Origin of the sequence: Rhodococcus tibetensis (assembly GCF_024438035.1) — a bacterium.
GTDB lineage: Bacteria > Actinomycetota > Actinomycetes > Mycobacteriales > Mycobacteriaceae > Rhodococcus_F > Rhodococcus_F tibetensis.
Genome location: NZ_JANFQF010000014.1, coordinates 1 through 57,671 on the forward strand (window position 1 = coordinate 1; position 57,671 = coordinate 57,671).

Genomic DNA, 57,671 nt, shown 5'->3' on the forward strand with positions numbered 1-57,671 from the left:
GTGGGTGCCCCCGCAATCCATCCGTTCAGCGCACAGCCGCCAGCCCCAGATCGAGCCGGTATCTACATGCTCCCACTTCGCTACAACGCGAACAACGATCCAGGAAGCCGGGCGCGGATCTCGTTTCGGTTCGCCCTTCCGCCGACCCGCCCGAAGACCGGCCACCAATCCTGCAGGCTTCTTGACTGCTCACGCCCTTGTTCACGAGATCCAAAGTGGCGCGCCGTTCCCGATGTAGTGCCTCATCACGTGAAGAACCAACCACGTTGCTTCCGTCTCACGAATTCCATCGCAACCCGGAACTGTCGGGTGTTGCAACGACCAGAGAACCCAAAGCGCCGACCGCGGGGCTCTTCCGTCAGGCCGCGATGATCGGCGTAGCGCTCCGCGCGGGCCGCGGCAATGCGGCATTGCGGTGGGCCGCTGGGCGCGCGTACATTGGTATTTCGCGGATCGAGATCGTCGGCAACGATGAAAGACTCGAGAAGCAGAGATCCGGCCGAGAATGTGAACGCATTCCCGGCCGAACCCCTGTCTGAGGGAAGTCTCAACGGCGCCAGCGCACCCGCAGACGTTCGTGCTGTTCGTCGCGCGCTCGCGCCCGCCGACGGGGCTTCGGATTGGTGTCTCTGTTGGTGTTCTCCTGGTCCGGTTCGAGTCCTTTCGACACTGCCCGGGGAGCTCGCGTGTGGATTACGTGGCTGCAGCGAGGAGTTCGGCCACCCGGGTACCGATCTCGGTGGTTACTGCCGCCCGCCACGACACCACCTCGACCTGCAGTCGCGGCATGCGATGACGATGTCCGGCTGCTCGACTCTTGTCGAGCGTCCCGGCCGGGCCCGAATCGACCATCATCGCGCCCACCGCGTTCACCGCACGCAGACGGGAGGTGTCGACAATCTTGTATTCGGGGTAGCCGCCCGTACAGACCCGGCCAGCACGGATGCGTTCGATCTGCTCCGGGGTTGTCGCCCGCTGCCGGACGACGACATGGACTTCTCTGCTGTCGTGCTCATCGGCCCACAGGCGCTCGAGGGGGCTGGATCGTCCTCGGGAAGATTCGTACCGGGCGCCGGTGACAGTCCTTCCAGGAATTCCGGTATTGCCGCCGCGATCGCCGAGCGATCAAGGACAACTGAGATCGAACCGACAGCGCGGAGTTCGATGCCCGCTCCGCGATACCCGACATCGGGACGAGTACCCCGACGGCCCGCCGTAACTCCCTCGGTGTCACCCGGCTGGATCGAACCCACTGCCGCCAACCGCTCACCGCAAGGGGAACCCCCACGCCCAGGTCGCCGTTCGAGGGGTCATGCCGGCTCGGCGATGCTGTTCTCGGCGGAGTCCGGAGCCTTGGGAGGTTGGCGGCTGAGGAACAGGGCCAGCACCGCTCCCGCCGCGCACACCACCGAGGTGATCAAAAATATCTCGGTGTACTGAGTAAGCAGAGCCCGGTCGACTGCTCCGGTGTACTCGGCCAGCTCCCGTGCCGCCTGCTCGGGAGGTTTGGCGACGGGGAAGGGCACTTGCAGGTTCGCGGTCAGGCTGTGGAAGCGGTGCAGCCCCCACGCGGATAACGCGGCAACCCCGACGAGCATCCCGGTCATCCGCGCGACCACCACACCGGCCGAGGCGATCCCGTGCTGGATGGGCGGCACGGCGCGGAGCACCGCAACGGAGAGCGGCGCGATCACCAGGCCGAGACCTAGCCCAGCGATGGCCAGGTCGGTGTCCAACCGGGGCACCGCAATCGGCCCGACCTGATACGGCGCGGACAGCACGTCCATCGGCCACCGGGCCATCCGGAAGTAGCCCGCCGCGGCCAGCAGCATGCCGGCCGCCGCGACCACCCGGTCGCCCAGCCGTGCCGCCAGCAGCCCGCCGAGCAGCGCGCCAACCGGGAGCGCGGCCAGGAACCGCAGCAGCAGTATGACCGCTCCCCGGTCGTCCCGGTCGAGCAGCGACTGAGCGAACAGGTCGACGTCCACCAGGGTCACCATCAGCGCGACGCCTGCCGCTCCGGATACCCCGAGCGCGGCAAGGAATGCGCCCATCTGCACCTCGACCGGGTCGATCAGCCGGGTCTTGGCGCGCAGCTCCCAGCCGACGAAGGCGATGGCAGCGACACCGACCCCGACCAGCATCGGCCCGCCCCACGGCGGCAGCACCGCGGTGCGCGGGTCCGGGTTGTACAGGCCGACGACGGCCAGCCCGAGGGCGACCGCGAGCAGCAGCCCCCCGGCCACGTCCACCCGGACGGGCTCGTGCGCCCGGTCGCGGCGCGGCACCGAAACCTGCACCGCGATCATGGCGAGCAAGCCGAGCGGTAAGTTCATCCAGAACACGCCGCGCCAGCCGGCGACGCCGAACGCGCTCGACCACACGGCAAGGCCGGCGATCGCCACCCCATACAGCGGGCCCAGCACGCTGCCCAGCTCCTGCGCGGCACCCACCGCGCCGAGCACGTTCGACCGCCTGTGGGTTGCCCACAGGTCAGCGGCAAGCGCCATGGTCACCGGCAGCAACGCCCCACTTGCGACACCCTGGACGACCCGCCCGGCAACGAGCATGGGCAGGTCGTCGGCGAGCGCGGTGACCACCGAGCCGACCAGGAACCCGGCGAGGCAGCTCTGCAGCACCAGCTTGCGGCCGAACCGGTCCGATGCCTGGCCGAGCAGCGGCATCGCGGCGATGTAGCCGAGTAGGTACCCGGTGACGATCGGGGTCACCCGCTCCAGTCGGTTCACCGGGATCAGCAGGTCGTCCATGATCTGCCGGATCATGCTCACCACGACGTAGGTGTCCAGCGCGCCGAGCAACACGGCGAGCGCCGCGGCGCCGATGGCGACGGTCCTGCTCCGCGGGATCAACTCCACACTCACGCCGGGGGTGTCACCGTCACGGGCTTGTCCAGCTCGGACACCACCACGTCGACGGTCGGGGCGTCTGCGCCGTCCGGCTTCGGGAACGTCACCAGCGCTCTGGTCGGCAGGTGCCTGCCGTCCTCGTCAAGCCAGACCGTGATGTCCACCTCGGACTCGACCCCGGGAACGATGTTGCCCACCGCGTCCTTGTCCGCCCGTCCGGTGATCTTGTACGCCGGTGTCCCGTCAACCCTTTCCCTCGCCTCGGTCTTCGCATCCGTGATGCTGGTCAGCACCTTCGCGAAGCCCCGGTCCGGGTCGAGGATGGCAGACGGGTCGTAGTACTCGGCGGTGAGCGAGGACGGATACCGCTGAAAGGTGCCGGTCGGGCCCTTCAAGTACAGCGAGTCGTCGACCAGCACGAATTCACCCTCGATCAGCTGGCCGGCCAGGGTCAGCTTCACCGTGCCCTTCGCGCCACCGGCCGGACCGCCCTCCCTGGTCAAATCGCCCTCGGCGGTCTCCACGCTGATGCCTGGAATCGAGCCGTTGACGGACATCGTGAAGTGTGCGCTCCGGATATCGCGGACGGCGGACGCCGACTCGGCGAGCAGCCCGGCCGCGTCCGGCAGGTTCGCGCTCCCTGCCGGATCGGTGTCGGTGGTGCAGCCTGTGACTACCGCCGCGCTGAAAGCGAGGGTCCCGAGGAAGATGCGGCGCGTGAGCATGTCCGCATCGTAGGACGCCGGCTCCGAAAACGCCTGGGATTGCGGCCAGAACCGGGTCGTTGTGGCCCGACCCGGTCCCTCGGCCGACCGACATCGCTCTGACGACGGTTGTTCATCCCTACCGCTCTCCCGCGGTCAGGCTGCGGGTTCGCTTGTCCCATGATTGCGGGGGCGGCAAGCGCTCCGGCGCCAGTTTCAGGGGTTGAGGCACCCCGGCTCGGATGCTGCCTGATTCGGGTTCGCCCAGTGGCCACGATTCGAAACGCCCAACCGCTGCTGAGCAGTTGAAATGTCACAATAAGGTAATCGCCACTAGAAACGTATTACGTGCAACGTAATTGCGCTCTTCTGCAACGGCTCCTTCCAACTGCATGGCTACGCTTCTCAGGCGGCCATCCAGGCGGAAGCGACGCGACCTGCGCCCCCGAGTGTCCGGGAGTACGCACCACAATCGCCATCCAGTGGTGGGTCCGATCATTCGCTGAGGATGTCCCAGTTCTGCAGTTCCGCCTGCGGGGTGGGTTTGCCGCTCCACGGGAACATGTGGAAGTTCGGGACCTTCAACTCGGCCCCGCTGGTGACATCGCCGTCGGTGAGCCAATAGTTCTCCACCCACATGGACGACACCTGGTCCCCGAGCGAGGAGTTCCTCACTGCTGTCGCGTACTGGGTGGCGATGGGGCGTAGTTCGTCGGCGGTGTCGACGTTCGGGGCGCACACCTCGACCGCACCCCGGCCATGCCGGGCTTGTCCGAGTCCGGGGTGACTCGGCCGGCGATGACGGGCAGCCCGTCCGTTGGCGGGACACTGGCGACCGCCGTGGCGAGGGCCTGGTCGCGGATCGGTTGTACGGGTGGGGCAGGTGGTGGCAGTGGTGTCGGTTGATGATCCGCCGCATAAGGTCAGGGCGCCTACGGCGACAGCGAAGATGACCGTGTGGTTGGTTTTCTCGTGTATCAAACTAAACCCGATAGCGATAGCCGGCGTCTTGTTGCCGCCGCTGCTGTAGACGGTCTCGACCGAGCGCCTCCGCGTGCCGGGCTCATCGCGTATTGAGGTGCCCATCCGCCCTCGTTCGATGAACAGGTCGGTCGCGACCTCGAGTTCGGTGATGCGCGCGGTCAGCGCTTGGTTCGCCGTCACGAGCCGCATGATCTTCGTGACCCCGACCAGGATCACCCTTCATCGAGCAGCCTACGGATCCGGTCGATCGCCCCAGGTTCTCGGCGCCGGTTTCGGGTTCGACGAGTGCGCCGGGGCGGGCACCCGCTCGTCCGGAATCAAGGACCTGGATCCCGACCTCTGGCGCGACGGAGTGTCGGGCCCGCCGGAGACCGGCCGGAGCGCCTTCCGCTGCGCGGTGCCGTTCGGAACACGGTAGGTTGCGGGGTCGTCGTGCGTTCGATGAACGACAGATGCGCGGCGTTGCGGTGGGTCGCCGTGGCCGCGTAGATTGGGATACGCGGATCGAGCGAGTAGCCGGTCACGGTGAATAACTCGAGATGCAGAGATCCGGCCGAGAATGTGAGAGCATTCCCGGCCGAACCCCTGTCTGGGGCCGCTCGTGGACCGCACAGGTCGAGAATTGTCCCCGGTCAGGATTGTTCACACGTGTTCGGCGCCGGCTGCCCGGCAAACCGCGCCTCGATCCAGGGCATGACGGGACCCATATCCATCCCGCCGTGGCCCTTTGCCGGATCGAAGATCACATCGACAACGGCGCCCTTGGCGCACGCTTCGGCGATCGCGCGGGCGGTCGATTCGGGCCGCATGAATGAATCCATGCCACCGTAACCGATCAGCATCGGTGCCGCCGCAATGCCCTTCGGCAACGACATCGCATCCAAGAGTTCGCGCAACCGTCCGAGTGCTTCTGGTGTGGCAGGTCTGAGGTCGTCGGCGGAGACGGTGGTCGCAATCCGTGCTCGTGTCTCGGCGGTGGGGCCGGAACAGGACAGGAGAACATCCCAATTCTGCGCCACCACACCGCGGCGATACTCGTCGAGGTCGAGCCCGGGATGTGATCTCTCGAGCGTTGCCAGCACCCACTGCAAGACCAACACCTGCTCGGTGGTCAGGGTACCGGTGGCCGCGGCGTCGGCCAGTCCGCGTAGGTTCGCCAAGGGCGACATTGCCACGGTCCCCACCAGGTTCAATCCCTGTCCGTACTCGCGCGCGAGCTCGTTTGCTGCCCAGGAGGCCTGGCCGCCCTGGGAGTACCCGAACCCCAACCAACGGTCGGATGTGTCTGGAATCATCTGCCGGGAGGCGCGAACGGCGTCGATGACGTTGTAGCCCTCGGTGGTCGGGTCGAGATAGGGGTGGAATCCGGGTCCGCCCAATCCCTGGTAGTCGGGAACGGCGACGACGTAACCGCGGCGGAGAAACTCACTCACCAGCAAGGACGAGCCCAGCAGCTGACTGTCCTTCGAGGGTGCGCACTCCTGCTGGATCCCGGTGGTTCCGTGCGCCAACGCGATGATCGGCCACCCGTCTTCCGGCGCGTTTCCCTGGGGAGCGAACACCGATCCCGAGACCTCGGTAATGGATCCGTCGACGCCGCTGGTGGAAAGGTAGGTTACCCGCGCGGTCAGTGCCGCCAGTTTGACGATTCGACGGTCGATGGTGGGGATCTCGACCGCGCGTAGCACCGCCCCCGGGCCTGTCGCGTCCGATGGGATCGGCACAGTTGTTTCCGAGGTGCGATTACCGTCGTCGGAGTATCCGGACCCGGCGCCGCACGCAGCCACTGACGTCAATGCGAAGGCGGCCGCGGTCGCGATTCCGAGGATGCAGGGGAGCCGGTGTCTGCTGTGCCTTATCACCGTTGCGCTCCTCGAGGTGTGAACGCGGAGAACATTATTGGTTTGACCGTCCGCCGTGGTGCGCCGGGCTGCGGGCTATGCACGGCCGACATTACGCCCTCGGCGCGTCCGCACCGTCAGGACACTGCCCAGCAGCCGTCCGTGTATCCCCTTGATAGTCGCAACTGCGGCTTCGACACGGCCTCGATGACCACGCCGACTACGACCGACCAGCAACACACCATCGCTCAGTGCCGCGAAGCGCAGCGCGGCGCTTCCATGTAGTACTGGCGGAGTGTCGATGACAATGTAGTCATGGGCGTCACGGAGTTGCTTCACGACCTCGCCGATGCCGTCGGCCGCCGCCATCGTGCGCAGTTCCGTCGCTGCTGGATCGGTGACGAGCACCTCGACCCCGAGTACCCATATCTGCAGGGAGCTCCATAGCGTCGCCGGGTCGTGGAGCACTGTGGTCAGATCCGGGGTGGGCGCGAGGTGCAGTTTCGCCGCCAACTCTGGGGCCTGGAAGTCACCATCAACGAGCACCACCGTGTGCTCACCCTCGGCGAGCGCCAACGCTAAGTTGGCCGCCACCGTGGTCCGTCCGTCCTGCGGATCCGCGCTGACGACGGCCACCACCTTCGCCCCGGTTTCGCGGACCTGCACGCACAGCTCGCGGTAGTCCTCCGCCAGTGTCTGCGAGCTGCCCGCGATGGCCCCCGCCGGCACGGTGCTCATCACTCGGGTGTCCGACGCAATCGCCAACGTGCGGGGATCTCTGATCCGTCGGTCGAGGACCCCGTACCCCACCGCCACCAGCAGCCCAAGGACAAGTCCGGCGCCTAGGCTCACGAGCAGGCGGGCAATGGGTGTCGGTTGCGATGCCGCGGGTAGGTGCCCGTAGTCCACGACCGTGGCGCCCGCGGCAGGCGGGTCGCCCTGTGTGGAGGTTTCCAACTCGTAGACCAACTTGACCAGTTGCTGAGCAGCGGCGTTCGAGATCGCCCGCGCACGCTCGGGATCCTGGTCGGTGGCGGTGATGTTGAGCAGCACGGTGTCCTCGACCGGGTCGGCGGTGACCTTCGAGGCGACATCCGCGGCGGTGGTTGGGTCACCCAGTTGATCGGCGACGCGCTCGGCCAGCTGAGGGGAAGCCGCCAGAGCCGCGTAGGACCTCACCCGTTCCCGGGCGAACAGGTCGCCCTGATACGCCTCGATGACCGCGGGGCCGCCGCCGGCGGTCACGAAGAGTTGCGCGGTGGCCTGATATTTGGGGGGCAGGATGCGGGTCATCAGGAGGGCCACCGCTGCCGCCAAGATTCCGAAGAGGACGATAATCCACCAGTTCGCGCGCAGGATACGAAGATAGTCCGAAATCTCCAACGCTCATCCCTCTCCGTGCAGTCGGGCTGTGACCTGCTCTCTTGGAACCGCAGGCCGGTAACCCGCAAGGGGGTCAGTCCGAGTCGAGCGGGTGGCCGCAGGCACTCTCACCGAACCACGTCGCCTCGCCTACCCGATCACATCTGACGGTCGACGACCAGGAATTGAGCGCAGCACTAGTATCCTCCTTATCACGTGATCCGAGGTGAGATTCCGTGCCCAACCTCTCCGTCCGGCGTCCCCCGTGGAATCGGATCGTCGGCTGGCTGATTACCACCGTTGCGGTGATGGCGTCCGTAGCGGTTCTCAATGGCGGCAGCGCCCGGGCGGTCGTGCTCGTCTCGGGGTTGCTGTGCCTGCTGGTGGGGGTCTACGTCGTTGCCGCGCATCCCGCCCTGATGCGGAATTCGATGGCTGTGCTGCTGGGCGCGGCGCCGTTCGCCCGCTTCCCCGTGTTCCCGGCGCCGGTGTTGTTGGCCCTCGGTGGTGGGGTGATCCTGGCGGCGCTGGTGCATCGTGCGGCGGTCACGCGGGTATCGACGCTCGAGGCGGCGGTGGCGGTACTGGTGGTGGTGTCGGCGCTGTCGGTGTATCCGAACGCGGTCGGCGGCATCGACCTGCTGCAGTTCTCCGAGTGGCTGATCGCCACCGCGGTGATGTTCGCCTTGCTGCGCCTGCCGGTCGAGCAGCTGGCCACGGTCGGTCGCATGTTCGCCTACGGCGCCGCCGCCGGAGCGGTCTACGGACTCGTCAACCTGTACGCGGGCGGAGCGGGTCCGGTCGCGCAGGTGTTGGTGGTACTCGGTTACACGCTCCAGGCCGATACGAGTCGCTATGTGTTCACCGAAGACGATGTCGTCAGCCGACTCGCGGGATCCTTCATCGACCCGAATGCGGCCGGCATCTTCCTCTTCGTCGCACTGTTGGTGTGCATCGTCACCGTGTCCGGCCCGCGGAGATGGGTACTCGCCGCGGTGATCGGCGTGGGTTTGACGCTGACGCTGAGCAGAGCGGCCTTCTTTTCATTGGTGGTCGGTGTCGTCCTGGTCCTGCTGTTTCAGCGCATGAACGCGGGCCGGCGGGTGGCGACGATATGCGCAGCGGTGATCGCGGCCGCACTGACCCTGACAGTCCCACGAATCCGAGACCGCCTCTTCGCCTCCTTTGGTGCTCAGGACATTGGATCGTCCGCCCGTTCGGAGGCGTTCGAGCAATACACGACAGTCATGGACAATCGTTGGCTGTTCGGCCTGGGCTGGGGCCGGCCGGAGTTCTTCGATGCGGACGCGGCATTCGAGACCAATGTGGTGGCTAATTCCCCTCTTCTGGCGGTCTACCGAGGCGGCATCTTCACCGGGCTCGCGTTCTGCCTGGTCATCGGCATCGGCATCGCCGTCGCGTATCGGTGCCTGCGCAGCACACGCTGGGAATCCGGGATCGTGGGCGGCGGATTCGTCGGGTTCACCCTGGTCGCGCTCCAGTTGGATTATCCCGTGGTCACGATTCCCCAGGTGACCCTGTCCTTCTCCGTACTCCTGACGTTCCTGGTGTATGCGCAGAGGGCAGCCGAGACCGCGGGCGTCTGCGGAATCACCTCCATGCCCGAAAGTCTGCGAGCACCGCGAGATGCAGCGGGTAGCAGTACGGCCGGCTCCGATGCACGGGGGTAGATACTGGGGCACCGCAGGGCGCCGAAAGGCACGGCGACTCGGCGGCGGGCGGGGTGATACCGGTGAGCGCCGGCGCCTGATCCTGGTGGCGGCGATCGTCCTGGTGGTGAGTATCGGTGCCGGCACCATGGTGCTCCTGAGGGCGGGAAGCGGACCCGAAACGCAGACTCCTGCTCTGCCTCCGCCCGCCACGCAATCGCCTCCCGTGGTCGGGGTCGGCGATAGCGGTCAGCTGCTCGACGCTCCCGACGCGGACGTAGCCCAGGCCCTCGACGCGGTGACCGCGCTGGGCGCCACCAGCATCCGGCTCCCCATCACGTGGGCGTTCGTCGAACCCGAGCAGGGTGTGTTGGACTGGTCCCCGGTGGATCGGATCGTCGTCGCGGCCGAGCAGCGGGATCTGTCGATTCTCGGGATGATTGCGTACAGCCCGGGGTGGGCGGCGGTACCCGGGGCAGCCGGCCTGTCCGCGCTCGCCGCGGAGCCGTCGTCACCCGCGTTATTCGGGCAGTTCGCCGGACGGGTGGCCGAGCGGTACCGAGACCGGATCGCCGCGTACGAGGTATGGAACGAGCCCAACAGTAGTCTGTTCTTCGCACCCGCATCGGACCCTGTCGCGTACACCGACCTCCTCAAAGCCGCGTATCGGGAGATCAAGGACCACGATCCAGCGGCCCTGGTGGTGGGCGGCGCCATCACCTCGGTAGTCGACTCGCCAATCTTCATGAACGCCGTCGACTTCGCCCGCGGCATGTACGACGCGGGGGCCCAGGGTCACTTCGATGCCCTGTCCTTCCACCCCTACCACCGCACCACCGGCTTCGCAGCCGGAACCATCTGGCCCGAGTCACCCATTCGGCAGCTGATCGACATCCGGCAATTGATGGTGCAGCACGGTGATCAGGACAAGAAGATCTGGGCCACCGAGTACGGGCTTCCCTCCGCGGAGGTTCCCGGCACGACGGCCAGCGCCCTGATCGCGAACTTCCTCACGACCTGGCAGGAGCTGCCCTACGGTGGCCCCCTCTACCTCTTCGAGATCATCGACCGGGGCACCGGCAGTGCCGACCCGGAACACACCTTCGGCTTATTGACCGGCGATTTCACCCCCAAGTTGACCTTCCTGGCGGCACAGCATGTGTTGGGACAGGAAATTCCCCTCAGCAGCGAGGCCAGCCGATTCGCCGGTAAGGCACCCCCGTCCCTCGGGGAGATCCGCAGCCCGGTGTATGCGGTGGGGACGAGTCTGCGGCAGGAATTCGAGGACGGCACCCTGTACGAGACCGATTCGGGGTACGTCGTCGTCCCGCCCCCCATCGCGGCCAAGATGCGCCAATCACCCGCGCGACCGACCACCCAATTCGCGGACGGGACACAGCAGTTCGAAGGTGACACCGGACTGCGGGCATTCACCTCGCCGGCGGGTACGTTCTTGGTGCACGGCGCCATTCTGGATGCCTACGACCCGGCGCTGGGTTTCCCGGTCACCGACGAGTACGACACGGCGGACGGGAGGCGGGAGAGTCGCTTCCAGCACGGCGCCATCACCTGGTCGTCGGGCACCGGGGCGGTCGTCACCTTCGCCTGACCAGTTCGGGTGTCACCGAGCCGCGCCGGGATCTGGCTCGCCCTACCGATGCGAATTCTTCTGTACCGAAGTTGATTTCGACACTGATGGCCCCGCCGGCGGGGCGATCACGAACATGACGAGGTCCCCGGGACCCATCGGTGATCTCGTCGGCGCGGACCATGACCCGGGGGACTGTCCTCGCTCGCCCTGCGCGGGTGTTCGGGGTCCGATCATTCGCGGTGCCGGATCAGGGCCGCAGGAGGTTCGTCACGGCCGCGTGGGGCATTCGGTTCTTCCAGCGGCGGGCGTTCACCTCGTAGAGTCGCTGCCCGGCGGTGGTCGCGGCATCCCGGTCCCACAGGTACCGGCGGCACTGATCGACGAAGGCGGTCCGGTCATCGAAGACGGGAAGCTCGAGGATCGTGCGCAGGGACCCGACCGCCGCGGTGGTGCCGACGACGGGCACCCCCCTGCTGGCGGCGTCGAGAATCTTCACCCGCACCCCACCCCCCGTCGCCACCGGTGCGATCAGGGCGCGGCAGGTGCCGAGGAAGGTGTCGAGATCGGCGACGAATCCCAGATCGGTGACACCGGCCGGATACGCTCGGGTGCGGGGGCTGGAGGCCGGCGCGCCGATGACGCACAGTTCCGCGCCCGGGATCCGCGCGGAGATCGCGGGCCACCACCGCAGCGCTAGTTCGAACGCCTCCTGGTTGGGGGGCCACGCCCGGGTCCCGAGGAAGACCAGGCGCCGCCCGGTCTGCGAAATGGGCAGCGGGGGAGCGGGTTCGAGGGTGAGGGCGATCCATTGTGCGTTCGTCACACCGTGTCGGGTGTAGAAGTCGGCCTCGTCCCGGTCGTAGGTGCCCACGGCATCCGCGGCGCGGGCGACCCGGATCTCGTCCCGAAGGATGCGGGGCGCTTCGATCCGGCCGAGCAGCCCGCGGGTGACCTTCCATACCTGCGATTCGGGGTTGACCGTGTTGATCACCAACCGCGCACCCGAAGCGCATGTCGCCGACCGCAGATACGATTCGGCCATGTAGCTGTGCTCGGCCACGTAGATGTCGCTGTTCACGGATTCGATCGCGCGCACCAACCCGGGCATGTCGAACCGGGCATGTACCAGGCTCCGCCGCGAGCTCACGCTGTCGAGGAGTAGCGGCAGTCGGCGCACCGGCGGCTTGGGCACCCGTATGAGGCTGCCGTCGGGTGCGTCGCCGTCGATGCCCGACAGGCACACCGCCCGGACGTCGAAGTGTTCGCGCGCGAGTCGCATCACCAGCCGCGACAGCGCGATGTCCCCCCCGTGCTCGGTAGTGGGGTCCTTGGAGAGCAGGAACGTCACGGTCGGGCTCATCAGGACCTCTCCGCGGAACTACGCGCGGACCCGTGCAGGACGCGGTGGAGCCAGGCGAACAACACCATCTCCGCCATCACCGAGGCCGAGGCCGTGCCGATCGCGCCCGCAGCCCCCGAGGTGAGGAGACCGACGAGACCCAGTATCAGCACCATCTTGAGTGCGGCGACCGTGGCATTGGCGGTCACCCGCTCCCGGTCGCGTTCCTGCAGATACAGAACGGTGGTAAACACCCAGTTCATTACCCGCAGGAACACGAACGCGGCCATGGCGATCACCGCCCCCGCCATGGGCTCCGGGGCGGGGGTCGCCAGCAGCACCAAGCCCACCACCAGGACCAAGGCTCCCGCAGTCGCCGCGAGGACCGTGGTGCTCCTCAGACTCGGCCCCGCCGACACCGCTCCGCCGGCCTCGCGGAGCCGCTCGTGGTAAGTCTGCGCGTAGGACTGGCCCACTCCGGCCACCGCCCAGCCGACCAGGGAGGCGATGGAGTAGTAGCCGGCGACCGTGCTGTCGGTCAGCACGCCGAGAAGCAGCACGTCGCCCTGCACGTAGACGGCGTTGGAGAAATTCTCGAACACCAGCAGCGACATCTCCCGCCGGCCACCGGGAAGCGCCGGCCGGGCCGCGAAGATCTTCGGCACGGTCAGCGCGATAATCACCGCGTACGGCGCCACGTAACACAGGCTCGCCAGCTGCAGCGACGGCTCCTCGACACTCACCAGGTAGGTCGCACCGAGGCCGATGCTGGCCCCCTGCCGCAGCGTGTCCATCCGCATGACCACGTCCGGATGCCCGTCGCGCACCGCCTGACTCTTGAAGGCATTGAAGACGATCTCCCCGCCCGCGATCACCAACGAAAACCACGCGATGTACCCGGCCGGGGTGAGCACCCCGGCCAGCACCAGCACCGCGCCCCCGACCAGGATGCGGGCCGTCCGCTCGCGTTGGAACCGCTGGTCGTCCACGCGGACGGACCGCACGTTGAATGGATGATCGACGGGCCCGGCCACCATGGCCGCGAGGGCGAACCCCATCGCGTACAGGCCGTAGTCGGAGATGCCCAGCGATGCGATCACGATGACGGTCCACAGCAGCCCGATCGCCCGCCCGCCATAGGCCCACATCGCCGCGCCGAGTGCCGTGACAACATGGGTGCTCCATCGGCCCGCCATGGCTAGTTCATCCTCGCCCAGACGTCGGTGAAATCGGCAATCAGCTTGTCCGCGGACCGTTCGTGGCGCAGCCGCTCGGATTGCGATCCCAGTCGGGTGAGGGTGTCGGTGTCGCGGAGTACTGCATTCGCGGCCCGCGCTAGATCCGCGCTGTCGCCCGCCACCACCACCGCCCCGCTGTCCTGGTCGGCCTCGGTCAACGCACCGTATCGGCGACACAGCAGCGGTGTTTGGTAGGCCAGTGCCCGGCAGGCCGCCGCCGAGGCCGGATACGCGTCACCGTAGATCGTGCGCCGCCCGTACGGCAGCACCAGCATCCGGATCGAGGCGAAGAATGCGTCCTCCGCGGCGCCGTCGACCCCGCCGACGATCTCGATGCCCGGCCCCCCGTGGAGGCGCTCGGTGCCGCGGCCGGCCACCCGGATGAGGATGTCGTCGTCCAGCAGCGCCCGGAGCTGACCGATTTGTTCGAATCCCTTGCCTCGGTAGACGAGCCCGAACAGACCCACGGCCAGCGGCCGGTGCTGGGCGGCGGGGAGCTGGGGACGGTGGGGCACCAAAAGTGCGGTCGGCACGACCTCGGATCCGGACATCACCTCCTGCAGGTGCCGCGCCCCGGTCGCCGTCAGGGCGAACAGGGTTCTCCCCTGGAGGATCCTGCGTTCGAGAATGGTGAACGGTGTGCGGAGCGGGTAATGCACCGCATGCGTGAGCAGTTTGTGCTCGGCCAGAAATTTCGTGCGCAGCGGCCACCAGACCGCGCGGGGAGGATCGTGCACGGTTGCGGTCACTGGCACCGGTCCGAGTCGACAGGTGCCCCAGAACGGCACCAGAGCGCCGCCGCTGAGCTCACAGTGCACGATGGTGCGCTTGGGCCCGGTCTCCTCGACGAGGGCGCGGATCTTCTGCCCATGCGCCCGTAGCCGGCTGAGGCTGTCGGCGCCGGGACCGTCGTGGCGGTACTCGACGACGTCGCGAAAGTATGGGCGGGCGGCGGCGGCGAAGTCATCGGCGTAGTCGCCGACCCCGCCGATGCCCGGCTTCGGTGCGACGTACACCAGTCGCTTCTCGCTCAGGTTCACCACCTGCCCGCTCCGCTCAGGTTAACCACGTGCCCGCTCCTTGTGCTCAGAAGAGTGGGGGACGATACTTCGGCCGATAGGCGAGCGCGGCCGCGTCGCGGGTGCCCACCACCTTGGCCGGCACGCCCGCGACAATGTCGAGTGGTGCGACATCCTTGCGGACCAGTGAACAGGCCCCGATGACCGCGCCGCGTCCGATCCTGGCGCCGGTGATGGTGGCGCGGCTCGCGATCCACACATAGTCCTCGACCGTGATCGGGACAAGGATTGCTGCGAAGTCGGGGGCGCTGATGTCGTGATACCCGCCGATGAAATGGGTATCGCTGGCGATCACCACGTTATCGCCGATGGTCAGGCCGCCGCGGGCGTCGAGCAGACACCGGAACCCGATCGAGCACGCCTCACCGATCTTCAGCTTTTCGATGCCGAAGACCGTGGAGCCCATGAAGATCGAGGTATCCCGGCCGATCTTCGCACCCCACAACCGCAGGATTCCCTGCCTGACAGCGTGAACCGGAATGTGGGTGCCGATGATGTTGAAGAACACCACCCCGAGACGGTCCCAAATCTTGGTGATCAACGGAAGAACACTCCTTCATGTTCGGCGGCGGGTGTGCACGCCCGCCGTCAGGTAACCCTGCCGGCGGGCCGCAGGCCGAGGTCGTGCTGGACCATCGCCGTCACGATGTCGTCGAAACTCGCGGCCGCCCGCCATCCCAGCACCGCCTGCGCCTTGCCGGCATCACCGACCATCACGGTCGGGTCGGTGGGACGGACCATCGCGTCGTCCAGGCGCACGTAGGACTGCCAGTCCTCAATACCGGCCGCCGAGAACGCTGCGATGACGAAATCACGGATACTGTGCGCCACCCCCGTGGCCACCACGTAGTCGTCGGGCTCCTCGCGGGCCGCCATCCGCCACATACAGTCGACGTAGTCCGGCGCCCACCCCCAATCCCGGCGACCGTCGATCCGACCCAGCGTGAGCGTGTCGGTACGGCCGGTCGCGATCGAGGCCACCGCCTTGGTGATCTTGCGGCTGACAAAGGTATCCGGGCGGCGCGGGGACTCGTGGTTGTAGAGGATCGCGCTGCTGACCGGTAGCCCACGGACCCGGAACACCTGCCCCATCTGGAAGCCGAAGGCCTTGCTCACCCCGTACGGCGAGGTGGGCGCCACCCGGGTCTGTTCGTTCTGCGGCGACTGACCGGATCCGGCGAAGATCTCCCCGCTGCAGGCGTTGAGGACGACGACCCGCCGACCGAGTGCCTCTTGTAGATCCAGGCATGTACTGTACAGCGCCACCGTCGCGAGGCTGTTGACCTGAGCGGTGAGCACCGGGTCCCGCCAGGAGCGGCCCACCGAGGACACCGCGGCCAGGTGGAACACGTGGGTGGGGGCGACCTGTCGGACGATCCTCGACAGTGCGGTCGTGTCGGCGATGTCCACCCGATGGACGGTCGGTGCCGGGCCGAGGGCATCACCTATTACGCAACCGTCGGGGCACCCGCAGTCGTGACTGATCCCGTGCACCTCCCAGCCCGCCGCGAGTAGCCGATCGGTCAGGTAGCTGCCGTCCTGACCGCAGATGCCGGTGATCAGCGCCCGGCTCACCGGCGGCGGTGTCATGCCACGGCCGTCCGGGCGGAGGTGATCGTGTCCACGTCGGCGCGCACCATCATCTGGACCAACTCGGTGAAGTCGATCCGGGGCCACCATCCCAACTGCCGGTGCGCCTTGGTGGAATCGCCGACGAGGGCGTCGACCTCGGCCCGGCGCAGGAATCGGGGATCGACCTTGACGAACGGCGCCCAATCGGTGATGCCCACCTCGGTGAAGGCCACGTCCAGCAGGTCCCGGATGGAGTGCATCCTCCCGGTGGAGATCACGTAGTCATCGGCCTGGTCCTGTTGCAGCATCCGCCACATCGCCTCGACGTAGTCACCGGCAAAACCCCAATCCCGGCGGGCGTCGAGATTGCCCAACATCAACTGCTCCTGTAGGCCCGCCTTGATGCGGGCGGCGGCCAGGGACACCTTCCGGGTGACGAATTCCGGTCCCCGGCGGGGAGATTCGTGATTGAACAAGATTCCGGAGCTGGCGTGCATATCGTAGGACTCGCGGTAGGTGACGGTCATGTGATGCCCAAACGCCTTCGCGACCGCGTACGGTGAGCGCGGCCAGAAGCGGGTCGACTCGGACTGCGGCACCTGCTGAACCTTGCCGAACATCTCCGAGCTCGAGGCCTGGTAGAAGCGGACCCGGGTGCCGGCCTGATGTTCGTATAGTCGGGTGGCCTCGAGGATGTTGAGCACGCCGCCGGCCGTCACATCGGTGGTCAACCGGGCGTTCTCCCACGAGTACGCGACCAGGGAGATCGCCCCGAGGTTGTAGACCTCGTCGGGCTGCGCGGCGGTGAGGGCACTCATCAGGCTGGACAGGTCGAGCAGGTCGCCGGTGAGAATGGTGACCCCGGGGACCACCTCGGCGAGCAACGGGAGCTTCGGATTGTTCTGGCCGCGGACCAGCCCGTAGACCTGATAGCCCTTGCCCAGCAGCAGCTCGGCGAGATACATCCCGTCCTGACCGGTGATTCCGGTGATCAGTGCGCGCCTCATGGTCGACCTGCCTCTCGGGGGAGCGGTGCCGGGTCCGGGCCGGCGGCCAGCAGCTGGTCCACCGCCCCGTGCAGCGCGCGAGCGAAATGCGCCTCATCCAGTTTTTCCACGTGCCCGGCGATGGCGTCCGGATCCCACGTCGCCGCCTCGCACTGGTCGACGGCCGCGGCGATCTGTGTCGGGTCCGGCTCTTCGAAGTACACGCAGGTCACACCCTCGACCATGGTGTCGAGGAAGCCGCCCCACCGCAGCAGGACACTCGGCTTCCCGAAGCCCGCGCCCTCGAGCGGGGTCAGCCCGTAGTCCTCGTAGGCGGCCGAGATAACCGCCCGGCAGTGTTGATACAGCCACCGCATCTGCGCGTCGGTGAGGTTCTTGACCATCAGGATGTGGTCGGTGGCCAACCGGCGCAGCACCGGCTCCTGCGGCCCGGCTCCGACGATAACAAGGTTGCGGGGGCCGCCGGCGAACGCCGAGATCACCGTGTCAACGTTCTTGTAGGCCAACAATCGTGCGATGCATAGGTAGAAGTCCCCGCCGCCCGCCCAGGTCCGCAGCTCGTCGACCGGCTGGACCGGGAGGGAGGTGACGGCGCTCGGCGGAGCTGGCAGTACCGACGCATCGATCCCGTAGACGGCGTGGATCCGCTCCCGCACCGCCGAGGAGATGGCCAGGTAGCGGTCCGCCGAACGGGCCGCCCGGCGATCCCAGGCCCGCAGCGGGCGGGTCAACACCGCCGCGACCAGTCGGGTACCCACCGGCGCGGTGTCACCGAGGTAGACCCGGGTCTGGTAGAGCCAGCGCGCCGGCGTGTAGCAGTAGACAAGTTTTCTTCCGGTGGTGCGGAAACCGTGCGCCCATCCGCTGCTGCTCACCAGCACGAGATCGGCATCGATCTTCATCGCCGAGGCCGCGAAGGGCAGCACCGGCAGCCCGGCACGGTGATGTTGGCGCACCACGGCGATCTTGTTGAGCGGTGAGGTGCGGATATCCATGCCCGCGAACTCGGGAAAGGTCGTTGCCGACTCGTAGAGGGTGGTGTAGATCGGCGCCTCGGGAAACGCCCGGGCCATCGCGAGAACGACCTTCTCGGCGCCGCCACGTTGGGTGAGGTAATCGTGTGCGATAGCAATCCGCGGTCGAAGCGTCATGTCAGTACGCTCCCTCGTGGCGCAACACCGCGCGAAGTGTTTTGAGGATGATCACCAGGTCCTGAACCATGGACCAGTTCTCCACATACGCCAGATCCAACTGGACCGACTCCTCCCAAGACAATTCCGAACGTCCGCTGATCTGCCACATCCCGGTGATCCCGGGCCTGACCAGCAGCCGCCGCCGCACGGTGCCGTCATACCGTTCGACCTCGCAGCGCAACGGGGGCCGGGGCCCGACCACACTCATCTCGCCCCGCAGGACATTCAGGAACTGCGGAAGCTCGTCGATGCTGTACCGCCGCAGGAAACGACCCACCCCCGTCACCCGCGGATCGGCGCGCACCTTGAACAACATTCCCCGATCGCTCTCGTTGACCAGCAACGCCAACTGCTTGTCGGCATCGACGACCATGCTGCGGAACTTGAACATCGGAAAGGCCTTGCCGTCCAAGCCGATCCGTTCGCCCTTGTAGAAGACCGGACCATCACTGGTCAGCCGGACCGCCAACGCCGCCGCGAGGAACACCGGTGCCACGACCACCAACCCGGCGATGACGAACACCAGATCGAACGCCCGCTTGTTGAACCGTTGCGCCCCCCGGTACTGCGGCGGACCGACATGGATCAGCGGAAACTGCGCCACCGGACGCATCTGCAACCGCGGCCCGGCGACGTCGATCACGCCCGGCGCCACCATCAGATCGACACCCAACGGCTCGAGCGACCAGGCCAGTTCTCGCACACCCCGATTGCCGAGTTCCGCGGTGGCCGTGACCACGATCGTGTCGGCCCCCGCCGAATGCAGTGCGGCAAACACCGCGTTCTCGTCACCGAACACCGCGATCTCGCGATCCCCGACACAGATCCCGCCGGTCGGAGGCCGGGCCGCCCCCGGTACGCACGCGCCCACCACCCGAAATCCGGATTCGGGGTGGCGATCGAAACACCGGACCATGGCCTTCACCAATGAACTGGGGCCGACCACCAGCACCGCGGTCAGGCAGTGGTCGGCCCGGCGCCGGCGCACCATGGCCTGTCGCCACAGCCAGCGATTGACCAGCAATGCCACCAGACCCAACGGAAACGCGATCAGCAGGTATCCGCGGGCCAGATCGATTCGCAACAGCAACGAGACGATGGCCACCGCACCGAACAGCCAGAACGTGCCGGACACCACCCGGCGGTATTCCTCGACTCCGCGACCGATCACACCCACTGCCCGGGACCGGAAAATGGACAGGACCATCAGCCACGCCACCGCCAGCAAAACCGACACCACCGAATAACTCAGGCGCGAAATGGTTGTCGTTTGCACCGGTGCGTATCCCGGACCGAACCGAACCAATTGTCCAGTGAACACCGACGCGAAAATGACCAGAACATCGCTTGCCGCAACCGATTTCGCGTATGAGCGCTCCCACCGCCGACGTCGAATCACGCCGGTAGGAAACGCCGCATCTGGACTGGAGCGCCTCGATGATCGCACGCGAGGAGTAGGTCGGCTGACAGTGTCATCGCTGACGCGATTATGGATCCGCCCTTGGATTGGCAGGCGGTGCGGAAGTGTCATGGGTCTCGTCCTTGGTGGTCCGCTCGCCGAGAGCGTCCACTATCCCCATCGCCCACAACCAAAAGTCTGTTACAGCGGTCATTCCAACACTCGCGGTCCCCTGCACCGGCATTACTCAGATAGAAAGCAGTTACACCGGATGGTTGACAATGTGAGTTCATGCAGCGGTGCATGTAACGGGTTATCGGTATGTTTGTTGCGGCCAGCGAACTCGCTCAACGGGATGACGCCAGATCGTCCATCTGCTTCGCGCTGTAGCGCGCGAGTAAGCGTCCGGTCACCGCGGGTCGGAGAGAAAGGCGCTCAGGCGGCTGGCCGGTGCATCGAGTCTCTGGATTTGGTTCCAAGATCATCGCACGGGCCGGATCGCGAATGGCTAGGTGACGTGGCGTCGCTCGCGGCGTGTCGGCGGCGTGGCTACACTCAGTGGCTACAGTGTCCGGACCAGAAAACCGCTCTACCTGCGGTAATGGTGGAGCCGATGACGGGAATCGAACCCGCGTATTCAGCTTGGGAAGCTGATGTTCTGCCATTGAACTACATCGGCGCGCATGATATTGGGCGCCCTTGGGCAGGCCCAACACCCTGCGGGGCAAACATTAGCAGATGTGTTGGGTTCGCCTGGAGGCGCACGCCGATGCTCAGATGAGTGGCCGGCCGGACTTGATTCGCCACCGCAGGTCGCGCATGAGGAGGTTGTAGGGGAGTTCGCGGATGGCGTCGGGGAAGCGCCGGCTGATGGCGCCGATGGTGTGCATGACGCGGTCGAAGCGCCGCTGGTCTTTTTCGCTCCACGCCAGCTGCATCTCGTCGCGGAAGTGTTGGGGGAGGAAGCCTCTGGTGAAGAACAGGTTCATGGGGCCGAACAGACGCGAGACGATTGTGGGGAGGAATTCGAGCCGGGCGATGGAGAGGACGTGTTCGCGGATGGTGTCGTCGATCGACACGTTGGCCAGCGAGCGGTTCCAGTACTCCTCGAATGCGATGCGGTCTTCGGGCCACATCTCCGGGGGTACCTGGAGGGTGGTGCCGAACGTGGCACCTTCCTTGTAGAAGAACTCGGCGGCTGCTGGGGAGAGGTCGCCGTGCAGGGCGCGGTTGACGTCCTCGAACCCCCGGTAGATGCAGGCGGCCACCCACAGCTGCAGTTCGGGGTCGAACGCGTTGTATTGCACGGGGCTGTCGGGTGTGGAGCGCACCTTCGCGTGGGCGCGGTTGACGCCCGTGCGGAAGGCTGCTTTCTCCTCGTCGGTGCCGCGGGCTGCCACCACGAGGTAGGTCAGCGTGGTGCGGGTCCGCTTGATCGGATGCCTGAACAGCTGGCCGCTCTCGACCTTGCTCTCGTATACGCCGTACCCGACCCCGGGATGGGCGAGCTGCATGATGATGTTGGCGGCGCCCGCCAGTAGTCCGGCACCGTCCATGGCCTGGTCGAGATGGTCCGGTGCCTCGAGTGACGTCGACATTCTGCTCCTCTTCCCACCACTGATTCTGCTATCTGAATACGACCGTACTCACATATATGTTCCGCGTCCAGAGTTCGGTGGAAAGATGGTCGCCATGGTTACGGCACCGTCAGGTTCCACAGGTGGGCGCATGTATGGCGGCCAGGAGGGTGATGCTCGCCGCGCCGAACGTCGCGCGCAGCTGATCGAGGCCGGGCTCGACCTGCTCGGCGGCGATGACGGCGACCACACGCTGTCGGTGCGTGGCGTCTGTAAGCGGGCCGGACTGGCCACTCGCTATTTCTATGAGAACTTTCCCGACCGCGACGCGCTGATCGTGGCCGTGTACGACCACGTCGTGCAACGCATCGCCACCAGCACATTGGAGGCCGTGTCGACAGCGGGGCCCGGCGAGCGCGAGATCGTCGAAGCGGGCGTACGCAACATCGTCCGTGAAGTTGCCGAAGATCCGCGACACGGCCGTCTCATGTTCTCCGTGGCACAGTCCAGTGAGGTGCTGGCGCAGCGAAGGCTCGACAGTTCGCGGCTGTTCGCCAGCCTGGTGACCAAGCAGACCGTCGGGTTCTACGAGGTGGCGGAGAGTCCGCGCCTCGACCTCGCCGCGCACTTCATGGTCGGTGGCCTGGCACAGACGTTGACGGCGTGGTTGAACGGCACCGTGTCGCTGCCCGAGGAAGACGTCGTGGACACCTGCACGGATCTGCTGCTCTCGATGGCAATCCACACCCGTTAACCTCTACCTGTGCTCCTCTCCGATCGCGATCTCCGTGCCGAAGTTTCCGCTGGACGTCTGGGCATCGACCCGTTCGATCCCTCGATGGTTCAGCCCTCGAGCGTGGACGTACGCCTCGACAGCTTGTTCCGGGTGTTCAACAACACCCGCTACACCCATATCGACCCCGCTGAGCGGCAGGACGAGTTGACGACGCTGGTCGAACCGGCCGAGGGGGAACCTTTCGTTCTGCATCCCGGCGAGTTCGTTCTCGGCTCCACGCTCGAGGTGTGTTCGCTTCCCGACGACCTGGCTGGGCGACTCGAGGGCAAGTCGTCACTCGGGCGCCTGGGGCTGCTCACCCATTCGACCGCCGGGTTCATCGACCCCGGGTTCAACGGCCACATCACCTTGGAGCTCTCCAACGTGGCGAACCTGCCCATCACGCTCTGGCCGGGAATGAAGATCGGGCAGCTGTGCCTACTCCGGTTGTCGAGCGCGGCGGAGCACCCATACGGCAGCTCTGCTGCCGGCTCAAAGTATCAGGGGCAGCGGGGGCCGACCCCGTCCAAGGCGTACCTGAACTTCGCGCAGGACTGAGTGCGCGCGGCCCTCACGCCCGCGCATTCCATGCGGCGATCACCGAGTGCACTCCGATCGAGTCGATTGTCGATCGGAGTGACCCCTCGACGGCCGCCCGCCGTCCGAGATTCCGACGGCCGATGCCGGAGGCACTCGGTGACTCGGTAACGCCGATCAAAATCTCCGGAAACACGGTGCGGCTGCCCTCGATGAGCAGAGCCTCCTCGTCAACTGCTCGCACGGTGACGGGGGCACTGCCCGTCACGTTGCCGACGAGCAGCGCGAGGTAACTCATATCGGTGTACGCGTCCCGGACGGCGATCAATCGTGCGTCGTTGTCGCCCAATCGTATCGACTCGTCGAGTATCCATGTAGCCGAACATGTTTCACGGTACTCCGCGCGGTCGGCTCGCCGCTCCGTGTCACCGGAGATTCGCTCAGGCAGAGTGTTCATGACCATCTCCTGCACTTCAGAAGTCCCTTCGCGGGATCTGGGTCCAGTCTGCCTAATGTATCCACTTCGATCATGGGTAGTGGACTACCTGTTCTCGGTGCATGGGTGCCAAACGAGGTCGAAATGAGACCGTACATTCGTTATGAATTACAGCGGAGGGGCTGAGAACGAGGGCGTCGACAAACTAGACTTCGAGAATGAGTCAGAGGTGGCCCCTGATTCGAAGGCACGCCGAGTTCGACGCCATCACCGCGTCGCTGAAGGCTCGGTCCGATTGTTGCGGGGTGGTCCTTACCGGCGATCCTGGCGTGGGGAAAACCACCCTCGCCCGGTTCGCGACCGAATCACTGCCCGGCGAGGTGCGCTGGGTTGCCGGGACGGAATCCGCCCGAAGCATCCCGCTCGGCGTTTTTGCTCACCTGGTCGGCGCGTCGACCTCTCGGGATCCGGTCACGCTGCTTTCCACGGCACGGCAGGCCCTCATTCACGACGGCGACACCCACCAGGACATGGTGATCGGTGTCGACGACGCCCACCTGCTCGATCAGCTCTCGGCGACATTCCTGCACCAATTGGCCCTCGATCGGGTGGTCAATATCGTCGCGACCGTCCGGAGCGGTGAGACCGTGCCCGACGCGATCACGTCCCTGTGGAAGGACGGGCATCTTCTCCGGCTGGAGTTGATGCCGTTCACGCGGGAGCAGAGCATCGAACTGGTCGAGTCCGTGTTGGACGGCCCGCTCGAGGGGCTGAGTGCCGACATGATCTGGGAGGCGTCGGGGGGCAACGCCCTGTTTGTCCGGCATCTCGTCGAGGGCGCGCTGGAAGCGGGGACACTCCGCCGGTCCGGCGGTGTCTGGCAGCTGCGGGGTCGCGCCGCGATCACCTCCGAGCTCGCGTCGCTGCTGGAAACCAGGATCGAGAAGATCCCGTCCGAGGTGCTGCAAGCGCTTCAACTGCTGACCTTCTGCGAGCCGCTGGATCTCGATGTTCTGTGTGCTCTCGCCGGTGAGAACGCAGTGGAAGAGGCGGAACGACGGGGCCTGGTCAGGATCGCCGAAGAACGACACCATCTCGATGTGCGCTACACCCATCCGCTCTTCGCCGAGGTGATTCGTCGACGGGTCGGTCGTGCGGCAGGACGCCGGCTACGGGGGAAGCTGGTGCAAGAGCTCAGTAATGGCGCCGTGACGGGTGCGGCGCATCGGATACGTCTCGCCGAGCTTGCACTCGACAGCGACCGCTCCGTCGACCCGGCACTGCTGGCGTCGGCAGCCGCGGATGCCATCGGGCTGGCCAACGTCCCGCTCGGTGAACGTCTGGCACGTGCAGCGTTCGAAGAAACCGGCGATTTCGGAGCGGCCGACCTCCTTGCCAGGGCATTGCTGTGGCAGGGGCACGCGGCCGAAGCCGAGGCACTGTTGCTCGCATTCCCCCCCGACTCGTTGACTCAAGCGCAGTTGGTGCGCTGGGGGACTTCACGTATCGCGAACCTCTTCTGGGCACTCGGCGATTCGGAGAAAGCGGACGACGTACTCGCAGTGCTACGCGAGCGCGTCACCCAACCGAGTCTTCTCCCGGTGGTCGAGGGAATCGGATCTGTGTGTGCGGTTTTCGAGAACAGACCGCAGGACGCGGTGGACGCCGCGTGCGCTGTTCTCGCCTCGGAGCTGCCGTGGGCGGTCGAATGGGCGTTCTTCGGCGGGGGACTGGCACTGGCGTTGATGGGACGCGGCGACGAGGTTCCCGCGTTGGCGGCGCGGAGCGCGGCCGTTGCCGAACAGATCGACGGATTGCTGCGCTTTCCCGCCGGGCATGGCGAGATTCTGGCTTTGACCATGACCGGGCAGTTCGATAGGGCGCAGCGCCGAGCCGAACAGTATCTCGCCTTCGCGTCGAGTGGCCGCTACCTGGCGTGGGGATTGGCAAATGTCCTGGTCGGGACGGTCGAACTCGTCCGCGGACGGTTCACCGCCGCGGCTCAGCGCCTCGAGCAGGCGATCGCAGCACTCGACGTGGGTGACACCGCCGACGCAGTGTCCTGGAGCGTCCCCGCCTACATTGCTCTGGGGCAGACGTACGCCGTGCTCGGCCGCGTCCACGAGGGGCAGCGCGTCATCTCGGAGGCGCGAGCCCGCAGTGGCCGACACGTGGCAGTGTTCGGCCCACAACTCGAACTGTCCGCCGCGTGGCTCGCCGCAGCACAGGGTGAGACTTCGCAGGCCATCGCCCTCGCACGGTCCGCCGCCGAATCAGCAGCAGCCGCGGGACAGTTCGGTGTCGAGGCGGCCGCACTGCACCTCGCTACTCGATTCGGTGACCATTCCACTGCTCCGCGACTGGCGGCGCTCGCCGAACAGTGCGACGGCGAACTCGTCCGAATCGCTGCAGCACAAGCATCCGCGTCAGCGTCCGCCGACGGACCCGGGTTGGCGGCGGCAGCGGACAGATTTCGAACGGTCGGTGCACTTCCCGATGCCGCCGATGCCTATGCGCAGGCCGCGATCGCCTTCCTCCGCGCGGGCGTCAAACGACTCTCGGTCGAGTGCGCCGCCACGGCGGCAGCACTGGCAGCCGAATGCGACCACATGTTGTCTCCTGCTCTCGCGGAGGCCGCACACCCACTGCCGCTCACGATTCGGGAACGTGAGATTGCATCGATGGTCGCGGCAGGATTATCCAATCGGCACATCGCCGACCGTCTCTTTCTGTCGGTCCGAACCGTCGAGGGACACATTTACCGCGCGTGCATCAAGCTTGGGGTCGCGGACCGTAACGAGCTCGCCCAGTTGATGAACCTCACCACACGACCAACTAAAAACGAGTAGTCGGCTACTCGTGTGCTCCCTCGCAGACCTGAGAACACTGGGGTCGGAACGGACCGTTGCCGGTGTTCGGTGTGGAGGCCGCCATGAAAGACGTCGTTGTGTTGATACCAGGGATCACGGGATCCGTTCTGGCGCGGGACGGCAAGGACGTGTGGGCGTCGACTCCGGGGGCTGCACTGCGGGGAGTGCTCTCGCTCGGCAACAACATCAAGCGGTTGCAGCTCGACGGGGACGATCCAGAGGTCGACGATCTCGGCGACGGCGTGGTAGCGACCCGGGTGATGCCGGACTTCCATGTACTTCCGGGCTTGGATTGGAAGATCGACGGCTACACCAAGTTCCGCGTTGACCTGGTGCGCCGGTTCGGGGTGGTACCGGGCGAAAACTACTTCGAGCTTCCGTATGACTGGCGGCGTGACAATCGGGTGGCGGCCCGCAAGCTGGCGCGGCAAGCTCACGGATGGTTGACGCGCTGGCGGGAGAAGTCGGGCAATCCCGATGCACAGTTGATCCTCGTGTGTCACTCCATGGGTGGCATCGTTGCCCGCCTCTACCTCGAATTGCTCGAGGGGTGGAAGGACACCCGGACACTCATCACATTCGGCACGCCATATTCTGGGTCGATCAACGCGCTCGAGTTCCTCGTCAACGGATTTCGCAAAGGATGGGGCCCGTTCACCGTCGATCTCGGCAACCTCATTGGTTCCTTCACCTCCGCCTATCAGCTGCTGCCGTCCTATCGGTGTCTCGAAGGCCCGAATGCGTCGTGGTCGAACCTGGACGACAAGATGGACGACTGGGCGGGGACCGGGCTCGACGCCGCCCGCATGAAGGACGCGGTGACGCTGCACCGGCAGCTGCGCACTCAGGTGCAGGAGCGACTCGAAGCAGACAGGGACGAGGGCTACGACATCCGTCCCATCATCGGCGACTTCCAGCGCACGAACTGGGCTGCCCGGTTGGTGGACGGGAAAATCGTATCGCTGCCCGTGCGCGGGCCGGGCGAAAGCGGCGGCGACGGCACAGTGCCGAAGTTGTCGGCGACCCCACCCGAACTCATGAAAGGGTGGAAGAACGCCGCCTTCTTCAGCCAGAAACATGCGTCGCTGCAGAACGACGACCCGGTGCTCGACCACGTCGGAGGGGTACTGAACATTGCGGTGATCACCCCGCCGAACGTATTTCCTGCGGTGAGCGAATCGGTGTCGCTCGAAGTCGACGACGTAACGACCGCCGAACCACTGGTGATCCGCGCGCGAACTGACGACCCTGGCGCCGAACTCGTCGCACACGTCGAGCCGGCCGTCGGCGGGCCGGTCCGGGAACATCGGCTCTCGACTTCATCCGACGGTTGGCAGCAGGCGACTGTCGAGGACCTCGTAGCTCAGGACTACCGCATCACGGTCGGTGCCCCGGGAGTGCACCCCGTCACGGACCTGGTGAGCGTTGTCGACTTGGACGAGGTAGCACGGACAGCGGATATGTAGGAGCTGGAAAGCATGATTCCGCTATCGAGGCGCAGTTTCGAAGAGCTGGAAATCAGCGTCCTCGAAGCCGGGGACCACATGTGGCTCTCGGCGAGATCCCCGCAGGGTTCGGTATTCGCGGTGAAACGACCCCTACCCGAGTGGAAGCTACCCCGCGATGTCACCGGCAGGCCGGTGGACGAACCAGGTGAATGGCTCACCGATGCCGTCCGGCACGCTCGCCCGGACGCCGGCCCCGAAGCGCTCGAGGTGGGGAAGGTGCTGACGGACCTGGTGTTCGGTGTGCCGGAGATCGTGACGCTTCTGCAGCAGACACGGGGAACGGCAGGGACCGCGGGGAACCAGTTGCTCATTCGGGTGCTCGCGGCGCCGAACCGGATCGCCGCATGGCCGTGGGAGTTGTTGCTGGATCCCCAGCGCCCGGAACGGTTCCTGTCCATGGCGCGGGACGTCCACGTGGTGCGGTCGGGACGATCGCGCACCTACCCGATCCGGCAAGCGCCGATCGATCCACCACTCAATCTGTTGCTGGTCATGTCGAGCCCCCTTCGGTCGGGCCCGGACGAGTCCGAGGCACCGTTCGACCTCTATGCTGAAAAGCGCAGTCTGCTGACGGAGTTGCAGCCGCTGGTCGATCGAGGCCTGTTGCGTGTGGTGGTGGAGGATCGCCCCTCGGTCGAGCGTCTGCGCACTCGTATGGGGATGCAACGCCGCGGCTTTCATCTGTTCCACTACCTCGGGCATGCCAATCCCCACGGACTCAAGCTGGAACGCCGCAACGGTCGTGGAACGCTTCTGCGGAGCCAAGAATTCGCCCTCCTGCTACAACAGCTTCCGGATCTCCGACTCGCTGTTTTCGCGGGATGTGAGACGGCGCGCGCGCCGGGTGTCTCGGCGGCGGACGAAACCTGGCCGGGACCGCTGTCGTCGGCAGACTACTGCGTGCGGGATGCGTGTCCGATGGTAATCGGCATGCAAGCCGTGCTGCCCTTCGGGACGGAGCGACTGTTCACCCGCTTCTTCTACCAGGGACTTACCGCCGGGCAATCCGTCGCCGAGGCGCTGCGTTTGGCGCGTCTCGCGATCAACGGCGACGAGAACAGCGGTGATCCACTGCTGAACTGGGCCGTGCCCTGTCTGTTCGTCGGCGGAAGCGATCCCGGTGCGGTCATCGACCCGGACGCGAAGGCCCGGCCGAGGCCCGCACCGCGCAAGGTCAGTCGCCACCTGGGCGTACGTCAGGGTGAACTGCGCTTCATCTCCCGGCTCACCGAGTTGCGTGAGGCCGTGGACGTGTTGTCCGGGAACACTTCGGCGCGGCTTCTTCAGGTGGTCGGCATGCCGGCCACCGGGAAGACCTCACTTCTCGACCGGGTGCTCGAGGAACTCGATCCGGATATCGCGCAACTCTTCATCAGCGCCAAACGTCTGCTCGCGGAACCCGAACCGGTCCGCGAACTGGCCTGCCTCGTCAAGGAACTGATTGACGGCAAAGGTCTTCGGGCGGTGCCGGCGGGTAGGTTCAGCGCCGACGACTGGTGGGAACGGTTGATCGGGGACCTCGGGGCCGTGCCGGCTGCGATTGTGATCGACGATGCGGACTTGCTCGCAGGGGATTCCGCCGGCGCATCTGACCTCTTGAACGCGCTCGTCACCCTCACCGGACGACGCGGCCGCGCACGGTTGGCGGTGGCCACTACGAGCGATCTCGATCAACTGACGCAGTTGCTGCGACCGTCCGAAGTGCGCACGATCCGCCTCGAGGCACTCTCCTGGCCCGAGGTGTGGCAGTGGATCCGCCGCAATCTGCCGACACTCACTCGCTTCTCCGAGACGGAACTGTCGAAACTGTACGGCGAACTGCGCCACCTCGAATTGTGGGAACAGCTGGCCGATCTGGTTGGCCAGAGCAATTCGTTCGATGCGGACGATTTGCCGGTCCTCGTCAAGCAAGTCGCGGTTCCGCCCGGCAAGGTTCCTACGGCGGCGGCGATCGGCAGCGACTTCTTCGGGATGTCGACCGAACTCGAATCCGACGTGGAACGACTGTCACCCGCGACTCCGGTGAAGCACCCATTGCAGCTGGCGGTCGCGGGGCCGTTCACTGCCCGGCGCCGTCAGGAGGTCGCCGTCGCGCTCACCCAGTGCGCCATCAACCATGGAGTACCAGGACGGGTCGTCGCCGGCGAAACAGGAGTCGATGAATCTGCTCTTGCCGAACTGCTTTCGCACGAGTTGGCGTTTACGGACGGCGCGCCGTCGGAGCGCGAAGTCTGTCTGTGGTTGGAAGAGGCGGGGCGAGCTGGAGCCGACATCATCGTCCTCGACTACGGGAACGCGGAGCCGACCGACGCCCAGAATACGATCATCGCCGATCTGGTCAGAGAGGGTCGACTGGTGATCGCCTCGGGTGATCACTCGGACGAACCCAGCTTCCCTGCGTGGAGCATCGACGCACTTGCGGTCGGTGCGGTCGAGGACGACGGCTCCCTCACCCACGAGACCCCGTACTTCTCCCGAGAAGGCAAGCCGGATATCTACGCGCCGAGAACCATCTCCGGGACCACCTGCGAACAGATTGTCGATCAACCGGAAATGGAGGGGACGACCTTCGCCGCGCTGTACGTGGCTGCCGCTGCCATGCTGGTGTGGGCCACCGATCGGAATCTGACGGCCTCCGAGGTCCGTGCGCTGCTGATGGACACGGCGGTCCCGCTACCGGCGGGGCGTGGTGAGTCCGCGAAGCGGCTGGACATGGAAGCTGCACTGGATCGAGCCCGCCGCAGGCTCATCGTCGGCGCGCTGGGGTCGGAGGCGCTCGAACTCGGGCAACTACTCGCCGAAACGCCGATCCGCCCAGAATTGGCGGTACCGATCCTGGACGCCCTTGTGGCCGAGGGCGGTGCCGTCCGCAAGGTGGTCCGCAACGGTGTCGAGCAATTCGAGCGCAGCGATTCCGCGGTGACGCCGAAATACGAGTAGCGGACTACTCATGACTGCCATGCCGGACGGGACAAGGCTGGTAGCAACCGGCCAGTACTACCCGAGGAAATAATGATGACCACCGTCAACAGCATGGGAAGCCGTCGAGTTCGACTCGATTCACCCGCACCGACATTCGCGAGCGAGAGACAGCGGCAGGCCGAAGCGGCCGAGCGCCGCGCGCGGGAGAGGGCCTCGCAGAGACGCGAGCATGTGGACGCGCTCGCCGGTCCCGGTGGAATCGCGGCCGTCGAGAGTCCCGAACGAATCGCCAAACGCCTGGATCGGCTCACCCGCTATTACACAGGCGAGGATGTACCGCAGGCGACCCCCACCGCAGCGTCGGGCGTCCTCGTGGAGGAGGCGCTCGACCGGGTGAGCGAGTGGGTGGACAGTGACGCGTCGGCCGATCAGGTGCTGGAGAAAATCATCAACACCTCCGATTTCGTGGGAGTGCGCTATCTCGATGCCGGGGTGGCGGCTGCACGGTCGATCGGAAGGGTGAACATCCGCGATTCCCGGGGGAACCTGCAGGGCTACGGCACGGGTTTTCTCGTATCGCCGACCTTGCTTCTGACGAATCACCATGTGCTGCCGAGCGCCGAAACAGCACACAGCAGCGTAATCGAGTTCGATTATCAGGACGGTATCGACGGCAACCCGCTTCCGGTGCAGGTCTTCCCGTTGGATCCGGGCCGGTTCTTCCTCGCCGATCGGGAGCGCGACTTCGCCTTGGTGGCGGTTCGGGCACCTGCGCCGGTTCTCGCCCAGTTCGGATTCAACCGGCTGTTCGCAGCGGAGGGCAAGGCCGTCATCGGAGAGTTCGTGACCATCGTGCAGCATCCGCGCGGAGACAAAAAGCAGATCGCTCTGCGGGAGAATCGCATCGTCGATATTCCCGAACGGTTCCTGCACTATTCGGCGGATACCGAACCGGGCTCCTCGGGCTCGCCGGTGTTCAACGACCAGTGGGAGGTGGTTGCGCTCCACCACGCGAGCGTACGAGCACCGCAGCACACCGAGTTCGGTGGGATCCTCAACGAGGGGGTACGGATTAGCCGCATCCTGAAGTTCGTCGCCGAGCAGGACATGCCGCGTGACTGGCGCGCTCTCGTCGACGAGATCGTCAGCGCGGAGCAGGAATTGTCGACTGCCTCTTCATCGCTCCGGCAGGACGTGGTGCCCAGGGAGGAAATCACCGTGCGCGTTCCGCTGGAGATCACTGTCCGCCTCGGTTCCGCCGAACCTCGCAGGGCCGTCGGCGGTGAACCGATTGACTCCGAGGCAATTTCGATCGACCCCGACTACAGCAACCGCCGTGGTTACGACCCGGGCTTCCTGCGAGTTCATCTACCCTTGCCGGTGACCGGCCCGCAGGTGGCTTCGGTTGCGTCCGAAGAGCTCCGCTATCACCACTTCAGCGTAGTCATGCACACCGAGCGGGCTCTTGCGCTGTTCACAGCTGTGAACATCGACGGCAAGCAGTCACAGAATCCGAAGCGGGACCGTGACCGCTGGATCCTCGACCCTCGGCTCCCGGCACGCCAACAGACCGGTGAGCGTGTGTACGAGGACAACCCGCTCGACCGAGGGCACCTCGTGCGCCGACTGGACCCCGCCTGGGGCCCGAATGCGAAGGCGGCAAATGACGACACGTTCCACTTCACGAACTGCACTCCGCAGCATCACGACTTCAACGCGGGCAAGACGCTGTGGCTCGGACTCGAAGATTACGTGTTGAAGAACGCCGACAACGCCGATCTTGCCGTGAGCGTTCTGACGGGCCCGGTGCTCGCCGCCGACGATCCCCGCTACCGTGGTGTGGCGCTGCCGCGTCAGTTCTGGAAGACCGTGGCGATGGCCAAGCGAGACGGCGGCCTCTCGGTTACCGGCTACCTGCTCACGCAGGCGGCACTGCTCGACGAGTTCACGGAAGGGGAGGAGTCGTTCTCCTACGGCGCGTATCGCACGTTTCAGGTTCCGGTGCGGAGGATCGCCCAGTTGACCGGGCTCGACCTCGACGCCTACGTCGCGGCCGATCCACTCGAACAGGTCGAGGGCACCACTCTGCCGCGCGAATTGATCCGCCCCCAGGACCTCATCCTCTGAATTCGACAACGATACCGCTCGAGAATCGAGTACCCCACTACTCACGACGAACCGACGGGATAGGGGAGAGGATCGAACTATTCAGCGCAGTGGGGTGATTGGTCCGACATGGAGCACCCCGGCGTTGTCGCGGACCGCAGTTCCATCTCACCGGTGAGGAAATCATGAATCGCTACCATCCGTTGGCCCCCGGAACCTACACCGGCGTGAGCAGCGGCTACCGAACCCCGGACCGGCCGGACCATCGCGGCGTGGATATCGCCGCGAACAACGGCACGCCCATCTATGCACCGACAGACGGCACCATCGCCCATGTGGGAATCGACGACGACCCTCAGGGCTACGGCTCCTGGCTGGTGATCGATTCCCAGAATCAATGGGGGCTCGACTTCACGTTCGGCCACACGCCGCCATCGTCGTTCATCAACCCACACACTGGGGAACAGTGGAAGTTCGGCGATCCAGTGCACGCGGGTGAGCAGATAGCCGTGGTCGGCTCGGAGGGTGGTTCGAGCGGTCCTCATCTGCATTTCGAGACATTCGGTGCGCCGGGCCGTTTCGGCGGACCCGATCTGGATCCCAACTCGACATGGCTGAAGGAGGCCAAAGATCCGCGTGAGGCACCGAAGGACAACGGACACGCCTCGCTGATGGGCAAGCTCCTTGTCGACTTCTCCGCTGGTGTTCCCACAGCTGCTCAGATCCAGTCGGGCGGATTCGCCGGTGCCATTCGTTACATCTCCGATCCGAGGGCGGGATGGATGCTCGGCAAACCCCTGCGGAGGGAAGAGGCCGACGCCCTGCGCGCACGCGGTATGGTCGTCGTCTCCAATTTCCAATTCGGTAAGTCCGACTGGCTCGGTGGAGCGGAGCAGGGGCGACGGGATGCCGAGCGGGGAATACAGATTCACCGTGAGGCCGGTGGTCCCGAGACGGCGGCAATCTATGTGTCGGTGGACGCGTCGCCCAGCGAGGAACAGTGGAATACGCTGGTTCGCCCGTACCTGCTCGCGTGGCAGGAACGGCTCGGCAAGACCAGGATGGGTGTCTACTGCAACTACCCGACCATCGAGTGGGCGCTCCGCGACGGCGTCGGCACCTATTTCTGGATGCACAATTGGGGCAGCAACGGTCGCGTACACCCCGCGGCGCACCTGCATCAATTCGAGATCGACAAGCAGAAGGTGGGAGGCGTCGGCATCGACCGGAACCGTATCCTCAAAGGGCAATTCGGCCAGTGGGACGCCGTCGCCGCAGACGTTCCGACCCCGGTCGTCGAACCAGCGCAACCGCAGCCGGTCACGTCGCCCAGTGGGTACCCGATCGCGTGGTACGGAGGCCCGGGGTGTGACACCGGTCACGGCGCATATCTGCGTATCTACCTGCACACCACCGAGAACCAGGACTGGGTGGCCCGCGCCGAGAATGTTGCCAACTACCAGGCCGGAGCGCAGAACGGCAGCTACCACTACCTGATCGACGACCACCACATCATCAACACCGTCAGCACCAAGAACACTGCTTGGGGCGTGCTCAGCGACAACCGTGTCAGCGTCCAGATCGCGATGGTGGGCACTTCGGGAAGCACTGAAACCTGGAGTGGCGCCAATCCGAACCGCGAGGAACGGCCCAAGTCGCGCGAGCAGTGGCTCGCCCACACGAAGATGCTCGACATGGTGGCATTCGTCATCGCCAAGGTCGCCACGGAGTACGACATTCCGATCGAGCGCGTCGACATCGGCGGGGTGGGCCACAACCGCAAGGGAGTGAGCAGCCACAACAACTACACGTACGGTTCGCGCGTTCTCAAAGGTTTCAAGGATGGGACGCACTGGGACGTCCCCGACACCTTTCCCTATGACGTCGTGCTGACCGCGGCGAAGCGATACGCGGGACTCCCCGAAGATCCCGATCGCTTTCCGCTCCCGCCCGGTCACTACTGGGGGCCGCTGGACGGGCCCACCGAATCGTGGTCGAACACCTTCGGCAACGAACCGCAGTCCTCGAAAGACGGCCTGAAGCGCTGGCAGCAGACCATCGGAATTCCCGGGACGAGCATTTTCGACAAGGCCACCAAAGATGTGGCGACGCGAATGCAGCAGCTGTGGGGATGGCCGGTCACCGGGAATGTCTATGAGGGTGAATGGAACGAAGTCATCCATAACGGGTGGCGGTTGCCGGCGCCGGAACCACCCCGGCCGGCGGTCCCGATCGAGGCCGGGCCCAAGGTGTTTCACTCCAAGAAGATCAAGGAGGTGACGGGTCCGGGGCTGACCGACAGGTTCGGCATGGCGGCAACCGATCTCGGCGTGATGGCACGCACCCCGTCGGGACGAATACTGGCAATATTCGGCGACACCTTCCGTGGACCCCGAGTAGGTGACGGTGACTGGCGTTCGCCGGTAGCGCTGTTCTCCGACACCAAGAAGCTCGACGGGGGAATCGTGTGGAGTGAGGCCGCCGGCGGCGATCCGCGCTATGCACGACAGCTCTGGGACTACCAACACGACAATCCGTTCTTCTCGACCGTTCTCCCCTCCGACGTTGTCACCATCGGCGACACGATGTACCTGCATGCCATGGTCAACAAGGGCCTCGGCAACGTCGTCTGGACCGAAATCTGGAAGTCGACCGACGACGGGCACACGTGGCAGCACACCGGGGCGAAATTCGATGCGGGGATTCACCGCGGACTTGCCCAGCTCTGGACGTGGGATGCTCCCGGGGACGGATGGGTCTACGTGTTCTCCACCGGCTTCCAGCGCGACAAACCCCTGATCCTCAGGCGTGTGCGCGAGGACAGGATCACCGACCGGAATGCGTACGAGGGGTGGGGTTGGAAGGACGGCGCTTGGCGCTGGGGCAACGAGCCGACCCCTGTGCTGGAGAGAGCGCACTCAGCCGCCAAGTTCGGTGAAATGTGTCTGCGGGCAATTCAGGGTAAGTGGGTACTGGTCACGTTCGACAGCTCCGACGCGGGCGGCTACGACATCGACGTGCGCGTGTTCTCCGAGATCACCGACAACCTCTACGAGGCGCACAAGAGCACGCCCTTGCGCGGGGTCGGCTGGGGACAGGAGGGAGACGACGCGGTGGCCCAGCTCTACGGTCCGTCGATCGTCCCCGGATCGAAGTTGGACGGCGGGTTCCATATCTTCGTGAGTCAGTGGAAGACGGAGGGCCCCGACAAGGGATGGCCGTACAGGGTGCTGCAGTTCAAGATCCCCGTGTCGAGCCCCGGGTTCCGTGACGACGGGGGCGTCAACCCCCACGACGGCCGGTAGCGGGTTGCCTCCCGATCTGCGGATCGGGAGGCAACCACCTCCTTCCCCCGCGCTTCTGCCACACCTAGACTGTGTTTCATGGTCCTGACGTGGCCATCCATCCAGCGGGGGCCCGAGATGAGCGCCCTCGGGCGGGATTCGACGCGCGGTGTTGTCATCGTCGGTGCGGCGGGGGTGGGAAAGACCACCTTGGCGCAGAAGATCGTGTGCGAACGCGACTGCGAGGCAGTGTGGGTCGTCGGTACGGACTCGTTACGCGGCGTCCCGCTGGGTGCATTCGCTTCGGTGGTGAATATCGGTGCGGCACCGGATCCCGACACCGCACTCACGAGCGCTGTGATCGCACTCCGAGCATTCACCAAAACCCTCGTCGTCGACGATGCGGACCGGCTCGATCCGCTGTCCACCACTCTGCTCCGATGCGTGATCGACGATGGAGGTGTTCGACTCGTGGTGACGCTCGGCGGCCGTGGATCACGCCCGACCACCGCGATTCTCGCCGACGGCGTCCTGCATCGAGTCGAACTCGACGCGTTCACTCGTGACGAAGCGGTGCGCGTGATCGAAACTGCTCTCGGCGGACCCATGGATCACGTCGGCTCGCAATGGTTGTGGGAGGCGTCGGAGGGAAACCCGCTCTACCTACGTCATCTCGTCGAGGGGTCATGGGAGTCGGGCCTGTTCGAGCGGTCCGACGGCGTGTGGAGGTTGCGATCGCGGCCCGTTGTCAGCACGGAGCTCGCATCGCTGCTCGGGTCGCGGTTGCGGAACGTGCCTCCCGACGTGCTCGACGTGCTCCGGCTGGTGGCTCTGGAAGAGGGCATAGACGTCGACGTCCTCCAGCGCGCCACGTCGCCTGACGCCGTCGCTGCCGCACACTGCTGCGGACATCTACGGCTTCGCTCCCAGGGCCCGGGCTGCGTCGCGACACTCAGCCATCCGATCCTGGGGGAGGTGCTGCGCGAGCAGATGGGCGTGCTGGCCGCCCGCATACTGCGAGGACGGATCGTTCGCGCCCATCTCGCAGGTAGGTCGCCGGGCGACACATTGCGGCTGGCAACTCTCGCGCTAGACAGTGACGCCGAGATCGATGTCGCCCGATCGGTCGAGGCGGCCGAGTCCGCGCTCGACCTGTGTGAGTATGCGCTCGCCGAGCGTCTCGCCCAGGCGGCCCTGTCCCGAGGAGGTGAGATCAGAGCGGCGATGGTCGCGGCGCGGGCGATGACGTGGCAAGGAAGGGTGAATGATGCCAACACGCTGCTCGCGGCCTTCGATCCTGTTGAGATGTCCGAAGCCGAATCGCTCACGTGGGGGATGTGGCGTGCCACGGCCTTGTTCTTCGCCGACCGGGAGGCCGCCGCGCGGGAGAAGCTGGCCGACATGCGTGCTCGCGTGACGAGCCGCCACGGATGGGACGTCGTCACGTCCGTGGAGTTGACCTTCGACTTCTTCGCCAATGACGTGCCGCGATCGCTCGAGTTGACTCGAGCCCTCTTCGGGCCCGGAGAAGGTACGCCGTCGGCTTTGGCGCTGGCAGCATCAACCGGTGGCGCAGCGCTGGCGCGGGCAGGCCACACAGATCAGGTCCGAGGTGTCACCACGCGCGGTGCGGAGGCGGCGAAGGAGGTGGGATTCATGCTCGGGCACATGCAGATCGGCGTTGCCGAGGTGTTCGCCGCCACAGTATCGGGACAGCTCGACACCCTCGATTCGGTGCTCGAACGCTACGTGCCGACCCGCCAGGGCAGATCGAACTGGGTGGTCGACATGTACATTCGCGGTCTTGCTCACCTCGCAGTGGGTCGTGCGGCCGACGCAGAGGATCAGTTCCGGCGCGGTCGGGCCGCGGCGATGGGCGGGGGACCCCCGATCTGGCTGACCGCGAGCGTAATCGGACTGTGCCAAGCTCTGGGCATGCAGGAGCGGACCGATGATGCCACCGAAGCACTGGCTGCTGCGGAGTCGTCGTTCGGTGCCCACATGGCGTCGTTCGAACCCGATCTGTTGCTCGCACGCGCCTGGGTGCTGGCGGCGCGAGGCGAGCATCGTGAGGCAATCGCGGCCGCACGCAAGGCTGCAAGACTGGCTCACGCCGGGTCGATGTTCGGTGTCGAGACAGTGGCCTTGCACACCTCGGTCCGATTCGGAGACCGATCTGCCACGGGCCGACTGCGGGCACTGACCCATTCGGTGGATGGTCCCTTGGTGCGCGTGGCTGCCGCTCAGGCGCACAGCTTCGGTGTGCGGGACGGTCACGGATTGGACCGCGTCGCAGCGGAGTTCGAAAGGATGCGCGCATGCCTGCTTGCAGCTGATGCGGCCGCGCAGGCTGCAATCGTGCATCGGCGGCATGGTGACGATGCCAGTCGGCAGCTGTCGGCGGCAGCAGCCCGTAGGCTCGCCGGCCTGTGCCCCGGTGCGAAGACACCCGCGTTACGTGCACTCGATAGTCCTTCGTGGCTGACACCTCGTGAAGTCGGCATCGCCTCGCTCGTCGTGATCGGTATGACCAACCGGGAGATCGCTCAACGATTGACGTTGTCGGTACGCACCGTCGAAGGTCACGTGTATCGGATGTCCACGAAACTCGGCGTCGACAATCGGAAATCGCTGGTGAGCAGACTCATGATCGGTCCCGACTCCTAGCGGCAGGTCCCCATCGCGACGGTCTCGGCCATCTCGTCACGATCACGCACATCGAGTTTCATCAGCACGTGGTAAACGTGTCCTTCGACTGTGCGTGCCGATACACCCAGTCGTTGAGCGATCTCCTTGTTCGTGAGCTCGCCGGCTGCAAGTGCAGCCACGGCCCTTTCGCGGGGTGTCAGCGGTAGCGGGGCAGCCGATGTGAATATTGCGGGGGTCCAGGCGTCGTCACACTTCTGCGCCAGTGCATATGCCCGCGTGGAGGAGCGGAGTTCGTCGCGGCGATTACCGGCATGACGGTATGCCCCCGTAGCGTGGGCGTACGCGTCCGCAGCCAGAAGAGAGGCACCCAGGGATTCGAATTTCATAGCAGCAGCGACCAATCCATCACCGTCGGAGTCGGCGAGTGCGGACGCATGATCCACCATCGGGCCGATCAGCAGCCCGTCGACGGCAATCGAGAGGGCGTGCAGCTGAACGGCCGAAGCGCTGTCCCCGAACCGGACGGCCGTATGCGCTGCCTCCGCGGCAACGGCGAGAAGACCCGCCTCCTCTGCGTCGGCGGCAGCACGACGTGCCAACCCGATCGCGCGGCCGAGGTTACCGGAAGCGGCGGAGATCCAGGCTCGCGAAATCGCAACGTCGGATCGGTAGAGATGTCGGTGTTCGCCCAAGGACGCCTCTGCCTGCTCGAGCGCGCCAACCGCCTCCCGGGTCTGTCCCGAGACAGTGAGGACCCGGGTCAGGAGAAGGTTGGTGACGACCCGCCGTTCGGGACTGGATGTGTCGAGGACCGCTGCGGCTTCCGTCAATCTCTTGTGTGCGTCACCGATTCGTCCCCTGGCCAAGTCGAGTTTCCCGACCAGCGAGCTGATGCCGAACCATGCGGCATCGTGGTGTCGCGCCAGCTCGAGGTAGCGGTCGGCAGCCAGTTGTGCCTCTGCGAATCGACCTGTGTAGATGAGCGCCGTGATATGACCGTGGCCGATGGAGAACCGCAGCACAGCTGTGTCGGGTTGAGTGAGGGGGAGCGATTCATCGGCCAGGAGGGCCGCCTCATCTCCGTGTCCCATCATCGCGAGACCCATGCAGCTCGCGCTCGCCGCCCACATTTTCGCGGCTGAGGAAGCGTTCGGAGAGTGGCGAACCCGAGCCGCGGCCTCCGTTGCTGCGACTACCCGTCCGGCCGAGACGTCGATGGCCGCGCGCGCCGCCTCCACACAGTGGCGTCCTGCTGGACCGGCGACATGTGTGTAGGCAGTTCTCAAAATCCTGTATGCGCTGGGGAGCGCGTCGAGGTTCCAGAACAGGTTTCCCGCCCTCAGCACTGCCCACCGGGTGTAGTCGGATTCCGGCCTGTTCACCGGATCGAGTGAGGTCAGGACTTGTTCGGCCTCGCCGCCTCGGTCCGTCCACGCCAGTGCGCCTGCGCGAAGGAGCTGAGCCCGGAAGCCGGCGCCCTCGGCCGACGCCGCAAGCGCGAGTTCTTCTGCGGTGGCGAAGGAGCAGAGCGCAGTCGCATCCGCGGCAGCCGCGGTGAGCGACTGCGGACTTCGATGATGGTCGGTGCCGATGGAGAGTGCAGCAGCCCGAATGCGCGTGAGCGGCTCCCCGGCGTCCGCGCCGAGTAGCGTTGCGAGTTCCCCACGGATGCGGCGTGCCTCCGCATCATCCACCTGCTGTCGCACAACCTCCCCGAGGAAGGGGTGCGCCAGCCGCGCCACAACAATCCCGCCTTCTGTGCAGAAACGGACCAATCCGGTGCATTCGACCGCCAGCATCGACTCTGTGCTGGTCAGCGCCTCGAGAACTGCCACGTCGAGAGGTTCACCGAAGGCTACTACCGCGAGAGCCCGTTCGGCGGCCGCCGGTGCTGCTGCACACCGGTGACGCAGATGCAGTGCGCATTCATCGGTGATGGTGGGCTCGCCGCGCAGTTGCCAGATGCTGTTGCAGCAGATCAGCCGGTCGTCGGCCAACGAACCCTCCACCAGGTGACGAAGAAAACGAGGATTTCCCTGCGATGCCGCCGCGATCCGCGCCGAAGTCTTGCTGTCCACAGGGCCCCCGAGTGCGGCGATCAGGACGGTATCAATCTCGTCACGGCCGAAGCAGCCGAGGGTGACTCGGGAGAATCCGCGGTCCTTCCAGAGTGCCGAAATTGCCTCGGGGACCGGCACTCCCGTCTGAAGCGCGACTACCAGCGAGAGGGTGTGAGTGGTGGCGATCTGGTTCAGAATGTCGGCCGAGAGCGGGTCGAGTAGGTGTGCATCATCCACCACAACGGTCCCGTTCCTATTTTTATCTGTGACCGTCCGGCAGATTGTCGACAAGGTCACTGCCGCATTCCAGGGGTCGGGGTCGGGGTCGGAGATGACGCCGGAGAAGGCCCCGAACGGAGTGCTACTCGTAGTCGCGTTGCCGGCGAGCCAGGTGGTTGGGCCATCACAAGACTTCACGAATTCCGACACCAGTGTCGTCTTTCCCGCGCCCGAGACACCGTCGACGATCACTCCCCGGGGGCCGGTGGCGCAGCCTACGGCCTCGGCGATCGCTTGTGCCTCTGCGCGCCGCTCGATCACCGGCCACGGCTGGTGCATACCAACGAGCCTAGTCGGTTTGTTTCCAGTCCGGAACCGTGCCGCATCGGTGGACGCCGAATCCGACGCAGCACACTCACGTGAACGTAATGGCGAGAAATGCGGAGATGTAGGCAAGCCCGAAGAGGATCGGGATCCACTGCTCGATATGCGACAGGGGCCAGTACCGGGACCGGTCGTTCCCCTCACCCAAGGCCCACCATTCGGCACGCCAGAACGGCGAGGCCGGGAGGCGTTCCTCCAGGGCGCCGACGACCTGATATTTCGCGCTGTTCAGGAGGCGGTAACTCCGAACCAGATAGAACCAGGCAAAACACTGACCGAGCACCGCGATCAGGGGGATCACCAGCCACCACGTCCTGTCCGGAAGTGGGATTCTTCCGAAGGCAGCCACGAGGGCGAAGATGCCGGTGTTGAGGCTCAGGAAAAACGAGTTGGTCAGGCCTCGTCGGGCGCTGACCCGGTCGGCCATCTCCACGTAGATCCGGTATTGATCGAGCACCGCGCTCTCATAGGGGATGGTGCGGCCATGAGGTCCCGTCTTGTCTTGCGGGTCGTTCCAGAGTCGGTGGCACAGCTCGGATCGGTGATCGTCGGCTTGCATCGTCTACCTCCTACCGGCATCGGCCGGATTGTGCGCGCCTTCACTTCCCGGTTGGGGTGTCGTCGGCGGGAATCGGAAGTCCGGGGCAGACTTCGACATAGTCGATGTCGGGGGAAACCCATTCGCGCCACTGCCGGTGGCTCAAATTCATGGTGAGCTTGGTACATAAGGTGGCTGCCCAATCTGCCGGTGTGATGGCCCATTGCCAGATCTGGCCGTCGACACCGCCGGAGACAACCGACCCGCCGTCCGGGCTGAATGCCACACTGCGCACCACGTCCGTATGTCCGCTCATCGGCGGGCCGATCGGCATGCCCGTGTCCGTGGCCCACAGCCGTACCGAGCGGTCGTAACCGGCGTAGGCGATGAGGCGGCTGTCCGGGGCGAAGGCCACGCTCGCAAGCGGACCCGCCTGTCCGTTCAGAGGTTCGCCGACCGGTTGACGAGTTTCGGGATCCCACAGCCGGATGGTGCTGTCGATACCGCTGGAGGCGATCCGCTTCCCGTCCGGGGCGAATGCCACGCTCGTGACCTCACCATGGTGTCCTGTCATCGGTTCGCCGACGGGTTGGCGGGTGTCGGCGTCCCACAGTCGGATGGTGCCGTCGTTGCCGCCGGAGGCTATGCGCCGCCCGTCCGGCGCGAACGCCACGCTCACCACTGCATCCTGGTGTCCGGTCATCGGTTCGCCGATGGGTTGACGGGTGTCGGCGTCCCACAGTCGGATGGTGCCGTCGATACCGCCGGAGGCTATGCGCCGCCCATCCGGGGCGAACGCCACACTGAAAACAAAGTTCTGGTGTCCGATCATCGGCTCGCCGATGGGTTGGCGGGTGTCCGCGTCCCACAATTGCACGGTGCCTGACTGTGCAGCCGTGCCGTTTGACGCTGGGGCGGAACTGCCAGAGACGATGCGCCGTCCGTCTGGGGCGAACGCCACGCTCGTCACCACGCCTTGTCCGGATATCAGTTCGCCGATCGGCGCACTGATATCCGGGTCCCACAGCTGCAGGGTGCCGTCAGAACCCCCGGAAACGAAACGCCGCCCGTCCGGGGCGAACGCCACGCTTAGAACACTGCCTTGGCCGGCCGAACCGATTTCGATATCCCACACCCGTACCGTGCCTTCGTCGCCACCGCCAGAGATGACCCGTTGGCCGTCCGGGCTGAAGGTTGTAGAGAAGACCCAACTTTCGTGTCCGATAAGGGGTTCCCCGAGCGGTTCTCTGGTGTCGGCGTCCCACAGCCGGACGATGCCGTCGGCACCGCCGGAGACGATCCGTCTCCCGTCGGGGGCGAATGCCACACTCGCCACTGCACCCGCGTGTCCGGTCATGGGCTCCCCAATGGGTGCTCCGGTGTCGGCGTCCCACAGCCGTACGGTGCCGTCACCGCCGCCGGAGGCGATGCGCTGGCCGTCCGGGGCGAATGCCACGCTCACGACCATGCCGTCGTGCTCGGTCATGGGTGAGCCGATGGGTGCTCCGGTGTCTGCATCCCACACTTGTACGGCACCATGGACGGGTCCGCCGGAACCGACAACGAGGCGGCGCCCGTCCGGAGCGAATGCCACGCTCAAAACCATCCCGTCATGCTCGGTCATGGGCGCACCAAGAGGTGCTCCGGTGTCCGCGTTCCATACCTGAACTGAGCCGTGATTGACCAAACCGCTCGAAGTCATTTCACTCGAGCCAATGACGATCCGCCTTCCGTCCGGACTGAACTCCACGCTCGACACCTCACCGAGGGCCACGGTCATCGGTGTGCCGAGTGGTGCCCCGGTGTCGGCGTCCCACACCCGAACCGTGGTGGCGCCGCCGGACGCGATGCGCCGCCCGTCCGGACTGAACCTCACAATGACCACCTCGCCCTGGTTTCCGGTCATGGGCGGGTCGATCGGCGTGCCGGTATCGGCTTCCCACAGCCGTACGGTGCCGTCGGCACCGCCGGTGACGATGCGCCGCTCGTCCGGCGAGAGCGCAATGTCCTTCACGTCCGTTGCTGTGGTCTCGGCGATGTCGAGCAGCTCCTTCCGTGCGAGTACCGCGTCGAGCAGGGCAGCCTGCTCTGGTTCGGAGGCGATCGACTGCGCGGCCAATATCTGTTTCAGCGCGCGTGCGTCACCGCCGGGTCGGGCGCCGGCGAGCATGGACTGGCCTTCCGATACCAGCCGCAGGGCAATCGCCTGGTTCCGCTGGCGTATCGACTCCTGCCGTTGCACGAATGCGATCGTCGCCGCGACGACTGCGAGGACAGTCAACAAGACCAGGCCGGTGATGGCGGCTCGCCGTAGGCGCCGGAAGCGTCGTTGTTCGCGTAGATCCTCACCGGCAAGTTCGTACTTGGGCTTGCCGTGGATGGGAGCGGCCAGATCGGTGATTTTCTCCCGGAAGATTGGTGACGCGGGATCCCACGGCGCGTCCTCGGTGACGTCGACATAGAAGGGCTCAGCGGCGAGAATCCCCGGCTGGGTCAGGACCGGCAGGGCCACATCGGACCGGTCCGGGTCGAACCGCCCAGATGCCTCGTCCCAAGTCAGATGCCCGCCGGTAACGACGAACAAGAGCCGGTCCGGTCCATGCCGCTCGAGCCAGTGGGTGACCTCCTTGTTCACCCAGCCCGACGCGACCGAATCGGGCGACAGCACCACGATCAGGTACCGGGCGCGGCCCATCGCCTCGGTGACCCGGCCCCACAGGTCGGGACTGGCGATCAGATCAGTGGCATCGCGAAATACCCGCAACGCATGCAGCTGGCCCATTCGACGGCCGATGCGGTGCAGACCCTTCTGGATGCCGGCGGCGACCGGCCGATCATCGTGGGCGTAGGAAATGAAGGCGTCGTACTCGAACCGCTCTTCTTGCCCGCGAGCCTGCTGCTTCTGTGGAGCGTGCGCGGCCTGAGCACACATGGGTTATCTCTCCGCTCTCCGGCCGGTGCCGAGTTCCGTCAACGGGATAATCTGAGCCTGGCGCATGTGGGCACGGATATCGCGAGTAGTCCACTACTCAGCTTTTCGCAGCAAGCGTGGGCCATGTGCCGGTGAACTTCGAATCGACCCGGGAGGAACCGCACCCGGTGCTCCGCGATTGTGGCCGTCCCCATATCGTGACCAGCAGGACGAGGTCCTTAGTTGTTACCGTGACACCGTGACAGTTCGTGAGGAAGCCGCCGCACCGCTCGAGCGGCGCACGGCCCACCTCACGCGGTACGACGAGTACGCGGTAACCATCCCGGCATCGGGTGACCCCGCGCTCGTGCTGGTGCCGCAGGGAGGAACACCGTCCGCAGCGGTCTATTACCTGCACGGACGCACGGCAGATGAATCTGCGATCGACGAACGGGCCGACGTGCGCGACGGTCTGCTGGACGCAGGGTTTCTCGTCGTCAGCCCCTACTTACATGGTGACCTGTGGGGGAATCGAGATGCCCAGGACGCGTTGGGTTCCGTCCACGACTGGGTGTCGTGCCGGTGGCCGGTAACGCGCCGGTTCCTGATCGGCGAATCGATGGGTGCCACCACCGCTGCCAACGCAGTCCGCTTGGGTGAAGTGCAGTGGAATGCAGCGGTATTGATCGCTCCGTCGTTGTCGATGCGAGCGGTGTGGGAACGGGGCGAGCACGGCCGCGACACCCTCGCGGCGGCGTATCGGCTCTCCGCAGACGGGCACGACCTGGAGTCGAAGACTAATGCATGGGATGCCGTCCGCCACGAGCCGGACGCCTATGCGGGCGTGCCCGTCCGCGTGTACGCATCGCCGGACGACGTGGTAGCGAATATCGCCGAGGTGACCGGTCCGTGGGTGCGGCGACTGCGCGCCGCGTCGATGACAACAGAGTTGATCGTCGTGAGCGGCGAACACGTGTCGGCCGACCACTTCCGGGTCGGCGACATCGTGGCGTTCTTCACCGACCGGCCGTGAGCGCCGAGAGCCCTGCGGAGTGGTAGGTCTCTCGGCGGCCGGTCACGCTACTTCGAGGTGTCGAGGCGGAAGATGTTGGTGAAGAAATCTTTGATCGCCTGAAATTTCTCGTTGGTCAATTCAATGGCGTGGCGACGTGATTCTTCGAGTGCGGTAGACATTGGGCCTTCCTTTCGGGAGAGGGGCACGGGCCTGACAATCGACAGTGTGCAGTTCGTCGGTGACATCCGGATGACGAGACGATGGCATCGGTGTAGATTCCTCGGACCGTCAATCGGTAAGCGCCCGAGTGGGTTCGGGCCGCCGCGTCGGTTACATTGTCTCGATGACGACGAGTAACCCAGGTAGCCGGGTCGAAATCGCTTACTGCACGCAGTGCCAGTGGCTGTTGCGCGCAGCATGGATGGCACAGGAACTTCTCGGCACCTTCGGGCAGGATCTCGGCGAAGTTGCCCTCGTTCCCGGCACGGGCGGAATCTTCCGCATCACCGTGGACGGTGAGCTCATCTGGGACCGCAAGGAGAAGAGCGGATTTCCCGACATCACCGTCCTGAAGCAACTTGTCCGCGACCGGGTTGCGCCTGACCGCCATCTCGGGCACAGCGACCGCGCCGAAACCTGAGAATCAGATCCCGACCGACCGCTCGAGGACGCGCAACTCGTGTCCGAGCCTGGCCGGGATCGACTTCAGGTCGGGCACCGCGCTGCGGCAACCGGTGACACCGAACGAGATGGTGTCGTCGTTGCTGGTGCAGGTGATGTTCAGCGCCTGGCCGTCCACCGGTATGGACAGTGGGTAGATGGCGTCCAGCCGTGCACCATTCCAGTAGAGCGGGGATTTGGGTCCGGGAACGTTGGAGATGATCAGGTTGAACGGCGGCCGAAGCCGCGAGTTGTGCCCGAAGAGCATGCTCGCGCCGACCGGCGCCGCACCGACTGCGCTCATCGCCAGGATCTGGGTGGCGCTCATCGACTCCAGCGCATCCTTACCTTCGTGCATGCTGGTCCGGATCGTGCTCATCCGGTCCGCCGGATCCGACTTGTGCGTGCCCAGGTTGCACATGAGGACGCCGATATTGTTCCCCGTCGACGCCTGGCGTTGATCCTGCAGCGACACCGGCACCATCGCGATCAGCGGCTCCGCCGGGAGCGCATTGTAATCCTCCAGGTAGCTCCTCAGCGCTCCCGCGGACATTGCGAGGACGACGTCGTTGATGGTGGAGTCGGAAAGCTTGGCGACCAGGCGCAGGCGTTCGAGCGGCCACGACTGGGCAGCGAACTGGCGGGCACCGGTAATCGGAACGTTGAAGGGAGTCTTCGGAGCGGAGAGTGCGAGTGGACCACCCTGATCCCGGAACGCCCGGGTGATCGTTCCGGCGAGCGCGGGAACGAGCCCGGCAACGTCGCCGACGGTGTCGCGGGCGGTGCGCAACGTGGCGCCGGCAAGGTTCGAGAAGCTGAAGCCGCGCGAAGACTGCTCGCGGTGTGGTCGCGCGCTGCGGAGCTCCCACGGAGCCGGCATGTCCCGCTCCTCGGAGTCTTCACTGAGCGCGTTTCGCAATATCTTCATGGCGGTGACGCCGTCGGCGACCGCGTGATGGATCTTGGTGTAGACGGCGAAGCGTCCGTCGCTCAAGCCTTCGATGAGGTGCATCTCCCACAGCGGCCGACTCCGGTCGAGAAGGGATTCGTGCAACCGCGAGCACAGCGCCATCAACTCGGCCTCGGTACCTGGAGCGGGCAGGGCGTCGTGGCGAATGTGGTGCTCGAGGTCGAGGTCGTCGACCGTTTCCCAGCTCCACTGTCCGAACGAGGACAGGGATCGGCGGGCGCGTTTGGCCAGCTTAGGGGTGATCGTCCCGGCGCTTTCGGCGAGCGCTCGATCGAGCATCGTGCGGATGTCGTGGGTGTCGGCGCCCTCCGGCGGCTGGAAGATCTCTACACCGCCGACATGCATCGGATGCTCGCGAGACTCCCCGAGGAGGAACATCGAGTCGAGAGGTGACATGGGGAGTGGCATCTGAGCCCTTTCCATCCCGGGGACGTTTCCCGGATCGCGGGAGGTTTCGTCTCTGGTTTGAGGTGACGGCGGGGGACGGCGGCCACCTTTTGTCAGGCACCACCACTAAATAACTAATTGATATGGGACGGATCACGAATCAGTGACGCTCGTATTTGTACAGGTTTTCGGTGAGCCATGCCACTAGACAAGCGTCCAACTCGAGGAGGCGACGCGGGAAGTGTGACGCCTGCGTGAACAGGGGAAATTTGTGCACTCAGTGCGGAATTCGGGTCGGCTTGCCCTGGCTAGGGTCAAAGGTCCCTTATCAGCGACAATTACGGCATGGACAAGCCGTGGGCAGTGGTGAAGCACGTGTCGTTCGAGGGGCCGGGTTTGGTTGGGGCCCTTTTGAAAAACCGTGGGATTGCTTACATCGAATATCCGATGTACAACGCCTCCGAACTACCCAGCGCCACCGACATCGGGGGACTCGTGGTGATGGGCGGACCGATGGGAGCCTTGGACGACGTTACCCACCCGCAACTTCCGCGAGAGCGAAAGTTCATCAGGAATTCGGTCGACGCAGGGCTCCCGGTGCTCGGAATCTGCCTCGGCGCGCAGCTTCTCGCCGCCGCTTTCGGCGGAGACATCCGGACCGGTCCGGTCCCGGAACACGGGGCCGGCCGAGTGACGGTAACCGACGAGGGCACCCGCGATCCGGTGTTCGGCTCGGCCGGGAGCGAGTTTCCCGTCGTTCACTGGCACAACGACACTTTCGACCTCCCAGAGGGGGCGACTCGGCTCGCGAGTAGCGAGGCGTATGAGAATCAGGCGTTCACCGTCGGTCGGCGCGCCTACGGTTTGCAGTTCCATGTCGAGTTGACGCGTGAGCACCTGTCGGTGATGCAGAACCACATGCCCGCGGGCACGGCACCATCCGGAGAGCACATGGACGAGGTGGCCGCGGTCGGGCGAGTAGTGATCGGCGCGTTCCTCGACCTCGCCGAAGGCTGAGAAAAAAACTGTCCCGCTCACCGATGAGTTTCGAGGACGACCGCAGTCTGTACCGATGACCTTCCGCTGGGGAAGGAACTCGAGAAGGAGATTGCGATGTCCCGGATGCTCTTCGTCAACCTGCCGATCAAGGATCTCGACGCCACCAAGAAGTTCTTCGGTGACCTCGGCTTCGAGTTCAATGCCACCTTCAGTGACGATTCGTGCGCCGCGATGGTCATCAACGAATCCACTTCGGTGATGTTGCTCGTCGAGTCGCGATTCCGGGACTTCATCGAGGGTGACATCTGCGACACTTCGAAGGCAGTCGAGGCTCTGTTGTGTATTTCTGCCGACAGCCGTGAGGAAGTCGACGCCCTGGTCGACAAGGCCCTCGCCACGGGCGGAAGTGCCTGGGGCAAGTTGCAGGACGAGGGCTTCATGTACGGCCGGGCGTTCCGCGACCTCGACGGTCACGTGTGGGAGGTCATGTGGATGGATCCGGCGGCCGTACCCGCGTAAGGATCAGGTCGGTGGTGTCTGCGGCAGTCCGAACTTCTCGAACAGGCCGAGATCGAAGAAGCAGACGACGTGCGCGACTCCACCGGCCGTGACGTCTAGAACATGGAGCTGAAACGGCCGGTGCACGCCGTCCTCGCCTCGCATGTAGAGGCCGAAGGCGGGCTGGCCGTTTGCCCACGAGGGGAGCAGGCGCATGTCGCCGGCGCGTTGCGCAGGACAGTTGTTGCTGATGAGCCGGCCGATGTTTTCACCGCCGAGGTACCAGCCGTCGAAGGGCGGCATCTCCCACACGGCTTCCTTGGTGAAGATCTCCACGATTGCCTCGACGTCGTAATTCTCGAAGGCGGTGACATACCGCTCGAGGAGCGCCTTTTCCTCCGGGGATTCCGGTTCGACGAGGGTATCGGTGGTGGGCATGGCGAGTTCGAGCTGCGCGCGCGCCCGTTGCAGCAGGCTGTTGACCGCGGGAGTGGTGCTGTCGATCGCGGCGGCCACCTCGGACGCCTTCCATTGCAGCACGTCGCGCAGAACCAGAACGGCTCGCTGACGTGGAGGCAGGTGCTGCAGGGCGGCGATGAACGCCAGCCGCACCGATTCGCGGGAGGTGACAATGGTGGCGGGATCGCTGGCGTCGTCGTCGTACGCAGTGTTGGGGATCGGTTCGAGCCACGGGACCTCGTGCCGCTGGACGAGCTCAGCGGTGGGATCCGAATCCGGGGCCCCCAACCCACTGGGCAGTGGGCGCATGGACCTGCTCTGCAGCGCCGTCAAACAGGTGTTGGTGGCAATCCGGTACAGCCACGTACGCAGCGACGACTGCTGCTTGTAGCCGGCGTACCCGCGCCACGCGCGGATGAACGTCTCCTGCATCTGATCTTCGGCATCGTGCAGAGAACCCATCATGCGATAGCAATGGGCGAGTAACTCACGTCGGTAAGGGTCGGCGAGAGCGAGGAAATCCTCGTCGAGCGACTGCGCAGCCGTCATAGTGGGCAGCTTACTGCTGCCCACCGACGAGTGTCGGCACTCGCGCTCACCGACCCGAAGTTCAGCCCCAGTTCACCATCGGCTCTCCCGTCTCGAGGAGTGTCTTCAGCCCGCTCAAGACCTCGTTCCAGCCACCACCGGCGCCCTCCGACTCGTGCTCACCCGCGACCACTCGTGCCACCTGCGGTGCATTGGTGAGATCATGCGTCACAGTCAGTTTCGTGACCCCGGGTCGACTCGACGGCGCAATGTCGTAGGTGAGCGTGGTGAATCCTTCGACGTTGTCGGCGTCCATCAGCATGCGCCACGTCTGGACGAGCTTCTTCGGCGGATCGGACTCGAGCACTTCACCGTCGACGACGACATCGGGCACCCCGGGGTGAGCCTTCATCGCCTCGTCGGCGCGGGACTCGTACCTGCCTCCGGGCCGCAGGTCGTAGTTCACGAGTCCGCCGTACCCGTACTTCTCCGACCACTCGGGCTTGGTGACGGCATCCCAGATCGCCTCGGGTGTCGCCTTGATGTACACGGCATAAACCTGCATGAGTTCGGTCATTTCTCTTCCTCCAGTTCGGCTTTCAGCTGAGCGAGCGCCGCGGCGTGGCGTTCGGTGTACTTGTCGATCCACCTCTGGTGGATCAGCTGGATCGGCACGGGGTTGAGATAGTGCAGCTTTTCCCGGCCGGAGCGACGCGTGAGAACCAAGCCCGCGTCTTCGAGTACGCGCAGATGCTTCATGACCCCGAACCGGGTCATCTCGACCTGCGACTCGAGTTCGGTCAGCGTCTGACCGTCATGGGTGAACAATCGGTCGAGGATCAGGCGGCGCGTGGGATCGGCCAGCGCCTTGAAGACGTGATCGTCGTCCATGGCTTTTACGATAGGTGACCATTTGGTCACATGTCAACGAATTCGCGTCCAGTTCACCTCGGTGACACGGTGCGACGCCGAAGTCGGACATGTTTGGTGCTTAGCGTCCGGAGGTCCCGTTCGGCATGCATGGAGGTAACAGACAGTGACCACAGCACCACTCAACCGCCGCGGTTTCCTGGGCCGGACCGCGCTGACCGGCCTCGGCGTGGCACTCGCCGGAAGCGTCGCCGGATTCGTCCGACCCGCTGTGGCGTCCGCGGTGCCGGGGCGGGCGATCGGTTATGGGCCGCTCGTCCCCGACCCGAACGGACTTCTCGCGCTCCCGCCCGGTTTCTCGTACACGGTGGTGTCCCGATCCGGCGACACCAAGTTGGACAGCGGTGATCCTGTGCCCAGCGACTTCGACGCCAACGGTGTATTCGCCCGGCAAGGTGGTGGCTCGACTGTGGTCAGCAACCACGAGATCGGCAAAGACGAACCGTTCGGCGTACCCGCAGTCGAGGGGCTCACCTATGACACGGGTGCGCGCGGTGGCACCACCACCACAACGGTGGACGCGGACGGTACGTGGCTGGGCCAGTACGTCAGTGTGGCCGGGACGGTGAACAACTGCGCGGGCGGTATCACCCCGTGGGGAACGTGGTTGACCTGTGAGGAAACCGAAGCGCGCGCAGGAACGGGCGGATTTCTCCTCGACCACGGGTACGTCTTCGAGGTCGACCCGGCCGGACAGGACGCCAACCTTGGCAAGAGCCCCGTGCCCTACAAGTTCCTGGGCCGGTACGCGCACGAGGCGGTCGCCGTCGATCCGGCGACGGGCGCCATCTACCTCACGGAGGATGCGTCCGATCCGAACGGCCTGTACTACCGGTGGACACCGCCGCAGGGTTTCCGCGGTGGACCCGGAGCACTTCGTGAACTCGCCCAGTCTTCGGGCGGGGACACCGCAGGCGCACTGCAGGCCATGACGTGCTTCCAGGACGGCACCCACGTACGCGACTTGTCGCAGGCGACGGAACCGGGTGTTCGATACACGGTGCAATGGGTAGACGTGCCCGACCGCGACGCCAAGAGCACCTCGGTGCGCAAGCAGTTCACCGACGACCAGGTGACCCGTAGTCGAAAGTTGGAGGGGCAGTGGTGGGGTGACGGCGGCGTGTACTTCGTGGCCAGTTTCGCGCGTACCAGCGACGGCAGTGCCGCCGAGCACGACGGCCAGGTCTGGTTCTACGATCCGGCGACGGAGACCGTCACGCTGAAGACTTTGTTCGGCGTGAACCCGGATCCGGCTGTGGATACGGGGAATTACGACGGCCCCGACAACATCACCGTGTCACCGCACGGAGGTGTCATTCTCGCCGAGGACGGCGACGGTATCAGCCATCTGGTGGGGGTCACGGCCGAGGGGGAGCCGTTCGCGCTGGCCCGTAACGAACTGAACGACAGCGAGTTCTGCGGTCCGGCCTTCAGCACGGACGGAAAGACGTTGTTCGCCAACATTCAGTCACCAGGGTTGCTTCTGGCGATCAGGGGACCGTGGCGGCGCGCGACCAACTCGATGTTCGGTTCGTAAACGCGCTGTGAGTACTTGTTGACAGCGGGGTGTCAATAATCACTCAGGGGTGGAGGCGAACACCCAACCGCGCAGTGCGAGGAAACGGAGGCCACCCACGACCGCACTGACGGCGACGACGAGGGCCACCTGAACGAGGCCGTCGGCGCCGGGAAACGCCATGTGGAGCCACGCGAGAGCGAGGGAGCTGACGGCGAGGCCGATCAGTGCGAGGGTGCCGCCCTCCCACTGCGCTACGAACCAACGGACGCGGTCGGCGGCGCGGAAGGTGAGTCGACGATGGAGTTCGTTGGCAAGGATGGAACTGGTCGCGACACCCACGAGATTGGCCAGGAACGACCCGTACACATCGAGCGTGAAGAAGGCGAGGGCGTAGAGAGCGTTGCTCGTCGTTCCGGCGAGGGTGAACCGGGTGAGCTGAGCGAGCACACCGTCGGCCCGCCCACGTAGAGGGGGATACGTGGACGGGCCGACGGTGTCGTACAACTGAACGATCATGTCATTCAGCGGAGGAGAACGCCGTTGCCGGTGTCCGTGACGTGGCCGCCGCCGAGCACGCCGGCCACCTGTTCCTCGCTGAGTCCGAGTTCGCGCAGGCGATCCCAGACTGCGTCGAACTCGACGAGCTTCGCGTTGAGGTCGTTGCGGAGGCGGTTCACCTCGTCACGAATCTTCTCGGCCTGGTCGATTGCTTCGAGGGTCTGCTCGGGCTGGGGCAGGAGCAGGGACAGGAGTCGGTCGCGAGCATCTGCGCTCAGACCTGCGAACGGTTGCTGGTCGGCCGGCGCCTCGTGCCTGCCACCGCGGGAATCCGCGGACGGGATCGGCGTGGTGTCCGACTCCGGCAGCCGTTCGGCGGCCATGGCGTAGTCGGGCTCTTGCACCGGATCTTGGTCGCTCGACAGGTCGATGGTGCGACGCAGCGGGCGGTTGGGCAGCAGGATGACCGCGAGCAGCGTGATGATGGCGACGATAGCGGCGATGAGGAAGATCCGACCGGTGGCGTCTCCGTATGCAGCACGAATGACACTCTGCACGGGTGCAGGCATGGCGCTCAGGTCCAGGCTGCCGCCGCCGCTGGTCGAGCCTGCGGGGATGCCGAGCTTGGCGAATCCGTCGGCCGAAAGGTCGGAGACCCGCGTCGCCAGGACCGAACCCAGGACCGAGACGCCGATGGCACCACCGAAGGTCCGGAAGAAGGCGACCGAACTCGACGCTGCACCGATGTTCTGAACGCTGACGGTGTTCTGCACGGCGAGGACAAGGTTCTGCATCAGCATGCCCATGCCCAGACCGATCAGTGCGATGTAGACGCTGACCAGGGTCAGGCTCGTCTCGTGATCGAGGGTGCTGAGCAACCCGAAGCCGATGATCATCAGAACGGAGCCGCCGACGACGAACGACTTCCACTTGCCGAATCGGGTGATGAGCTGTCCGGAGCCGACCGTGCCGATGAGCATCCCGGCAACCATTGGAATGGTGAGGACGCCGGCCATCGTAGGGGTGTAGCCACGGGAGGTCTGGAAGTACTGGCCGAGGAAGGTGGTGGAACCGAACATTCCGACACCGACGGCGATGGACGCGATGATCGCCAGGCCCGTGGTCCGCTCGGTGACGATCGCGAGCGGGATGAGGGGAGCCTTCGCCTTGGCTTCGACGAGGACGGTTGCCAGCAGGAGGAGCACACCGGTGCCGACGTACAGGGCTGTCTCGCGGGAGAACCACTCGTAGTAGCCGGCCTTACCTGCGAACGACACCCAGATGAGCAGGATGGACACGCCCGCGGTAAGTAGCAGTGCTCCGAGCCAGTCGATCGAGACGTCGTCCTTCTTCTCTGTCGTCAGATGCAGTGTGCGTTGCAGCAGGAACAGCGCGACGACGGCGAGTGGGACGCACACGAAGAACGTCCAGCGCCAGCCGAGAGGGCTGTCGACGATGACTCCGCCGAGGATCGGGCCGCCGGACATCGAGACGGCCATGACGGCACCCATGTAACCCGAGTACCGGCCGCGTTCCCGAGGCGAGACGATGGTGCCGATGATGGCGACGACGAGTGCGGTCAGGCCGCCCATGCCGATGCCCTGGATGACACGTGCGGTCAGCAGAAGCGGCACGTTGTGTGCGAACCCGGCGATCACCGAACCGATGACGAAGATGACGATCGCGCTCTGGACGAGGACCTTCTTGTTGAACAGGTCGGCGAGCTTGCCCCAGATCGGCGTCGAGGCGGCGTTGGCGAGCAACGCGCTGGTGATGACCCAGGCGTACGCGGTCTGTGTCCCTTTCAGGTCGCCGATGATCGTCGGCAGCGCGGTGGCAACGATGGTGCTGCTGAGCAGTGCCGTGAAGAGGGCTGCGAGCAGGCCGGTAAGGGCTTCGAGAATCTGACGGTGACTCATGGCCTTCGGTTCAGCGACCGGCGGGCGGGTATCTGTTTCGGTCATACGCTTTGTGTTCCAATCGGTTTCGAGCTCGAAACGATCCGGTACTCGGCATCGAACAGTGTTTCCTTCAGATGCCGGATCGAGTCGAGGGCCGTCGCTGCCTCGGTTTCGTTCCATCCGTTCAGCATTTTCTGCATGCGTGCGGCGCGTCGTGTCCGTACGTGTTTCACGTACGCCAAGCCTGCGTCCGACACGCGAATTCGGAATGCACGTCCGTCCGCGGGGTCCGGGTGCCGGGTGACGTATCCGGCCTCCACCAAATCGGTGATCTGGCGACTGAGGGACGACTGACTGACGCACATTTCCGTGGCCAGTTCGTTCTGCCGGCATTCACCCCTCCCGGCAAGGACGAGGAGAACTCCGGTCAGCGCGCGAGGGATGTGGTCTTCGGAGTCCGACGCCAGGGCCTCACGAAGCACCCGGCCGAAGAGGAAAACCTCGTCGATCAAAGCCTCGGTCGTGCCGAGCGACACGGACGACGCGGAAGGCGCGGATGGCATGGACATGGCAACAACCCCTGAGGACGACTTACTTTCTGCATGCAACTATATACATCGTTACCCCAAGCAAGTAAGTCGTTTCGCTGTCTTTCGCGTCACAGGGCGCCGGACGAGGGATGTGCGCGCGGAATACGACATCGATGCGATCCGAGCGGACCGCGCACATAGGGAGGTGAGGGTTCTCAGTGACCGTGCGCGGACTTAGGTGGGCGTGAGTCGGTAGTGGAGCCGGACTGCGGTTCGTCGCCACAATCGCAGTACGTGGTCGGTTCGCAGCGTGTTCTCGTCGTCGACGTAGACGTGAAACTCCTCGTGGATCGGCACCCGTGCAGCATGGTCACGGCCCTTGTCCATGACGGTGACGTAGGCGCCGTTGTCACCGAATGGACCAATGGGTGAGATGAGTAGGAGTGATCCGGCCGCGCTGTTGTGCGGCCGGAGAAAGACCTGCACGTTTCCCTGCTCGAGCGGAAACGTCCCGTGGACGCTCGGCTGAGCATGCCCAGGAAGCGTGGTGGCTCGGTAGTAGCCGCTGTACATGTAGTCACCGCTCTTGCGGAGCGTCCGCAACCATGCCGCGCCGGCGTGATTGCCGTGGCTGTCGAGCACGGTCGTGATCTGGCTGTCCACCCCGTGTGCGACCGCGAGAGCGTTCACCGGAAGTGCCAGCTGCTGAATGCGCCTGCCGTAGAGCGCTTCGATGGCCGCACCTGGAGCGGCGAAGGCCGGGGACCATTGGGTCCAAACATCCATGCGCCAGCGCGAGGTGTGTTCGTAGAACTCGCGAACAAGCGGATGGAGGAGATTCGCGTCGAAATTCGGACCCGTGAGGCAACTGATGTCGGGAAGTAATCCGCAGGAATTGGCTGCTTCCGCCTCGACGGGAACCTCCGCGATGCGGCCGCCGATCCGCGTCGCCTCTGTCGCCACCCAGTGGTTGCGGACAATGTCACCAGACGCGGTCGGTGCCGCTAACCACACACCCTGGTGACAGCATGCTCTATTATCTGCGTATGAATGCAGATAGGCGATCTTGTCGCCGGCGGCTGGATGATGACCAGGTGGGACTGGTGGTCGAGGTGTTCCGCATGCTGGCCGACCCGACTCGGGTGCAACTGCTGTGGCAGTTGGTCGATGCGGAGATGTCCGTCAACGACTTGGCCGAACGGGTCGGGAAGCCCGCGCCGTCCGTGTCCCAGCACCTGGCGAAGCTTCGGATGGCGCGGTTGGTGCATACGAGGCGTGAAGGTACGTCGATCTTCTACAGCGTCGCCAATGAGCATGTTCGCCAGCTGGTGACCGATGCGGTGTTCAACGCGGAGCACGCAGGCCCCGGAATACCCGGTCACCATCGTGCGGAGCGAGAGCTGCAGGTCCTGCACGAGCGCGCATCCCACGTCGCGGGAGGAAATCCGTCGTGAACAGTCAACACCACCACCACCACACGAGCGGCGTGCTGGGCGCGGTTCGGGAGATCTTCGCGCCGCACAGCCACGACTCGGCCGACAGCGTCGACGACGCCCTCGAGGCGAGCGCAATCGGTATCCGCGCGGTGAAGATCAGCCTCGTCGTGCTGGCGATCACGGCAACAGCCCAATTGGCCGTCGTGGCGGTCTCGGGGTCGGTGGCCCTCGCAGCCGACACCATTCACAACTTCTCGGACGCGCTCACCGCCCTTCCGCTGTGGATCGCGTTCGCGTTGGGCCGGCGCGCGGCCACACGCCGCTTTACGTACGGTTACGGGCGCGCCGAGGATCTCGCCGGACTGTGCGTGGTGGTCATGATCGCGCTATCCGCGTTGATCGCCGGTGTGGAGGCCGTTCGGCGCCTGCTCGATCCCGTTCCCCTCCAGCATCTCGGCTGGGTGGCACTGGCCGGGGTCATCGGCTTCATCGGCAACGAATGGGTGGCGCTGTACCGCATCCGGGTGGGGCGCCGAATCGGCTCGGCGGCACTGGTCGCCGACGGCCTGCACGCGCGCACCGACGGGTTCACCTCCCTCGCCGTCGTTCTGGGCGCGGGTGGCGTTGCACTCGGAATTCCCCACGCAGACCCGGTGATCGGCCTCCTCATCACGGTCGCAATCCTGCTCGTCCTGCGCACCGCCGCCCGGGACGTATTC

45 protein-coding genes and 1 tRNA gene (1 of these 46 running past the window's edge) are annotated in these 57,671 nt (G+C 65.4%); 18 read left to right on the plus strand and 28 right to left on the minus strand.

Features of this window, described 5'->3' with window-relative positions; genetic code table 11:
• Positions 1-693: 693 nt before the first annotated feature.
• The 4 genes from NOF53_RS17235 to NOF53_RS17250 all read right to left on the minus strand — a co-directional run bounded on the left by NOF53_RS17235 (position 694) and on the right by NOF53_RS17250 (position 4,735).
• Positions 694-855, minus strand: coding sequence for a hypothetical protein (locus NOF53_RS17235; RefSeq protein WP_255970887.1), 162 nt, complete (start codon positions 853-855; stop codon positions 694-696).
• A 455-nt stretch (positions 856-1,310) separates the two neighbouring features.
• Positions 1,311-2,882: an MFS transporter gene (locus tag NOF53_RS17240; RefSeq protein WP_308213836.1), complete on the minus strand. Its 1,572-nt coding sequence runs from the start codon at positions 2,880-2,882 to the stop codon at positions 1,311-1,313.
• Positions 2,879-3,592: an LppX_LprAFG lipoprotein gene (locus NOF53_RS17245; RefSeq protein WP_255970889.1), complete on the minus strand. Its 714-nt coding sequence runs from the start codon at positions 3,590-3,592 to the stop codon at positions 2,879-2,881. Before NOF53_RS17245 ends, NOF53_RS17240 begins: the two co-directional genes overlap by 4 nt.
• 474 nt (positions 3,593-4,066) lie before the next feature.
• The gene (locus NOF53_RS17250; protein WP_255970891.1) at positions 4,067-4,735 is read right to left on the minus strand and encodes a hypothetical protein; all 669 of its coding nucleotides are present in this window, start codon (positions 4,733-4,735) and stop codon (positions 4,067-4,069) included.
• Positions 4,736-4,742: 7 nt separating this feature from the next.
• Between NOF53_RS17250 and NOF53_RS17255 the strand changes: the two genes are divergently transcribed.
• A complete protein-coding gene (locus NOF53_RS17255) occupies positions 4,743-4,973 on the plus strand; it encodes a hypothetical protein (RefSeq protein ID WP_255970893.1) in 231 nt (76 codons plus the stop codon).
• Between the two features lie 214 nt (positions 4,974-5,187).
• Here NOF53_RS17255 and NOF53_RS17260 read toward each other — a convergent pair whose 3' ends face one another.
• Together NOF53_RS17260 and NOF53_RS17265 are read right to left on the minus strand one after the other, a co-directional pair.
• A complete protein-coding gene (locus NOF53_RS17260) occupies positions 5,188-6,279 on the minus strand; it encodes a lipase family protein (protein ID WP_255970895.1) in 1,092 nt (363 codons plus the stop codon).
• 213 nt (positions 6,280-6,492) lie between these two features.
• Positions 6,493-7,779 carry a Wzz/FepE/Etk N-terminal domain-containing protein gene (locus tag NOF53_RS17265; RefSeq protein ID WP_255970897.1) on the minus strand — a complete coding sequence of 429 codons (1,287 nt, stop codon included), beginning with the start codon at positions 7,777-7,779 and terminating at the stop codon, positions 6,493-6,495.
• Positions 7,780-7,994: 215 nt separating this feature from the next.
• Here NOF53_RS17265 and NOF53_RS17270 point away from each other — a divergent pair, with 215 nt between their 5' ends.
• Positions 7,995-9,449: an O-antigen ligase family protein gene (locus NOF53_RS17270; RefSeq protein ID WP_255970899.1), complete on the plus strand. Its 1,455-nt coding sequence runs from the start codon at positions 7,995-7,997 to the stop codon at positions 9,447-9,449.
• A complete protein-coding gene (locus NOF53_RS17275) occupies positions 9,436-11,037 on the plus strand; it encodes a cellulase family glycosylhydrolase (protein WP_255970901.1) in 1,602 nt (533 codons plus the stop codon). Before NOF53_RS17270 ends, NOF53_RS17275 begins: the two co-directional genes overlap by 14 nt.
• Before the next feature lie 229 nt (positions 11,038-11,266).
• Here the strand turns inward: NOF53_RS17275 and NOF53_RS17280 are convergent, their stop codons facing one another.
• From NOF53_RS17280 to NOF53_RS17325, 10 genes are all read right to left on the minus strand, one after another.
• Entirely contained in the window at positions 11,267-12,379 is a 1,113-nt protein-coding gene (locus NOF53_RS17280; protein ID WP_255970903.1) for a glycosyltransferase, read from the minus strand.
• A complete protein-coding gene (locus NOF53_RS17285) occupies positions 12,379-13,554 on the minus strand; it encodes a hypothetical protein (protein ID WP_255970905.1) in 1,176 nt (391 codons plus the stop codon). Before NOF53_RS17285 ends, NOF53_RS17280 begins: the two co-directional genes overlap by 1 nt.
• 2 nt (positions 13,555-13,556) lie before the next feature.
• The gene (locus tag NOF53_RS17290) at positions 13,557-14,639 is read right to left on the minus strand and encodes a glycosyltransferase family protein (protein ID WP_255970907.1); all 1,083 of its coding nucleotides are present in this window, start codon (positions 14,637-14,639) and stop codon (positions 13,557-13,559) included.
• A gap of 43 nt (positions 14,640-14,682) precedes the next feature.
• A complete protein-coding gene (locus NOF53_RS17295) occupies positions 14,683-15,216 on the minus strand; it encodes an acyltransferase (protein ID WP_255970909.1) in 534 nt (177 codons plus the stop codon).
• A 47-nt stretch (positions 15,217-15,263) separates the two neighbouring features.
• A complete protein-coding gene (locus tag NOF53_RS17300) occupies positions 15,264-16,265 on the minus strand; it encodes a GDP-mannose 4,6-dehydratase (protein WP_255970910.1) in 1,002 nt (333 codons plus the stop codon).
• Complete coding sequence (locus tag NOF53_RS17305; protein ID WP_255970912.1) at positions 16,262-17,254, minus strand: GDP-mannose 4,6-dehydratase; 993 nt, start codon at positions 17,252-17,254, stop codon at positions 16,262-16,264. The genes NOF53_RS17300 and NOF53_RS17305 overlap by 4 nt, the downstream gene beginning before the upstream one ends.
• Positions 17,251-18,405, minus strand: coding sequence for a glycosyltransferase (locus NOF53_RS17310; protein WP_255970914.1), 1,155 nt, complete (start codon positions 18,403-18,405; stop codon positions 17,251-17,253). Before NOF53_RS17310 ends, NOF53_RS17305 begins: the two co-directional genes overlap by 4 nt.
• A 1-nt stretch (position 18,406) precedes the next feature.
• Positions 18,407-19,978, minus strand: a complete 1,572-nt coding sequence (locus NOF53_RS17315; protein WP_255970916.1) for a sugar transferase — start codon at positions 19,976-19,978, stop codon at positions 18,407-18,409.
• A 473-nt stretch (positions 19,979-20,451) separates the two neighbouring features.
• A tRNA-Gly gene (locus NOF53_RS17320) sits at positions 20,452-20,525 on the minus strand.
• A 94-nt stretch (positions 20,526-20,619) separates the two neighbouring features.
• On the minus strand, positions 20,620-21,444 hold the full coding sequence (locus NOF53_RS17325; protein WP_255970918.1) for an oxygenase MpaB family protein: 825 nt from the start codon (positions 21,442-21,444) through the stop codon (positions 20,620-20,622).
• Between the two features lie 85 nt (positions 21,445-21,529).
• Between NOF53_RS17325 and NOF53_RS17330 the strand changes: the two genes are divergently transcribed.
• Together NOF53_RS17330 and dcd are read left to right on the plus strand one after the other, a co-directional pair.
• A complete protein-coding gene (locus NOF53_RS17330) occupies positions 21,530-22,177 on the plus strand; it encodes a TetR/AcrR family transcriptional regulator (protein ID WP_255970920.1) in 648 nt (215 codons plus the stop codon).
• 9 nt (positions 22,178-22,186) lie between these two features.
• Entirely contained in the window at positions 22,187-22,756 is a 570-nt protein-coding gene (gene dcd, locus NOF53_RS17335; protein ID WP_255970922.1) for a dCTP deaminase, read from the plus strand.
• A 13-nt stretch (positions 22,757-22,769) separates the two neighbouring features.
• Here dcd and NOF53_RS17340 read toward each other — a convergent pair whose 3' ends face one another.
• The gene (locus tag NOF53_RS17340) at positions 22,770-23,192 is read right to left on the minus strand and encodes a hypothetical protein (protein ID WP_255970924.1); all 423 of its coding nucleotides are present in this window, start codon (positions 23,190-23,192) and stop codon (positions 22,770-22,772) included.
• A gap of 197 nt (positions 23,193-23,389) precedes the next feature.
• Between NOF53_RS17340 and NOF53_RS17345 the strand changes: the two genes are divergently transcribed.
• The 6 genes from NOF53_RS17345 (at position 23,390) to NOF53_RS17370 (ending at position 38,528) form a co-directional block, all read left to right on the plus strand.
• Positions 23,390-26,020 (plus strand): helix-turn-helix transcriptional regulator, encoded by a 2,631-nt coding sequence (locus NOF53_RS17345; protein WP_255970926.1) that lies wholly within the window; start codon positions 23,390-23,392, stop codon positions 26,018-26,020.
• Positions 26,021-26,103: 83 nt separating this feature from the next.
• On the plus strand, positions 26,104-27,507 hold the full coding sequence (locus NOF53_RS17350; RefSeq protein ID WP_255970928.1) for a lipase/acyltransferase domain-containing protein: 1,404 nt from the start codon (positions 26,104-26,106) through the stop codon (positions 27,505-27,507).
• Positions 27,508-27,519: 12 nt separating this feature from the next.
• Complete coding sequence (locus NOF53_RS17355; RefSeq protein ID WP_255970930.1) at positions 27,520-30,489, plus strand: CHAT domain-containing protein; 2,970 nt, start codon at positions 27,520-27,522, stop codon at positions 30,487-30,489.
• Between the two features lie 75 nt (positions 30,490-30,564).
• Positions 30,565-32,598, plus strand: coding sequence for a DNA/RNA non-specific endonuclease (locus NOF53_RS17360; RefSeq protein WP_255970932.1), 2,034 nt, complete (start codon positions 30,565-30,567; stop codon positions 32,596-32,598).
• A 164-nt stretch (positions 32,599-32,762) separates the two neighbouring features.
• Positions 32,763-35,882 carry a DUF4185 domain-containing protein gene (locus tag NOF53_RS17365; RefSeq protein ID WP_255970934.1) on the plus strand — a complete coding sequence of 1,040 codons (3,120 nt, stop codon included), beginning with the start codon at positions 32,763-32,765 and terminating at the stop codon, positions 35,880-35,882.
• A 78-nt stretch (positions 35,883-35,960) separates the two neighbouring features.
• Positions 35,961-38,528 carry a LuxR C-terminal-related transcriptional regulator gene (locus tag NOF53_RS17370; RefSeq protein ID WP_255970936.1) on the plus strand — a complete coding sequence of 856 codons (2,568 nt, stop codon included), beginning with the start codon at positions 35,961-35,963 and terminating at the stop codon, positions 38,526-38,528.
• Here the strand turns inward: NOF53_RS17370 and NOF53_RS17375 are convergent.
• The 3 genes from NOF53_RS17375 to NOF53_RS17385 all read right to left on the minus strand — a co-directional run bounded on the left by NOF53_RS17375 (position 38,525) and on the right by NOF53_RS17385 (position 44,643).
• Positions 38,525-41,128 carry a helix-turn-helix transcriptional regulator gene (locus NOF53_RS17375; RefSeq protein ID WP_255970938.1) on the minus strand — a complete coding sequence of 868 codons (2,604 nt, stop codon included), beginning with the start codon at positions 41,126-41,128 and terminating at the stop codon, positions 38,525-38,527. The two genes, NOF53_RS17370 and NOF53_RS17375, sit on opposite strands and share 4 nt — an antisense overlap.
• Before the next feature lie 76 nt (positions 41,129-41,204).
• Positions 41,205-41,732 (minus strand): RipA family octameric membrane protein, encoded by a 528-nt coding sequence (locus NOF53_RS17380; protein ID WP_255970940.1) that lies wholly within the window; start codon positions 41,730-41,732, stop codon positions 41,205-41,207.
• 40 nt (positions 41,733-41,772) lie between these two features.
• Positions 41,773-44,643: a TIR domain-containing protein gene (locus NOF53_RS17385; RefSeq protein WP_255970942.1), complete on the minus strand. Its 2,871-nt coding sequence runs from the start codon at positions 44,641-44,643 to the stop codon at positions 41,773-41,775.
• A gap of 238 nt (positions 44,644-44,881) precedes the next feature.
• Here NOF53_RS17385 and NOF53_RS17390 point away from each other — a divergent pair, with 238 nt between their 5' ends.
• Positions 44,882-45,655 carry an alpha/beta hydrolase family protein gene (locus tag NOF53_RS17390; RefSeq protein WP_255970944.1) on the plus strand — a complete coding sequence of 258 codons (774 nt, stop codon included), beginning with the start codon at positions 44,882-44,884 and terminating at the stop codon, positions 45,653-45,655.
• A gap of 325 nt (positions 45,656-45,980) precedes the next feature.
• Positions 45,981-46,277: an Rdx family protein gene (locus NOF53_RS17395; protein WP_255970946.1), complete on the plus strand. Its 297-nt coding sequence runs from the start codon at positions 45,981-45,983 to the stop codon at positions 46,275-46,277.
• Positions 46,278-46,280: 3 nt separating this feature from the next.
• Here the strand turns inward: NOF53_RS17395 and NOF53_RS17400 are convergent, their stop codons facing one another.
• Positions 46,281-47,675 carry a WS/DGAT/MGAT family O-acyltransferase gene (locus tag NOF53_RS17400; RefSeq protein WP_255970948.1) on the minus strand — a complete coding sequence of 465 codons (1,395 nt, stop codon included), beginning with the start codon at positions 47,673-47,675 and terminating at the stop codon, positions 46,281-46,283.
• Positions 47,676-47,999: 324 nt separating this feature from the next.
• Here NOF53_RS17400 and NOF53_RS17405 point away from each other — a divergent pair, with 324 nt between their 5' ends.
• Complete coding sequence (locus tag NOF53_RS17405) at positions 48,000-48,671, plus strand: type 1 glutamine amidotransferase (RefSeq protein ID WP_255970950.1); 672 nt, start codon at positions 48,000-48,002, stop codon at positions 48,669-48,671.
• Between the two features lie 96 nt (positions 48,672-48,767).
• Positions 48,768-49,172 carry a VOC family protein gene (locus NOF53_RS17410; protein ID WP_255970952.1) on the plus strand — a complete coding sequence of 135 codons (405 nt, stop codon included), beginning with the start codon at positions 48,768-48,770 and terminating at the stop codon, positions 49,170-49,172.
• A gap of 3 nt (positions 49,173-49,175) precedes the next feature.
• On the opposite strand, the gene NOF53_RS17415 is transcribed toward NOF53_RS17410, so the two are convergent.
• From NOF53_RS17415 to NOF53_RS17425, 3 genes are all read right to left on the minus strand, one after another.
• Complete coding sequence (locus tag NOF53_RS17415) at positions 49,176-50,159, minus strand: sigma-70 family RNA polymerase sigma factor (RefSeq protein ID WP_255970954.1); 984 nt, start codon at positions 50,157-50,159, stop codon at positions 49,176-49,178.
• Between the two features lie 61 nt (positions 50,160-50,220).
• The gene (locus NOF53_RS17420) at positions 50,221-50,715 is read right to left on the minus strand and encodes an SRPBCC family protein (protein WP_255970956.1); all 495 of its coding nucleotides are present in this window, start codon (positions 50,713-50,715) and stop codon (positions 50,221-50,223) included.
• Positions 50,712-51,029: an ArsR/SmtB family transcription factor gene (locus NOF53_RS17425; RefSeq protein WP_255970958.1), complete on the minus strand. Its 318-nt coding sequence runs from the start codon at positions 51,027-51,029 to the stop codon at positions 50,712-50,714. The genes NOF53_RS17420 and NOF53_RS17425 overlap by 4 nt, the downstream gene beginning before the upstream one ends.
• Before the next feature lie 145 nt (positions 51,030-51,174).
• Here NOF53_RS17425 and NOF53_RS17430 point away from each other — a divergent pair, with 145 nt between their 5' ends.
• Positions 51,175-52,605, plus strand: coding sequence for an alkaline phosphatase PhoX (locus NOF53_RS17430; RefSeq protein ID WP_255970960.1), 1,431 nt, complete (start codon positions 51,175-51,177; stop codon positions 52,603-52,605).
• A gap of 39 nt (positions 52,606-52,644) precedes the next feature.
• Here NOF53_RS17430 and NOF53_RS17435 read toward each other — a convergent pair whose 3' ends face one another.
• From NOF53_RS17435 to NOF53_RS17450, 4 genes are all read right to left on the minus strand, one after another.
• The gene (locus NOF53_RS17435) at positions 52,645-53,103 is read right to left on the minus strand and encodes a GtrA family protein (RefSeq protein ID WP_255970962.1); all 459 of its coding nucleotides are present in this window, start codon (positions 53,101-53,103) and stop codon (positions 52,645-52,647) included.
• A 5-nt stretch (positions 53,104-53,108) separates the two neighbouring features.
• Entirely contained in the window at positions 53,109-55,049 is a 1,941-nt protein-coding gene (locus NOF53_RS17440; protein WP_255970964.1) for an MDR family MFS transporter, read from the minus strand.
• Positions 55,046-55,555 (minus strand): MarR family winged helix-turn-helix transcriptional regulator, encoded by a 510-nt coding sequence (locus NOF53_RS17445; RefSeq protein WP_255970966.1) that lies wholly within the window; start codon positions 55,553-55,555, stop codon positions 55,046-55,048. Before NOF53_RS17445 ends, NOF53_RS17440 begins: the two co-directional genes overlap by 4 nt.
• Before the next feature lie 195 nt (positions 55,556-55,750).
• Positions 55,751-56,479: a hypothetical protein gene (locus tag NOF53_RS17450; RefSeq protein ID WP_255970969.1), complete on the minus strand. Its 729-nt coding sequence runs from the start codon at positions 56,477-56,479 to the stop codon at positions 55,751-55,753.
• An 83-nt stretch (positions 56,480-56,562) separates the two neighbouring features.
• On the opposite strand from NOF53_RS17450, the gene NOF53_RS17455 reads away from it, so the two are divergent.
• Together NOF53_RS17455 and NOF53_RS17460 are read left to right on the plus strand one after the other, a co-directional pair.
• Positions 56,563-56,970, plus strand: a complete 408-nt coding sequence (locus tag NOF53_RS17455; protein ID WP_255970971.1) for an ArsR/SmtB family transcription factor — start codon at positions 56,563-56,565, stop codon at positions 56,968-56,970.
• Positions 56,967-57,671 carry the 5' portion of a cation diffusion facilitator family transporter gene (locus tag NOF53_RS17460; protein WP_255970973.1) on the plus strand. 279 nt of this gene lie beyond the right edge of the window, so only the first 705 of its 984 coding nucleotides appear in the window; its start codon is at positions 56,967-56,969; its stop codon lies beyond the right edge, outside the window. The genes NOF53_RS17455 and NOF53_RS17460 overlap by 4 nt, the downstream gene beginning before the upstream one ends.

Coding starts and splice junctions, on each gene's coding strand:
- NOF53_RS17235 (WP_255970887.1), bottom strand. CDS start 855: ATGATGGTCGATTCGGGCCCGGCCGGGACGCTCGACAAGAGTCGAGCA.
- NOF53_RS17245 (WP_255970889.1), bottom strand. CDS start 3,592: ATGCTCACGCGCCGCATCTTCCTCGGGACCCTCGCTTTCAGCGCGGCG.
- NOF53_RS17255 (WP_255970893.1), top strand. CDS start 4,743: ATGATCTTCGTGACCCCGACCAGGATCACCCTTCATCGAGCAGCCTAC.
- NOF53_RS17275 (WP_255970901.1), top strand. CDS start 9,436: ATGCACGGGGGTAGATACTGGGGCACCGCAGGGCGCCGAAAGGCACGG.
- NOF53_RS17280 (WP_255970903.1), bottom strand. CDS start 12,379: ATGAGCCCGACCGTGACGTTCCTGCTCTCCAAGGACCCCACTACCGAG.
- NOF53_RS17285 (WP_255970905.1), bottom strand. CDS start 13,554: ATGGCGGGCCGATGGAGCACCCATGTTGTCACGGCACTCGGCGCGGCG.
- NOF53_RS17300 (WP_255970910.1), bottom strand. CDS start 16,265: ATGACACCGCCGCCGGTGAGCCGGGCGCTGATCACCGGCATCTGCGGT.
- NOF53_RS17305 (WP_255970912.1), bottom strand. CDS start 17,254: ATGAGGCGCGCACTGATCACCGGAATCACCGGTCAGGACGGGATGTAT.
- NOF53_RS17310 (WP_255970914.1), bottom strand. CDS start 18,405: ATGACGCTTCGACCGCGGATTGCTATCGCACACGATTACCTCACCCAA.
- NOF53_RS17315 (WP_255970916.1), bottom strand. CDS start 19,978: ATGACACTTCCGCACCGCCTGCCAATCCAAGGGCGGATCCATAATCGC.
- NOF53_RS17325 (WP_255970918.1), bottom strand. CDS start 21,444: ATGTCGACGTCACTCGAGGCACCGGACCATCTCGACCAGGCCATGGAC.
- NOF53_RS17330 (WP_255970920.1), top strand. CDS start 21,530: ATGGTCGCCATGGTTACGGCACCGTCAGGTTCCACAGGTGGGCGCATG.
- NOF53_RS17340 (WP_255970924.1), bottom strand. CDS start 23,192: ATGAACACTCTGCCTGAGCGAATCTCCGGTGACACGGAGCGGCGAGCC.
- NOF53_RS17345 (WP_255970926.1), top strand. CDS start 23,390: ATGAGTCAGAGGTGGCCCCTGATTCGAAGGCACGCCGAGTTCGACGCC.
- NOF53_RS17350 (WP_255970928.1), top strand. CDS start 26,104: ATGAAAGACGTCGTTGTGTTGATACCAGGGATCACGGGATCCGTTCTG.
- NOF53_RS17355 (WP_255970930.1), top strand. CDS start 27,520: ATGATTCCGCTATCGAGGCGCAGTTTCGAAGAGCTGGAAATCAGCGTC.
- NOF53_RS17360 (WP_255970932.1), top strand. CDS start 30,565: ATGACCACCGTCAACAGCATGGGAAGCCGTCGAGTTCGACTCGATTCA.
- NOF53_RS17365 (WP_255970934.1), top strand. CDS start 32,763: ATGAATCGCTACCATCCGTTGGCCCCCGGAACCTACACCGGCGTGAGC.
- NOF53_RS17370 (WP_255970936.1), top strand. CDS start 35,961: ATGGTCCTGACGTGGCCATCCATCCAGCGGGGGCCCGAGATGAGCGCC.
- NOF53_RS17375 (WP_255970938.1), bottom strand. CDS start 41,128: ATGCACCAGCCGTGGCCGGTGATCGAGCGGCGCGCAGAGGCACAAGCG.
- NOF53_RS17380 (WP_255970940.1), bottom strand. CDS start 41,732: ATGCAAGCCGACGATCACCGATCCGAGCTGTGCCACCGACTCTGGAAC.
- NOF53_RS17385 (WP_255970942.1), bottom strand. CDS start 44,643: ATGTGTGCTCAGGCCGCGCACGCTCCACAGAAGCAGCAGGCTCGCGGG.
- NOF53_RS17395 (WP_255970946.1), top strand. CDS start 45,981: ATGACGACGAGTAACCCAGGTAGCCGGGTCGAAATCGCTTACTGCACG.
- NOF53_RS17400 (WP_255970948.1), bottom strand. CDS start 47,675: ATGCCACTCCCCATGTCACCTCTCGACTCGATGTTCCTCCTCGGGGAG.
- NOF53_RS17405 (WP_255970950.1), top strand. CDS start 48,000: ATGGACAAGCCGTGGGCAGTGGTGAAGCACGTGTCGTTCGAGGGGCCG.
- NOF53_RS17410 (WP_255970952.1), top strand. CDS start 48,768: ATGTCCCGGATGCTCTTCGTCAACCTGCCGATCAAGGATCTCGACGCC.
- NOF53_RS17415 (WP_255970954.1), bottom strand. CDS start 50,159: ATGACGGCTGCGCAGTCGCTCGACGAGGATTTCCTCGCTCTCGCCGAC.
- NOF53_RS17420 (WP_255970956.1), bottom strand. CDS start 50,715: ATGACCGAACTCATGCAGGTTTATGCCGTGTACATCAAGGCGACACCC.
- NOF53_RS17425 (WP_255970958.1), bottom strand. CDS start 51,029: ATGGACGACGATCACGTCTTCAAGGCGCTGGCCGATCCCACGCGCCGC.
- NOF53_RS17435 (WP_255970962.1), bottom strand. CDS start 53,103: ATGATCGTTCAGTTGTACGACACCGTCGGCCCGTCCACGTATCCCCCT.
- NOF53_RS17440 (WP_255970964.1), bottom strand. CDS start 55,049: ATGACCGAAACAGATACCCGCCCGCCGGTCGCTGAACCGAAGGCCATG.
- NOF53_RS17445 (WP_255970966.1), bottom strand. CDS start 55,555: ATGTCCATGCCATCCGCGCCTTCCGCGTCGTCCGTGTCGCTCGGCACG.
- NOF53_RS17455 (WP_255970971.1), top strand. CDS start 56,563: ATGAATGCAGATAGGCGATCTTGTCGCCGGCGGCTGGATGATGACCAG.